The organism is Eubacterium sp. AB3007, from assembly GCF_000688015.1.
Taxonomy (GTDB): domain Bacteria; phylum Bacillota; class Clostridia; order Peptostreptococcales; family Anaerovoracaceae; genus Aminicella.
In genome coordinates this window covers 115344-173014 of sequence record NZ_JIAD01000001.1, presented here as the reverse complement: position 1 = coordinate 173014, position 57671 = coordinate 115344, and the positions used below count along the sequence as shown (strand labels likewise).

Annotated in this window: 52 protein-coding genes (2 of these 52 cut by a window edge); 23 read left to right on the top strand and 29 right to left on the bottom strand. The window is 55.0% G+C overall.

Going from position 1 to position 57671, the window contains the following annotated elements; all coding sequences use genetic code 11:
• Positions 1–1311: the 5' portion of a carbon starvation protein A gene (locus P156_RS11020; RefSeq protein ID WP_051600464.1), read on the bottom strand. 159 nt of this gene lie to the left of the window's left edge; only the first 1311 of its 1470 coding nucleotides appear in the window; it begins with the start codon at positions 1309–1311; its stop codon lies beyond the left edge, outside the window.
• 190 nt (positions 1312–1501) lie between these two features.
• Positions 1502–2794 carry a serine/threonine transporter SstT gene (sstT, locus tag P156_RS0100775; protein ID WP_027868518.1) on the bottom strand — a complete coding sequence of 431 codons (1293 nt, stop codon included), beginning with the start codon at positions 2792–2794 and terminating at the stop codon, positions 1502–1504.
• Positions 2795–2938: 144 nt separating this feature from the next.
• Here sstT and P156_RS0100770 point away from each other — a divergent pair, with 144 nt between their 5' ends.
• Positions 2939–4309, top strand: coding sequence for an MFS transporter (locus P156_RS0100770; RefSeq protein WP_027868517.1), 1371 nt, complete (start codon positions 2939–2941; stop codon positions 4307–4309).
• A gap of 76 nt (positions 4310–4385) precedes the next feature.
• Here P156_RS0100770 and P156_RS0100765 read toward each other — a convergent pair whose 3' ends face one another.
• From P156_RS0100765 to P156_RS0100745, 5 genes are all read right to left on the bottom strand, one after another.
• Entirely contained in the window at positions 4386–4955 is a 570-nt protein-coding gene (locus tag P156_RS0100765; protein ID WP_027868516.1) for an HD domain-containing protein, read from the bottom strand.
• Positions 4956–5007: 52 nt separating this feature from the next.
• Entirely contained in the window at positions 5008–6354 is a 1347-nt protein-coding gene (locus tag P156_RS0100760) for an MATE family efflux transporter (protein WP_034801986.1), read from the bottom strand.
• The gene (gene rarD / locus P156_RS0100755; protein ID WP_027868514.1) at positions 6347–7234 is read right to left on the bottom strand and encodes an EamA family transporter RarD; all 888 of its coding nucleotides are present in this window, start codon (positions 7232–7234) and stop codon (positions 6347–6349) included. The genes P156_RS0100760 and rarD overlap by 8 nt, the downstream gene beginning before the upstream one ends.
• Before the next feature lie 12 nt (positions 7235–7246).
• The gene (locus P156_RS0100750) at positions 7247–8812 is read right to left on the bottom strand and encodes a sodium:solute symporter (protein WP_185752096.1); all 1566 of its coding nucleotides are present in this window, start codon (positions 8810–8812) and stop codon (positions 7247–7249) included.
• Between the two features lie 103 nt (positions 8813–8915).
• Positions 8916–10229 (bottom strand): aspartate kinase, encoded by a 1314-nt coding sequence (locus tag P156_RS0100745; protein ID WP_027868512.1) that lies wholly within the window; start codon positions 10227–10229, stop codon positions 8916–8918.
• Between the two features lie 85 nt (positions 10230–10314).
• On the opposite strand from P156_RS0100745, the gene thrC reads away from it, so the two are divergent.
• Together thrC and P156_RS0100735 are read left to right on the top strand one after the other, a co-directional pair.
• Positions 10315–11769, top strand: a complete 1455-nt coding sequence (gene thrC / locus P156_RS0100740; protein ID WP_027868511.1) for a threonine synthase — start codon at positions 10315–10317, stop codon at positions 11767–11769.
• Positions 11770–11784: 15 nt separating this feature from the next.
• On the top strand, positions 11785–12612 hold the full coding sequence (locus tag P156_RS0100735) for an MBL fold metallo-hydrolase (RefSeq protein WP_027868510.1): 828 nt from the start codon (positions 11785–11787) through the stop codon (positions 12610–12612).
• A gap of 44 nt (positions 12613–12656) precedes the next feature.
• Here the strand turns inward: P156_RS0100735 and P156_RS0100730 are convergent, their stop codons facing one another.
• Genes P156_RS0100730 through P156_RS11015 form a run of 3 tightly spaced genes read right to left on the bottom strand, consistent with a single transcriptional unit; the run spans position 12657 to position 14793 of the window.
• Positions 12657–13637, bottom strand: coding sequence for a lysine exporter LysO family protein (locus P156_RS0100730; protein ID WP_027868509.1), 981 nt, complete (start codon positions 13635–13637; stop codon positions 12657–12659).
• Positions 13638–13652: 15 nt separating this feature from the next.
• Positions 13653–14450 carry a carbon-nitrogen hydrolase family protein gene (locus P156_RS0100725; RefSeq protein WP_027868508.1) on the bottom strand — a complete coding sequence of 266 codons (798 nt, stop codon included), beginning with the start codon at positions 14448–14450 and terminating at the stop codon, positions 13653–13655.
• A gap of 49 nt (positions 14451–14499) precedes the next feature.
• Positions 14500–14793 carry a LysM peptidoglycan-binding domain-containing protein gene (locus tag P156_RS11015; protein WP_034801982.1) on the bottom strand — a complete coding sequence of 98 codons (294 nt, stop codon included), beginning with the start codon at positions 14791–14793 and terminating at the stop codon, positions 14500–14502.
• 240 nt (positions 14794–15033) lie between these two features.
• Here P156_RS11015 and P156_RS0100710 point away from each other — a divergent pair, with 240 nt between their 5' ends.
• Positions 15034–16071 carry a YafY family protein gene (locus P156_RS0100710; protein WP_027868507.1) on the top strand — a complete coding sequence of 346 codons (1038 nt, stop codon included), beginning with the start codon at positions 15034–15036 and terminating at the stop codon, positions 16069–16071.
• A gap of 72 nt (positions 16072–16143) precedes the next feature.
• Here the strand turns inward: P156_RS0100710 and P156_RS0100705 are convergent, their stop codons facing one another.
• The 9 genes from P156_RS0100705 to P156_RS13240 form a co-directional block, all read right to left on the bottom strand.
• Positions 16144–20541, bottom strand: a complete 4398-nt coding sequence (locus P156_RS0100705) for a hypothetical protein (RefSeq protein WP_027868506.1) — start codon at positions 20539–20541, stop codon at positions 16144–16146.
• A 237-nt stretch (positions 20542–20778) separates the two neighbouring features.
• Positions 20779–21090: a hypothetical protein gene (locus P156_RS0100700; RefSeq protein WP_027868505.1), complete on the bottom strand. Its 312-nt coding sequence runs from the start codon at positions 21088–21090 to the stop codon at positions 20779–20781.
• 9 nt (positions 21091–21099) lie between these two features.
• Positions 21100–21429, bottom strand: coding sequence for a multidrug efflux SMR transporter (locus P156_RS0100695; protein ID WP_027868504.1), 330 nt, complete (start codon positions 21427–21429; stop codon positions 21100–21102).
• Between the two features lie 18 nt (positions 21430–21447).
• Positions 21448–21759 carry a multidrug efflux SMR transporter gene (locus P156_RS0100690; RefSeq protein ID WP_027868503.1) on the bottom strand — a complete coding sequence of 104 codons (312 nt, stop codon included), beginning with the start codon at positions 21757–21759 and terminating at the stop codon, positions 21448–21450.
• Between the two features lies 1 nt (position 21760).
• The gene (locus P156_RS0100685; protein WP_027868502.1) at positions 21761–22396 is read right to left on the bottom strand and encodes a DUF4125 family protein; all 636 of its coding nucleotides are present in this window, start codon (positions 22394–22396) and stop codon (positions 21761–21763) included.
• A gap of 67 nt (positions 22397–22463) precedes the next feature.
• Positions 22464–23501, bottom strand: coding sequence for a glutaminase A (gene glsA / locus P156_RS11010; protein ID WP_081818384.1), 1038 nt, complete (start codon positions 23499–23501; stop codon positions 22464–22466).
• Positions 23502–23510: 9 nt separating this feature from the next.
• Positions 23511–24056 carry a putative ABC transporter permease gene (locus P156_RS0100675; RefSeq protein WP_027868501.1) on the bottom strand — a complete coding sequence of 182 codons (546 nt, stop codon included), beginning with the start codon at positions 24054–24056 and terminating at the stop codon, positions 23511–23513.
• Positions 24057–24063: 7 nt separating this feature from the next.
• Positions 24064–25299, bottom strand: coding sequence for a PucR family transcriptional regulator (locus tag P156_RS0100670; RefSeq protein ID WP_081818383.1), 1236 nt, complete (start codon positions 25297–25299; stop codon positions 24064–24066).
• The gene (locus P156_RS13240) at positions 25190–25876 is read right to left on the bottom strand and encodes a hypothetical protein (RefSeq protein ID WP_027868499.1); all 687 of its coding nucleotides are present in this window, start codon (positions 25874–25876) and stop codon (positions 25190–25192) included. Before P156_RS13240 ends, P156_RS0100670 begins: the two co-directional genes overlap by 110 nt.
• 632 nt (positions 25877–26508) lie before the next feature.
• Between P156_RS13240 and P156_RS13235 the strand changes: the two genes are divergently transcribed.
• Positions 26509–26739: a hypothetical protein gene (locus P156_RS13235; protein ID WP_185752095.1), complete on the top strand. Its 231-nt coding sequence runs from the start codon at positions 26509–26511 to the stop codon at positions 26737–26739.
• A gap of 86 nt (positions 26740–26825) precedes the next feature.
• Entirely contained in the window at positions 26826–28184 is a 1359-nt protein-coding gene (locus P156_RS0100660; protein ID WP_242838675.1) for an MATE family efflux transporter, read from the top strand.
• Positions 28185–28258: 74 nt separating this feature from the next.
• On the opposite strand, the gene P156_RS0100655 is transcribed toward P156_RS0100660, so the two are convergent.
• On the bottom strand, positions 28259–28909 hold the full coding sequence (locus tag P156_RS0100655) for an SGNH/GDSL hydrolase family protein (protein WP_027868497.1): 651 nt from the start codon (positions 28907–28909) through the stop codon (positions 28259–28261).
• Between the two features lie 120 nt (positions 28910–29029).
• Here P156_RS0100655 and P156_RS0100650 point away from each other — a divergent pair, with 120 nt between their 5' ends.
• Complete coding sequence (locus tag P156_RS0100650) at positions 29030–30694, top strand: M20/M25/M40 family metallo-hydrolase (protein ID WP_027868496.1); 1665 nt, start codon at positions 29030–29032, stop codon at positions 30692–30694.
• Positions 30695–30708: 14 nt separating this feature from the next.
• On the opposite strand, the gene P156_RS0100645 is transcribed toward P156_RS0100650, so the two are convergent.
• Together P156_RS0100645 and P156_RS0100640 are read right to left on the bottom strand one after the other, a co-directional pair.
• Positions 30709–31641: a DMT family transporter gene (locus P156_RS0100645; RefSeq protein ID WP_027868495.1), complete on the bottom strand. Its 933-nt coding sequence runs from the start codon at positions 31639–31641 to the stop codon at positions 30709–30711.
• Between the two features lie 614 nt (positions 31642–32255).
• A complete protein-coding gene (locus P156_RS0100640) occupies positions 32256–33089 on the bottom strand; it encodes a hypothetical protein (RefSeq protein WP_027868494.1) in 834 nt (277 codons plus the stop codon).
• Between the two features lie 576 nt (positions 33090–33665).
• On the opposite strand from P156_RS0100640, the gene P156_RS0100630 reads away from it, so the two are divergent.
• Positions 33666–35519, top strand: a complete 1854-nt coding sequence (locus tag P156_RS0100630; RefSeq protein ID WP_027868493.1) for an NAD(P)-binding protein — start codon at positions 33666–33668, stop codon at positions 35517–35519.
• Complete coding sequence (locus P156_RS0100625; protein ID WP_027868492.1) at positions 35513–37264, top strand: NADH-dependent [FeFe] hydrogenase, group A6; 1752 nt, start codon at positions 35513–35515, stop codon at positions 37262–37264. The genes P156_RS0100630 and P156_RS0100625 overlap by 7 nt, the downstream gene beginning before the upstream one ends.
• A gap of 63 nt (positions 37265–37327) precedes the next feature.
• Here the strand turns inward: P156_RS0100625 and P156_RS0100620 are convergent, their stop codons facing one another.
• Entirely contained in the window at positions 37328–37588 is a 261-nt protein-coding gene (locus P156_RS0100620; RefSeq protein WP_027868491.1) for a hypothetical protein, read from the bottom strand.
• A 397-nt stretch (positions 37589–37985) separates the two neighbouring features.
• Between P156_RS0100620 and P156_RS0100615 the strand changes: the two genes are divergently transcribed.
• A complete protein-coding gene (locus P156_RS0100615) occupies positions 37986–39455 on the top strand; it encodes a Na+/H+ antiporter NhaC family protein (protein ID WP_051600462.1) in 1470 nt (489 codons plus the stop codon).
• Between the two features lie 82 nt (positions 39456–39537).
• Here the strand turns inward: P156_RS0100615 and P156_RS0100610 are convergent, their stop codons facing one another.
• Positions 39538–40422 (bottom strand): LysR family transcriptional regulator, encoded by an 885-nt coding sequence (locus P156_RS0100610; RefSeq protein ID WP_027868489.1) that lies wholly within the window; start codon positions 40420–40422, stop codon positions 39538–39540.
• A gap of 217 nt (positions 40423–40639) precedes the next feature.
• Between P156_RS0100610 and eis the strand changes: the two genes are divergently transcribed.
• Positions 40640–41896 carry an enhanced intracellular survival protein Eis gene (eis, locus tag P156_RS0100605; protein ID WP_027868488.1) on the top strand — a complete coding sequence of 419 codons (1257 nt, stop codon included), beginning with the start codon at positions 40640–40642 and terminating at the stop codon, positions 41894–41896.
• Positions 41897–41943: 47 nt separating this feature from the next.
• Here the strand turns inward: eis and P156_RS0100600 are convergent, their stop codons facing one another.
• Positions 41944–43113, bottom strand: coding sequence for a PucR family transcriptional regulator (locus tag P156_RS0100600; RefSeq protein ID WP_027868487.1), 1170 nt, complete (start codon positions 43111–43113; stop codon positions 41944–41946).
• 200 nt (positions 43114–43313) lie between these two features.
• Between P156_RS0100600 and P156_RS0100595 the strand changes: the two genes are divergently transcribed.
• From P156_RS0100595 to speB, 12 genes are all read left to right on the top strand, one after another.
• Positions 43314–44327: an ornithine cyclodeaminase family protein gene (locus tag P156_RS0100595; protein WP_034801978.1), complete on the top strand. Its 1014-nt coding sequence runs from the start codon at positions 43314–43316 to the stop codon at positions 44325–44327.
• A 65-nt stretch (positions 44328–44392) separates the two neighbouring features.
• Positions 44393–44881 (top strand): GNAT family N-acetyltransferase, encoded by a 489-nt coding sequence (locus P156_RS11005; protein WP_051600460.1) that lies wholly within the window; start codon positions 44393–44395, stop codon positions 44879–44881.
• A 50-nt stretch (positions 44882–44931) separates the two neighbouring features.
• Positions 44932–46071, top strand: coding sequence for an aminotransferase class I/II-fold pyridoxal phosphate-dependent enzyme (locus P156_RS0100585; RefSeq protein WP_027868485.1), 1140 nt, complete (start codon positions 44932–44934; stop codon positions 46069–46071).
• An 86-nt stretch (positions 46072–46157) separates the two neighbouring features.
• The gene (locus tag P156_RS13230; protein WP_185752094.1) at positions 46158–46445 is read left to right on the top strand and encodes a hypothetical protein; all 288 of its coding nucleotides are present in this window, start codon (positions 46158–46160) and stop codon (positions 46443–46445) included.
• Positions 46446–46506: 61 nt separating this feature from the next.
• The gene (locus P156_RS0100575; protein ID WP_027868483.1) at positions 46507–46764 is read left to right on the top strand and encodes a TM1266 family iron-only hydrogenase system putative regulator; all 258 of its coding nucleotides are present in this window, start codon (positions 46507–46509) and stop codon (positions 46762–46764) included.
• Between the two features lie 5 nt (positions 46765–46769).
• Positions 46770–47837 carry a [FeFe] hydrogenase H-cluster radical SAM maturase HydE gene (gene hydE, locus P156_RS11000; protein WP_081818557.1) on the top strand — a complete coding sequence of 356 codons (1068 nt, stop codon included), beginning with the start codon at positions 46770–46772 and terminating at the stop codon, positions 47835–47837.
• Between the two features lie 2 nt (positions 47838–47839).
• Positions 47840–49021: an acetyl-CoA carboxylase biotin carboxylase subunit family protein gene (locus P156_RS0100565; RefSeq protein ID WP_027868482.1), complete on the top strand. Its 1182-nt coding sequence runs from the start codon at positions 47840–47842 to the stop codon at positions 49019–49021.
• Positions 49018–49569, top strand: coding sequence for an alpha/beta hydrolase-fold protein (locus P156_RS10995; protein ID WP_255344203.1), 552 nt, complete (start codon positions 49018–49020; stop codon positions 49567–49569). Before P156_RS0100565 ends, P156_RS10995 begins: the two co-directional genes overlap by 4 nt.
• A gap of 35 nt (positions 49570–49604) precedes the next feature.
• A complete protein-coding gene (hydG, locus tag P156_RS0100555; RefSeq protein ID WP_027868481.1) occupies positions 49605–51023 on the top strand; it encodes a [FeFe] hydrogenase H-cluster radical SAM maturase HydG in 1419 nt (472 codons plus the stop codon).
• Positions 51024–51033: 10 nt separating this feature from the next.
• Positions 51034–52269 carry a [FeFe] hydrogenase H-cluster maturation GTPase HydF gene (hydF, locus tag P156_RS0100550; protein ID WP_027868480.1) on the top strand — a complete coding sequence of 412 codons (1236 nt, stop codon included), beginning with the start codon at positions 51034–51036 and terminating at the stop codon, positions 52267–52269.
• On the top strand, positions 52259–52864 hold the full coding sequence (locus P156_RS12585; RefSeq protein WP_051600454.1) for a TMEM175 family protein: 606 nt from the start codon (positions 52259–52261) through the stop codon (positions 52862–52864). Before hydF ends, P156_RS12585 begins: the two co-directional genes overlap by 11 nt.
• A gap of 86 nt (positions 52865–52950) precedes the next feature.
• Positions 52951–53886: an agmatinase gene (gene speB, locus P156_RS0100540; protein WP_027868479.1), complete on the top strand. Its 936-nt coding sequence runs from the start codon at positions 52951–52953 to the stop codon at positions 53884–53886.
• A gap of 91 nt (positions 53887–53977) precedes the next feature.
• Here speB and P156_RS13225 read toward each other — a convergent pair whose 3' ends face one another.
• From P156_RS13225 to P156_RS0100520, 4 genes are all read right to left on the bottom strand, one after another.
• Complete coding sequence (locus P156_RS13225; RefSeq protein WP_027868478.1) at positions 53978–54358, bottom strand: DUF4234 domain-containing protein; 381 nt, start codon at positions 54356–54358, stop codon at positions 53978–53980.
• A gap of 187 nt (positions 54359–54545) precedes the next feature.
• On the bottom strand, positions 54546–55856 hold the full coding sequence (locus P156_RS10985; RefSeq protein ID WP_034801975.1) for an FAD-binding protein: 1311 nt from the start codon (positions 55854–55856) through the stop codon (positions 54546–54548).
• A 19-nt stretch (positions 55857–55875) separates the two neighbouring features.
• A complete protein-coding gene (locus P156_RS0100525; protein WP_027868477.1) occupies positions 55876–56682 on the bottom strand; it encodes an electron transfer flavoprotein subunit beta/FixA family protein in 807 nt (268 codons plus the stop codon).
• A 22-nt stretch (positions 56683–56704) separates the two neighbouring features.
• A protein-coding gene (locus tag P156_RS0100520; RefSeq protein WP_027868476.1) for an acyl-CoA dehydrogenase crosses the window boundary here: on the bottom strand, positions 56705–57671 show its 3' portion. It continues 176 nt past the right edge of the window; the window shows 967 of its 1143 coding nt (coding positions 177–1143); its start codon lies beyond the right edge, outside the window — the gene reads right to left on this strand; the stop codon is at positions 56705–56707.

The window sequence follows — 57671 nt, the reverse complement described above, 5'->3', positions numbered from 1 at the left end:
CTCCTGTGCCATCAGGATATAGGTCACAGTCACTCCCGTCATGAATGTGGCGGGAAGAGCTGTAAGTAATGACCCCCACTTATACCTGCCTTTGTGGATCAGATAAGAGGTGGCCGTCCAAAGAGAGATCATCGCCAGAGTCTGGTTGCTCCAGGAGAAGTATCTCCAAAGGACATTGAAATCCATCTGGGTTAGAAGTGCTGCCACCGCCAGGATCGGCAAAGTGAGAATCAGTCTATTTCGGATACGTCGCTGGTCAAGACCGCTCCACTCCGCCAGAATCAGTCTGGTACTTCTGAAGGCCGTGTCACCAGAGGTAATGGGACAGACCACCACACCGATGACCGCCAGTACACCCCCGATACTGCCGAGCATATCGTGGCTGATCTGGTAGACAACCCCCGACTGCCCCAGGTCTGCTAAGGCATCACTCAGAACATGGGTGGTGCCGTAGAAGGCCACCCCGGCGGCTGCCCATACCAGCGCGATCACAGACTCGATGATCATGGCGCCGTAGAATACCTTCCTGCCTACCTTCTCACTGGTAATACACTTGGCCACCATGGGAGACTGGGTCGCGTGAAACCCGGAGATGGCGCCACATGCCACAGTGATGAACATAAACGGCCAGATCGGCAGATTGTCAGGGTGCAGGTCCTTCAGTTGTACCTCAGGGATCGTGTACCCCGACAACAGGAAGATGCCACCGCCAATGCTGATAGCCATGATGATCAGCACTACCCCGAACACCGGGTACAGACGCCCGATGACCTTATCGATGGGAAGCAACGTTGCCAACACATAATAGATGAGGATCACAACGATCCAGAAACCATTCGTCAGCGCCTCCGGCGTCAGGCTGGACAAAAGCGCTGCCGGGCTAGTGACGAATACGGTCCCTGTCAATACAAGCAATACGATAGCGAACAGCCTCATGAGATAGAGCACAGGTGTTCCCATAAACGTCCCTGATAACTGAGCGATGGACTGTCCCTGATAACGCTCGGAAATCATTCCACTCATGTAGTCATGGACAGCTCCCCCGAGAATAGCACCAAAGACGATCCACAGAAACACCACCGGGCCGAAGCAGGCTCCCATCAACGCACCGAAGATGGGACCGGTCCCTGCAATATTCAGTAGCTGAATCAAAAGCGCTTTCCAGGTCTTCATGGGCACGCAATCCACACCATCGTTGATGGCATACGCCGGCGTCTCTCTATCATCCGGGCCAAAGATCTTTTCGGTCAATCGTCCGTATACAAGATAGCCGCAGATCAGAACAAGTAATGCGATCAGGAATGATAACATCAGATAATCCTCCTTTCAAGGAATTATTTCTTTCACAATAGCAAGATTTCCAGTGCTATTCCATATACGTTTGACGAACATCGTTTACCTCACAAAAATGCAGAAAAACAATATGGCGCTGCAGATGGCGCCCCGCTCCATCTACAACACCATGATGATCATCTGTATATCTCTGCGGCCAGTACGCCGATCAGCCCAGGATGCTGACCTTGATCGTCTTGCCTTCTTTCTTCTGACGTTTGAAATCTGCAGTGGCCGTGAACAGCGCATCCGTGGAAGAGTTGATGGCAGTCTCCATGGAATCCTGCACTACCGCTACGATGAAGCCAACACCGATGACCTGCGCGGCAATGTCTCCCGGGATCCCGAAGAGCGAGCAGGCCAGTGGGATCAGCAACAGCGATCCTCCAGGCACACCCGACGCGCCACAGGCGGACAAAGCCGACAGCACAGAAAGGATGATGGCAAGCCCCAAGGGCACCTGGTGGCCGATGGTAAAGCAGCAGCACATGGTCAGGGTGGAAATGGTAATCGCCGCGCCCGCCATGTTGATGGTCGCCCCCAGAGGGATGGAGATGGCATAGGTATCCTTGTCCAGCCCCAGATCCTCACAAAGCTGCATGTTCACAGGGATGTTGGCTGCCGAGCTTCTGGTAAAGAACGCAGTGATGCCGCTGTCCTTCAGGCAACGGAGTACAAGCGGATACGGGTTCTGGCGGATCTGAGTGAACACGATGATGGGGTTCAACACCAGCGCATCCAGCAACATGATACCCACCAGAAGCAGGATGATCTGCCCATAAGAGACCAGCACTGACAGGCCTGTGGTAGAAATCGCAGTATAGATAAGCCCCATAACGCCCAGGGGTGCAAACTTGATGACCCAGCGAACGATCTGGGAGATGGAGTTTGCCAAATCCTCGATCATGTCCTTGGTGCTCTGTCTTGCCTTGATCAGGCAGAGCCCCAGTAGGCAGGCCCACACCAGAATCCCCAAAAAGTTAGGGCTGACACTGGTGGAAGCCGACAGTGTCTCAGGATCGATTGAGATACTGAGTGTTGCCAGGGCGTGGATAGGATTGGCCACCAGGTTGGTCAGAAGATTGGTCAACACCGTAACAAGATCGGTCGGTGCTGAGGCGGTGTCCGCCGCATCCACTCCGTTCAGCACCAGTTTCACCGGGAACAGTCTGGCGACGATCACCGCCATCGCTCCACCGGCAAAGGTACCTACCAGATAGAGCCCGATGATGTTCTTGATGTTGGTCTTCTTGCCTGTCTCGTGATGACAGATGGCGTTCACGATCAGCACCAGAACCAGGATCGGCGCCACTGCCTTCAACGCTGATACGAACAGTGTACCAAATAACCCTATTCCAGTGGCCTTTGGAAAGGCCACTCCCAAAAAGATACCGATTACCAGACCGATGCAGATCTGCTGGATCAGCGATAGTCTGGACCACGTATTCCAAATATTCTTCATAATACCTCCCGTTTCTACATAATCATTAAACTTTCTAAATTCTAACATAAGATACCATTATATTCAAGAAAAAGGGTTTCACAAACAGGAAAAATGCAATATAATGCATACGGGATACTATGATTGAAACAAGAGGGAAAGTGAATGGAAAGACTTACATGGAAAGATGATCTTGGCTACGGGTACGCCTCCATGGCGGACTCTATTTCCTATTCCTTTGTGGGCACTTTCTTTATGTTTTTCGCCACTACCGTGGCAGGGGTTCGGCCTGCCGTCGCCGGTTTGATGACGGCCATCGGCGCGATCTGGAATGCTTTGTATAATCCCTTCATGGGCATCCTCTCGGACGGCCTCTTCACCAGGAGAGGGAGACGGCGCCCCTTTCTGCGTGCAATGATCATTCCGCTCCCCCTTGCGCTAGTGCTTCTTTTTACCAACATGCCTCTTCCTGAGCCCCTGAAATCCCTCTATTACGGCATGATGCTCATGATCTTCTGGGTCTGCTATACCACGTTCTTTGTCCCCTATCTGGCCCTTGGGGTAGACTATACCAACAATTATGACGACCGCACTGTGCTGCGCCTCTGGGCCAGTTTTTTCAACATGCTGGGAAATATCGTCTGTGTGGCTGTCCCACCAAACCTGGTGGCCTATCTCACAGCTCGTGGCGCGACCCCGAGCCTGGCATGGATGGCAGTAGCAGGAGTGATGGGCCTGGTGAGCGGCATTACGATCCTTCTGACCTATCTGGCTTCCAAACGTAAAGACCCGCCCTGCCCGGAGCTTCGCCGCCCTAAACTCCCAGGCATCCGCCAGCTGTTTGCGGCATACCTTTCCATCCTGAAACTGCCTCCGGTACGGTGGCTTGTGTTGGCAAGTATATGTGCGCTGGTGTGCTACTCCATGATCATGTCGGACATGGTCTATTTCATGACCTATAACCTCCGTCTTCCCTCTGTCAAACTTTCGGCCCTGTTGCTGGGACGTCCCATCATCGGGCTCCCTCTTCTTTGGATCGTGGGCAAGGTGGCGCTTGCGATCGACAAGCGGCAGACGCTGATCCTGTTCTTCCTGACCGGTTTTGCCGGGATGGTGATCCTGCGGCTGACACCTGCCGGCAGTCTGGTCTGGCTCCTCTTCTATTTGCTGATGCTGGCCTTCTGTACCTGTGTGTACTGGGATTTGGTGCCTTCTATCTACTTCGATATCTGCGAGTATGACAAGTTCACCACCGGACAGGACCGTGAATCCATGATCGTTTCGCTCCAGGGGCTGGTGGAAGCGGCTGCTCTGGGATTTGGCAGTTTTCTGCTGGGAACCATTCTGGATCTGGCTGGGTTTGACGGCACCCACACTGTGCAGCCGGAATCTGCCCTGACCTGGGTCGCCCACTGTACCACCGTCCTCCCTGCCTTCTTCCTGGTCCTGGCCTCTCTGGCCATCTGGAAGTACCCAATCAGCCGGGATGTCCATGCGGAGATCGTGAAGAAGCTGGCGGAGCGGGAAAAACGATAAGACAAGGGCACGTCTCCGGCACATCACAAAAACAACGGGCTCATGCCCGTTGTCTCAATCTTTCCTGTTGTCTTCCTTACTCAGCCTCTGTTCCCAGAAGGCCGATCTCCTCCGCGAAGGGTTTCATGCCCTCGATGCAGATCTCTGCCACATCCCGTACTTCCATACCCAGCCGCTCGCATCCATCCAGAATCAAAGGCCGCTCGCACTTGGCGGCGAACTTCTTGTCTTTGAATTTCTTCATGAAGCTCTTCACAGTCAGATCGGTGATCCCATGGGGTCTCATCCTGGCACAGGCCTGAATGATCCCTGTCAGTTCGTCCACCGTATACAGGCTCTTCTCCATGTTGGTCAGGGGTTCGATATCGTTACAAAGTCCGTATCCGTGGGACAGGATCGCCCGAACATCCTCTGGATCCACCCCGGCCGCAAGCAGCGGTTCCTCGGTATGGTGCAGATGTTCCTCGGGATATTTCTCGTAATCATAATCATGCAGATAGCCGATGGCCATCCAGTGCTCTCTGTCTTCCCCAAAATGATCTGCCATCGCACCCATGGCTGCCATCACGTTCAGCGAATGGACACGTAGGCTCTCCTCGGTCACCATGGACTCGTTCAGTTCTTTCGCTCTGTCAAGTGTCAGCATGTTTTCATCTCCTTTTGTCTTTTCTACATCATACCACCGTTGAGAAGAAGAATCAATCGTAGAAATACTCCTTCCTCTTCTTCAGCAGGAACACTCCCGTTACTACGCAGGCCATCACCTCCGCCACCACGATGGAGCCCCAGACGCCGTTCAGGCCCAAGATCATGGGCAGTAACAGGACCGAACCGCACTCGAACACCAGAGTCCGCAGGAACGAGATAGTGGCCGAGATCAAACCGTTCCCAAGTGCCGTGAAGAAGGAGGATCCGAAGACCACGAACCAGCTCAGCAGGAAACAAGTCACAAAGATCCTCATTCCGTGAAGTGTCATGGCCCGCAGGTCCGCATCGTATCCTACAAAGATATCCGTCAGTGTCCCGGAAAGCGCCCAGGAGACCGCTGTCATCAATACACCGGCACAGGACAACAGCACCATGGTCTTGCGGAACAGACTGCGAAGCTCGGCTTTGTGCCCGGCACCGTAGTGGAAGCTGAACACCGGGGCAATGCCCACCGCATAGCCCATGAACACCCCCAGGAAGATGAACACCACATACATGATCACCCCATAGGCGGCCACGCCGTCCGACCCTGCCAGTCGCAGCAGCTGCTTGTTGTAGAGGATCGTCACCACCGAAGCGGCGATGCTGTTCATCATCTCCGAAGAACCATTGGTGGTGGCCTTCCAAAGCACCGGCCACATCACCCGGGTGCGCCCGAGCTGTAGCAGCGAGTCATTCGGCCGCAGGAAATAGATCACCGGGACCAGACCTCCAAAGGTCTCCGCAACCAGCGTGGCGAAGGCGGCACCGGCAAGCCCCCAGCTCAGAAGTCCTACGAACAAGGCATCCAGCACCATATTGATCACTCCGGCGCTGACGGTAAACACCAGGCCCAGCCGCGGTTTTTCGGCAGCCACCATGAAGGCCTGGAACAGGTTCTGCAGCATGAAGAACACCATGCTGCACAGCATGATCCTTCCATACAGTACGCAGTTGTCCAACAGTTCGCCGCTGGCTCCCAGCCAGATGGACACCTGCCGCAGCGCGAGTTGTCCCAGCGCAGACATGACTACACCGCCCACCATCACTGTGTAAACGAATAGTGAGAAATACCGGTTGGCCTCCTCTGGCTTTTTCTCGCCCAGCTTCTGAGACACCAGCGCCGACCCACCAGCTCCCAGCATGAATCCCAGGGCGCCCACGATGATAAACACAGGCATGATCAAATTGATCGCCGCAAAGGGCACTGTCCCGGCGAAATTCGACACAAACAGTCCATCTACGATGGTATAGATCGAGGTAAATACCATCATCACGATGGAGGGAAACACGAACCTGATGATCCGTCCATATTCAAAATGATCCCCAAGCTGGATCCGTTCTTTCTTTTCAGACATCATTCTCTCCCTTGCACTCTCCGTATGTAAAAAACACAAGCCCTACCCAGATGATCACGAAGGCCGCCAGTTGTACGGCATCGAAGGGTTCCTTCATGAAGAAGATCCCGATAAGCAGTGCGATGGATGGAGACAGATATTCCAGCAATCCTACGGTGATCATAGGCACCTTGGTGGCCGCTGCAGCGAACAGGCTCAGTGGTGTGGCCGTCAGGATGCCGCAGCAAAGCAGGAGCAAATACTTTCCGGGAGTCGCCACCGCCAACGCTCCGTGTCCGGTGACCTCGATGCCAATGATGACACAAAGTGCCGGCAGCATGAGAAACAACGTCTCCAGAAACACCGACATGATCGGAGGAAGGTCGAACCATTTCTTCACCGCCGCATAGACGGCGAAGGAAGTGGCGATGGAGACCGCGATCAGCGGCGGCTCCATGAAATGGATCAGGATGACAACCAACCCTGCCAGCGCGAAGAGCATGGCGATGAGCTTGTACCTGGTGACCTTCTCCCGGAAGATCAGTATCCCCAGTAGGCACACGATCAGAGGCTCGATGTAATACCCCACACAGGTCTGGATCACGTGATCCGCATTCACCGCCCAGATGTAGATGCTCCAGTTGCAGGTGATCAGGCAACCCGCCAGAGGAAACTTCCATAGATTGGAGCGCACCGCCAGTTGCTCCCGGATGGCAGGCAGTCCGTAGATCCACAACGATGCGATCCCAGCCACCAGCCCTACCAGAAAGATCCGATAGAAGATGATCACCCAGGAGTCAATGGGCCGCAAGGCCTGCCAATAGAGAGGCAGTACGCCCCACAGCACATCACAGCCCAGCATAGAGATGATTCCAGTTTTATAGCCTCTGTCGTCTGTCATCCTGCAAGTCTCCTATGCATCCTCCTCATCGCCCAGTGAAGTCTTCACGTGGACGACGGCGGTAATATCATAGCATTTGAACATATCATCTGTTGCAGCGGGTTTTGTGCCCTGCGTCAGGACGCTCACCACCGGCACGATCACCAGGGAGCACAACATGGCGAATACACCGGAGTAAAGCGAATTCTGGAAAACGAACTCCGCGAACGCGCCTGAAGGTGCATACAACCCCAGAGAAACGCAGAGTTGAATGACCATCAACATCGTCCCGAAGGCATAGCAGACACCAACCGCTGCCTTAGTCGTTTTCTTCCAATAGAGCCCGTACAGCAACGGCGCCAAGAAGGATCCTGCCAGCGCGCCCCAGGAGACGCCCATCAGCTGGGCGATGAAGGTGATCCGGGACTTGGCCTGAACGATGGCGATCACTGCCGAGATCAGGATGAATACGGCGATCAGAACACGCATTCCTGTGAGCTTGCTCTTCTCGCTGAGCTCACTTCTGGAGACTCCGGGAATGAAATCCAGCATCAACGTAGAACTAGAGGTAAGCACCAGAGAGGACAGGGTCGACATGGACGCAGACAACACCAGCACCAGTACGATGGCGATGAGGATATCCGGCAGACCGGAAAGCATCGTGGGGATGATGCTGTCGAAACCGTTGGCATCGACCTGCTCCTGAGTGACGAAAAGCCTTCCGAATCCACCCAGGAAGTAACAGCCACCCGCCACCACGATGGCGAACAGCGTAGAGATCATGGTGCCCTTCTTGACGGCCCCCTCGTTGCGGATGGCATAGAACTTGGACACCATCTGCGGCAGTCCCCAGGTTCCCAGGGACGTGAGCAGGACCACCACCAGAAGGAACAGCGGCGCCGGCCCAAAGAAGGAGTTGTAAACGCCGGGCATCACCGGGTTTTCGATCTTTGCCATCTCCGCCAGAGATCCCATGAAGCCACCATGCTTGGACAGTACCGCCAGGATCACCGCCGAGATGCCGAAGAGCATGATCGTCCCCTGAATGAAATCGTTGATGGCGGTAGCCATGTACCCACCGGCAATGACGTAGACCCCGGTGAGCACCGCCATGACGATCACACACACCGCATAGTCGATGTGGAAGCCCATCTCAAACAGCCTGGACAGACCGTTGAACAGAGAGGCTGTATAAGGGATCAAGAACAGGAAGGTAATGGCCGAAGCCAGAATCTTCAGCTTGTCTGAGTCATACCGGGTCCCCAGGAACTCCGGCATGGTTTTGGCGTTCAGGTGCTGAGACATGATACGGGTGCGCCGTCCCAGGATGGCCCAGGCCAGCAGGGATCCGATGAACGCGTTCCCCAGACCAATCCAGGTGGAGGACACGCCGAAAATCCATCCAAACTGCCCTGCATATCCCACAAAGATGACGGCAGAGAAGTAGCTTGTCCCGTAAGCGAAGGCGGTGAGCCAGGCGCCCACCTTGCGTCCTCCCAGCACAAAGCCGTTTACGTCAGTGCTGTGTTTGCGGCAATACAGACCTACCGCCACCATCACTGCAAAGAAACAAAGTATCAATAGTGATTTTATGACCATCGCGGTCACCTCCTTAAATATATAGCGAAACGAGACCGACGGCAAAGGCCGCAGTCCCGCATAGCTGAAGTCTTTTGGTTCGTTGACAGGCGATGATCGCCAGTTATCTGGCGAAACGATCGTACAGCACACGGATCGCCTTTTCAAAATCCTCATCGTGCACGCCGACGATGATGCTGATCTCGTCTGAACTCTGCTGGATCGTTCTGATGTTGATGTTGTTCTCGCCCAATGCACCGAAGAACATGCTGGAAATGCCGACCTTGTAGGCCATCCCCCGGCCCACGATCGCGATGAGGCTGATGCCCTCGGTCACCTTGATATCCAGGAAGTCCATCTCCTTCTTGATGGCACTGATGAGTTCGTATTTCTGTCCGTTCAGCGACTCTGTTCGGATCACCAGGGAGAAACTGTCCGTACCACTGGGAATCTGTTCCACGGAAAGCTGGAAATCCTCGCAGATCTCCAGCACTTTCCGCAGGGTACTGGTGCTCTTGCTCATGTTGGTGCCGTAGACGTTGATGATGGAGTAGTTCCTGAGGCCGGTCACACCGGTGACGTACCTTGGATTGTCCTCTCTGGGGAACTCCTCCATGATCATGGTGCCCGCTTCCTCCGGCTGGTTGACATTGCGGATGTTCAGGGGGATGTTCTTCCTCCTGACCGGAAACACAGTATCCTCATGGAGCACGGAGGCGCCCATATAGGATAGTTCCCGCAGCTCTGCATAGGTCACGGTGGCCATGGTCTGGGGGTTCTCCACGATCCGTGGATCCGCCATCAGGATGCCGGTGACATCCGTCCAGTTCTCATACAGATCCGCATCCAGAGAAGCTGCTGCGATGGCGCCAGTGACGTCCGATCCTCCTCTGGAGAAGGTGCGGATGTTCCCGCCCGGCAGCGCTCCGTAGAACCCCGGGAGCACGATGTGGTCATGCTTCTGGAACTCTGCCTTGAACAAAGCCTCCGTCTCCTTGCGGTCCACCTTTCCGTTCTGTCCGAATCGAATCACGTCCTTTGCGTCCACAAAGGTATAGCCCAGGTAGTCCGCCATGAGTTTGGCGTTCAGGTACTCTCCCCTGGACACCAGATAGTCCACGGACATCCCCTTCCGCATATGGGAACGGATCTCGGTGAACTCCGCCTCCAGATCCACAGAAAGGCTGCAGTTCTCCTTGATCTCCTGATAACGATCCTGGATCATCTGGAAGATGTCCTCATAGGAAGCGTTGTACTTCAGATGCGCGTTACACAGGTACAGGAGATCTGTGATCTTGTTGTCGTTGTCATGGCGTTTTCCGGGGGCAGAGACCACCACCACGCGGCGGTCCTCATCTGCCTCGACGATATTCTTTACTTTAAGGAACTGTCCGCTGTCAGCCAGGGACGAGCCTCCGAATTTTAACACTTTCAGCATATATGAACTCCTAAAAAGCCTTGTAAAACTAACAGGAATAATGTATCATATCTTTAAAGCAAATTCAACATAAAAGGACAAGAAAATGATTAATTATTTAAGTACGAGAAACAAAAACACAACCGCTACCCCCACTATGGCCATCCTGAACGGCCTGGCACCGGATGGCGGTCTGTATGTACCTTCTGACCTTTCTGCACTGAAGATCGACTACCGCGATGTGATCAACATGGACTACCGGGGCATGGCCCGCGTCATCTTCGGCCGTTTCTTCCCGGATTTCGGTGAAGAGGAGATCGCCCGCATCGTAGAGGCGAGCTACGCAGACAAGTTCACTGCCGAGGAGATCACCCCTTTGGTGCCCGTCGGCGACAGATATGTACTGGAGCTGTTCCACGGTCCCACCTGCGCTTTCAAGGACGTGGCACTGTCTGCCCTGCCGAACTTTATGGTATCGGCTGCCAGACTGAACGATTTCAATGATGAGATCCTGATCCTCACCGCCACCAGCGGTGACACCGGCAGCGCCGCTCTTCACGGGTTCTCCGATGTGCCGGGCACACGGATCATCGTCTTCTACCCGGAGCACGGCATCTCCGACAGCCAGCGCCTGCAGATGACCACCCAGCAGGGGAAGAACACCTGCGCCTGCGCGGTGCGTGGAAATTTCGATGATGCACAGAACGGGGTCAAGCGGATATTTACGGAAATCCCCAGGCCCGCAGAGGGTGTCTCCCTCTCCAGCGCCAATTCAATCAACATCGGCCGTCTGGTACCGCAGGTGGTCTACTATTTCGCCGCCTATGCAGCATTGGTGAAGGCCGGCCGCATTCAGGCAGGTGATCCGGTGGACTACACCGTGCCCACCGGCAACTTTGGCGACATCATGGCGGGCTTCTTCGCCAGGGAGATGGGTCTTCCCGTGGGCAGGCTTGTCTGTGCTTCCAACAAGAACGATGTACTCACCGAATTCCTGACCACCGGCCACTATAACCGGGTACGGGAATTCCACAAGACCACCTCCCCTTCCATGGACATCCTGATCTCCAGCAATCTGGAGCGCCTGCTATACTTTGTGTGCGGGCCAGAACAGACCGCATCGTACATGAAGGCTTTGTCCGAGACGGGAGAATACACCATTACAGAAGAAGAACTGGCGAAGATCCAGTCTCTCTTCACCGGCATCTGTGCCTCTGAGGAAGAGGGGGCCTCCGCCATCGGCGAGGTATTCCGGGAGCACGGGTATCTGCTGGATACCCACACCTCCATCGCCTGGGCGGCCGCAGAGAAGTACCAGGGAGATTCTCCCAACGTGATCCTGTCCACGGCTTCGCCCTACAAGTTCAGCCGTGCGGTCATGACCGCCATCGGCATGGAACCAGCGGAGAGCGACCAGGAGAACATGCAGAAGCTGGAAGCAGGTACCGGCATAGCCGCCCCCGCTCCGCTGAAGGCCATCTTCCAACTGGAGGTCCGTCACAAGGATGTAATTGAGAAAGACGAGATGATGCAATACGTGAAAGACAGAAGTGTACGATAAGGAAAGGAGTCTACGATGATCCGCGTTCGCTTCCTGACGGAAAACAAGACCGAGGACCCCCGCTGTGACGCGGAGTTCGGTCTTTCCATGAAAATCACCACCGATGAGATGACCATCCTGTTCGATACAGGCTATTCGGACATGCTCATCCACAATGCCGCTCGTCTGCACGAGTCCCTGGAAGATGTGGACTGCTGTGTGTTGAGCCACAGTCACGATGACCACACCAACGGAGTCCCCTATTTTCTGAAAGCGAATGACCACGCCAAGGTCTACCTGCACCGGGAGGCCCTGGTGGATTCCTTCGATGATATCCACGGAGAACCATCGGAGGAACAGATCGGTCTCCAGTGGGATCCCGCAAACTACCCGGGACGCGTCGTCCTGACCGAGGAGCCGGTCTGGCTCTCGGAGAATGCGGTGGTCTCCGGCACCATCCCTGATGCGCCGGACTACGTGGCCACGGAGTACTTCCTGGTCAAGGGACCAGATGGCAAGTATATCCACGATCCACTGAACCACGAACAGTTCCTGGCCATCCGCGGGAAGGATGGGATCTACCTGTTCTCCGGCTGCAGCCACAAGGGCATCGCCGCCGCCATCGACTACGTGAAGGTGCTGTTCCCCGGGGAGCCTCTGGTCGGCGTGGTGGCCGGCATGCACCTGTTCTCCGCTACCGCCCAGGCCAGGCAGGAGGTCATCGACAAGCTGGCAGGCGAGAACCTGAAGGTGATCGTTCCCATGCACTGTACCGGCATCGAAGCCCTGGTCCTCATGAAAACCCGCTTTGCCGACAAATGTCTGCTGGCCAGCGCAGGAAAGAAATTCCTTTTAGAAGAATAACACAGAGGGGCTGTTCATGACAGCCCCTCTGTTGCTTTTCGGTCTCACACAAACAACGGTACCAGCACCGGCACCATGAAAGACAGCACCGTCCCCGAGATGAAGGAATACACGGCGGTGTTCCCGCTGGTGGCCCGCACCACGATGGGCAGACACACGTCCATGGCCGATGCTCCTGGAAGCGTCACACACTCCACGTATCCGATCTTCCGGGCGACCACCGGGATCAGGATGATCGCAAACATCTCCCGCATCACGTTGTGCATGAAGGAGATGGCACCAGCGGTCATCATCCCGGCATCCATCAGGATGGCGGCTCCAAGAGAATACCAGCCCAACCCGGCACCGATCCCCAGACTCTCCCGGGTACTCAGGGGCAGCACCAGCCCCACCAGAAACGCTCCCAGCAGAGTCCCGATGATCCCTGCCGCTGGAATGGCCAGCACCCGGACGCCCACCTTACGGAAGTTATCGATGATAGCCCCCTCCAGTCCCAGATCCAGCCCCACAAAGGTCAGCAGCACACAAAGCAGTCCCCGGATGGTCATGGCCGCGCCCTCTGTAAACGCCTCTTCGTTCCGAAAGATCTGCCGACACACCAAAAAACCCGCCGCGATCCCCGCAACCACCATGCAGAGGATATAGACGGTCATGCGGTCGATGCCCTTGGGCGGGGCCTCTTCTTCCTGCGGCTCTCCGGCCGCGATCTCCACCTCGGACAAAGCTTTGTTTCCCATAAGTCCGTACCGATCGATGCCCATCACCCGCCTCGTCATGGACACACAGGCGACGGACAAAACCATGATCGCCACCGTATAAAGCAATGCATACAGCCCGTAGGACCCCAGGTTTCCGATGACCTCCTCGTTGTATCCGATCCGAAGTCCCATGGTGAACACCAGCGCCAGCACTGCGATGGTTTGTACCGTACCTACCCAGCCCAGTTGATCGCGCTTGCTGCGAAGCGGCACAGCCACCACATATCCTGCCACACAAAGCCCTATATACAGAATGATCTCAAACATGCTACCTCCCCAAAACTAGTAAACATCTCCCCTTCTATTGTCCAGTGACGGCATCTTCTGCCGCACCTCCTCGATCACATCGCTGTCGATCTCAGCGTAGATGATCTCTTCTGTCTCGCCAGCCTCGGCCAGCACCCTCCCCCAGGGGTCGAGGATCATGGAATGCCCATACGCTCTGTACCTGAGTTTCTGTCCGCACTGGTTCGCTCCCACCACATAGCAGGTATTTTCGATGGCCCGCGCCCGCAGCAGAACCTCCCAGTGGTCTTTCCCGGTGTCATAGGTGAAATCCGATGGGACGAACAGGGCCTCCGCCCCCTCCATCGCCATCCTTCTATACATCTCTGGAAACCGAAGATCGTAGCAGATACTCATGCCCAGTTTCCCCAGAGCGGACTTTGCCGTGATGATCTCCTCACCGGCTTCTGTGAACCGGCTCTCATCCACATGGATGCCTCCCACTCCCTCCACCTTGAACATGTGAAGTTTGCGATACCTGCTCAGGATCTCGCCTTCCGGTCCCACCAGAAGCAATGTGTTCCAAGGATTCCCTTCCGGCTGGGCCTCGCCCACACCGCAGAGGATGTGGATCCTCAGATCCTTTGCCAGGCTGCATAAGATCCCAGACACGTCCCCCGGGATCGGCTCTGCCTGCTCCCGCATGCCCCTTCCCATATAATCAGCGCGTTCCGGGAACACGACCAGCGAAGCACCGTGCCCCGCTGCCTCTCTCGCAAACGTCTCGATCTTTCGCAGGTTCGCTTCTCTATCGGAACCAGTATCCATCTGTACTGCCGCAACCTGATACCTCATGCTCCACCTCCTCTCTTCGTTACAGTATAACACATCAACGCACAAAACTCTACTGCAGCGGCAGCAGAAGGGTCTGCCCTGCCTGAAGTTCCTCTGCTCGTACGTGGTTGACCTGGCAAATGTCGTACACGCGCTTCCGGACATCCTCGCCGGGATAATACGCTTCTGCAATGGCCCAGATCGTGTCTCCGGATTGCACCTCCACTTTACGGAAATCATCTGCCTGGCTGCTGTGAACGGTGAGCGCCCCCAGCATCCCGGCCACCGAAAGGGATCCCACCAGGATCACCACTACTACAAAGGTTATAAATCTTGTCTTCGATACGATTCTGAGATTCTTCATACGTCTTACCGCCTTTCTATTTCCTTCCCCCGCCTCGCAAAGCGAACGCTTCTTCCACCTCGCTTTGCGAACGCTTCTTCCGCCTCGCTTTGCGAACGGTCGTATTCCTTCGGCCTGTTTGTGAATTTATCGTACCAAATCCCTTATGCGAATAATCGCTAATATTTGCGATTATTCGACAGGGATGCTATACTATATGCAGAAAAAGGATACGCGTACGCGAAGAAAAGGGGAAAATCCATGGGAAGAAACACGATACCTTCGAAGATCCGCTTGTTAGAGATCTTCAAGCTGCTTCAGACGGTAGAGAAGAAGGATGCTCTCACCCAGGCAGAGATTCACGCTGTTCTGGAAGAGAAGTACCACGCCTCCGTCTCTCTGAATTCCATTACCGATGACGTACGGGCACTGGAAGAGATGGGACTGGCGAAGACAACGGGGAAAAAGAAGATCGCTCGAGACACCGGACGAGGCGCCTACGGGCGATTTGACAATAACAATCTGGAAGCGTGGGAGTTGCTGATTCTGACCAATGCGATATCACAGATCCCATGGATCCCGCGGCCCCGGGTCTACAAACTCCGGAATAAATTACTGGAAATGACCAGCGAGTCCACCCGCGCCCTGGTACGGAAGAACCTCACCCTCCTGCCTCCTGATGTATATGAGCGAGACATCTTCTTCATCCGAAATCTGAATGACCTGCTCCAGGCCATTGGAAACCGTAAGAAGATTTCCTTCCACTACAGTCGCCTTGGGAAACGACGCACTACCCACGGGATCCGTTGGGAGAAAGATACCAAAGACGCCCGTATCGTCAGCCCGTATAAGGTCTACATCAACGACGGGAAATTCTATATGGTCGGGTTCAACGAACAAGCGCAGGAACTTCGCGCCTATCGGGTCGACCGCATTGGAAAAGTCATGGATACCGGTGAGCCAGCGACCACCCCGGACTACACCGGACAGGAAGATCTGTATTCCAGGCTGGACGCCTTTGTGGCCAACAACACTGACAACTTCCTGGGGAAAGATCGCACCGCCATCACCATTCGCTGGGAACCCGCTGTCCCTGTCAGCGTGCTTTACGATGTGATGGGCACTGAGAACGTCTTCCTCCTCTCCGAAGAAGACAATACCTTTTCCATCCGCACCTACGACACTACCGGCCTGATGAACAACCTGCTACGGCTTGGTAGCAACATCGAGATCCTGGAGCCGGCCGGCATTCGCAGCCGTTACCTGGAGATCATCGACGCCATCCGCGCCAAATACTGATGTGTCCGACGTCAAAAAAAAGACGGGCGCTGCCCGCAGCATGTAGAATGCTTTGTGCAACGCCCATTCCGATTACTTGATCTTGATGACCTTGGAGACAGACCACTTACCGTACACGTTCTTGCCATTCACTTTGGTGATGGTGCAAACGCGGAACTGGTACTTGCCCTTCTTCAGTTTCTTGCTCTTGACTTTCTTCTTGCTGACGCTACTTTTCAGGACCTTCCACTTGTTGGTACCCGCCACAGTGTACTGCACCTGGTAGGTCTTGACTCCTGCGGTCTTCTTCCAGGAGAGTTTGACCTTTTTCTTACCCTTCTTCTTGGCCTTGAATCCCTTGACGGTCTTGGCCTTGGCGGCTTCCACCTTCGGGTCCTTCTTGGCCTTCGGGGTATCCTTGACCTTCGAATTGTCCTTGACCGTCGGCTTTGTGTTCTGCTTGGCGACTACTTCCTTGGCTGCCTTGATCGCAGCTGCCGCGCCGCCCGCACCGAGCGCTGCATCGACCTTCGCCTTGTCAGCATCGGACAGATTGTTGTACAAAGCCTCAGCCACCGCGATCGTCTCTGCCGTCGGTGCGTTACCCAGTGCCCTGATGGCATCAAGGGCTACGTCAGCCGGTGCATCCGATGTAACAGTTCCGGAGTCCGCCCTGAACTGGAAAGTTCTGGTGGCGATATTGCCGGCTTTGTCCTCCACCACGACCTTCAGCACCAGATCGGTATCCGTATCCGTGGTGAATCTGACCTCTTCCTCATCGCTCTCATAGATCAGAGATTCCTTCTCTCCCTTCACCTTGTAGACCGAGACCTTCGCAAGGCCGGTCCCACCTTCGTTGTCTTCGACGCGGAAGCTGAATTCATTCTCCTCCACGCTCATATCCCCGATGGTCGGACTGACGATGTCATCCACGATCCCCGCCGCACTGGCGTAGATCGAAGTGGCCAGCATAGGCAGAAGCTTCTGATAGTGCGAGCGGTAGTCCATCTGCTGACCGAACGCGACCGCACTGACCGGTCTCTCAAAATCTTCGCCATCGAGGGTCGTGCTGAAGATGGTGACCTTGTCACCGAACACGTCCTTCTCCCCATTGGTCGCCTGGAAGCCTCCGATGAATGCGTCCTTGCCGTCCTTCAGACTCCGGAACAGGACCTTGGATCCTTCCGGCAGATCCGTGTAGGCGAATCCGCGTGCATAGTACGTGGTCGTATCCGCATAGTTCTTGGTGAAGATCGAATCGTCCACATTATAGGTGCCGTTGATGGCCACATCCTGGAATGTGTTGGTCGAAGTCGGCGCCTTCACACCGAGCTTGCCCAGACCGGCGGCATTGCGGATGAACACCACCCCTGCCTGACCACCCTTGATGGCATCGACCCAGGAATCCTGGAACCCGCTGGCGTTCACGTTGTTGGCGATGATCACGTTGGCTCCCTCTCTGAGCGAAGCGCCGCCGTTGTAGTCCTTCAGGCTGCCAAAGCCCAGGTATTCATCCAACAGATACCACAGCGGGCCTCCCGTCTGTGAGGTTCTTTCTGTGTTGAGCTGAATGATCGGCTCTACCAATGCTGTCGTTTCGGCCGGCAGATCCTCGATGTACTTGCCCTCCAGCTGGATCCCGCGCTGGCCGATCACCTCGTCATTCTTGATCTTCTTGACCTTACTCAGATCCTTGGCGCGGATGACGTAATCAGACGCATTGCCTACACCATCCACATCCTTTCTGAGCATCCAGACATCCAGCCCCTTGCCGAGCAGGTAGTTGACCGCACGGACAGCATCTGTGCTCTGGCTCTTGAAGGTGACATACTCATCAATAGAGCCTTTGATGTCCGCTTTCTTCTTGATGCTGTCGGTCTGGGCCTTCGTCTTCCCGTCGAACAGGCCCTTTCCGTAGATCTGGATACTGTCGAAGCCCCTGACATCCGGCAGATTGCAGTAGATATCCGCGTACATGTCGGCGAAACCGGTGGCATCATAGCCCTTGCTCATGACCTCAAAGATCACATTCCTGTCCGCCTGGTACATACTCAGCACATAGGAACCCTTGGGGATGGTCTCTCCATCGTACTTCACATCCTCCGTGGTGACCTCCACCTTGATCCCCCAGTCAAGCATCTGGTTGATGGCCTTGATCCCTTCCGCAAAATTGTACTGCATCTTGCCCTTGGGGATCACGATGTAGTCCGGGAAGAAGGACTTGCCCTCCGGCCTTGCTCTTCCGACAACTACGTCTTCCTTCTTATAGATCGGATCGCCCCAGCGGTCTGTCCCGATCTGGATCATGTTTCCATTGACATCCAGCACTGGCTTCTTGTCGATGAAGTACTTGTCCGCTTCCATGGAGTCAACATTCTCGATCCCTCTCTTCTTGGTCTCCAGTTTGGACAGGATCGCGTTCTTCTTCATGCTCTTGTCGATGATGTCGCCCTCATGGCTGTCTCTCATCTTTCCATTCACGTCCTCCAGCGGTCCGTTCAGGCGATTACCAGCGTAGAAGTCTGTCTTCCCGTGGAGCACCTCATTGATCTGCGCATAGTCAATCACCAGCCCCGCGTCGAAGGAATCGCTGTTGGCATGCGGGAACTCGATGGTGTACCCAAAGCACCCCAGAAGCGCTGCGAACATCGGCGAATAGATGGTACCACCATCGTCCCAGTCACCGGCATCATAGTGATCCCACGGTACCAGGAAGTTGTCATATCCGGTGTTGGCCGTCACGGCCTTGCCGGCTGCATACGTCAGGTTCCTCAGGTTGTTGGCGAGCAGGTCGTAGTCATACGCCGGATCATGCGGCGCGGTACACGGTTCGAGCAGCATTTCCCTCACGTATCCATGCCACTCGTTCAAGATCAGCGGATCCCACTTCATGATGTCTCGTATCAGCGCGATAGTCTCGGGCATCGTAGAGAACACCGCATCCCGGTTCAGGTCGAAGGCATACCGGTTGGTCCTCCTCATGCCTGCCTGCCCGTCAGGATTGGTGGTGATGTTGTTGACCATGATGAAACTGTCCAACGCCTCGCGGGTATCGAACATCTGCTTGGCCCTGGCCGAGGTGTCCTTGAATCTTCCCTCGTAGCCACCCTTGACCACATGCCCGTCGGTGGACTCCTCATAGCCCTCCGCCGGGTCTCTGTAACGGAAGTTCATGTCATCGTCGTTCCATGTGTAGTAGTCGATCTTCTTTCCGGCTTTCCCTCCGTCAATCAGGTCTTTGACAAATTGGATGGTGTGATCGATGCCGGAGATCTCATCGGCATGAACGTTGGTCTGATAGAAGACATTGATCATATCGATGTCTTTTCCCGGCATATTCTTGTACTTGTTGATCAGTTTCTCCGGATTATCGTTCATGGTGGGCTTGGTCTCGTTCAGATACGTATCCACCTTATCCTCATCCAGAGCGACCACGATGTTCCAGATCGGATTATATCTGGAGTAGTTATTAAAGTCTTTGTTCTCCGGCAGCTCGTTGTCAGTCAGGCCATAGCCGAGGATAGAGACCTCCACATAGACGGAATCGTTTCTCTCCCCTTTGACAAAACCGCCATTCTTGTTCATGGCCACATAGCCGCTGGCCATCAGGCCGATCTCCTTATCAGCAAACGCCGACTTCGGAATCTCTGTCCCATTCAGTGCCTTTACCAGGCTCTGGGCAAACTCGTTCTTCTGAATCCAGGAATTGCCCCCATCATACTGTTGGATATCCATATCCACAGACGCCAGTGTACTGTCGCCCGCTACCGCGGTCATCGCATAGGTCCCCAGTCCCTTGTGGGTCGGGGTGGTCTGCCACCACCAACGGTTGTCTGCCGATTGTCCATCGCTGAAGGCGTACAGCTGACGGTTGGCATTGTATCCCTCATAAGGGATGTTAGTGTCTCCATACTCCAGAGACGAACTCCCGTAGGTATACTTGCCCTCCCACGGGCAGGCAGTTTCCATTACCATTGTAACGGTGTAGGATCCATTTGGATTCTGTTTGATGGACTTGTCCTTTGTGATCAGATATGGCACATCCGAGTCCTTCTCTTTGCGAAGCGCGTTCGCCTTTCCTCTTGCGCCCTTCGGGTTCGCCCACTGCTCCAGGTCATAGCCTCCATACTGGAGTTTCACGCTATCCAGGAACAAATCCGGATCTTCCCCTACCTGCGCTTCCGTCACTGTGAATTCAAAGGTAAACGCACGCTCATCGTTCAGGTTGATTCCTCTCTTGGTGGTATACCACTTGTCCGGGTCTTCCCCGTTTTCGGATACCCCCTTGTAAACAGACTGTCTGTAGATCTTCTGAATATCTGCGTGGTTCAGGACTTCCACGCTCTTGATGTTCAGATTCCCGTCTGCCTGGGGGGCATCACCCCCTGCCGCGAGTACCGATGATGCTCCGCCGTAGAATGTGAACGCCATGATGAATGTCATCAACAACGCGACAACACGTCTTTTTCGATAGTTCATTCTCTTTCTCATTAGGTCCTCCTAACGAATCTCTCTCGTTGGTTGCGATCTCATTAATCTTTGTCCAGCAGCATCACCTCTCTTCTAAACAACAAAAAAACTTTCAGCAAAAACAGAAATCCCACTCCCCCTCGTCGTGACTGTCAGTCCTGAAAGTACACCCTTTTGGTCATTATACAACTATACCAGGTGTTTGACAATATAAATTTTCAGATATATTATACTTTTCGTTTATTTTCTTTTTGTAGCCTACAGCTCCAGGAAAACCTCTACCAGTGTCGTCCCGTCATTCTCCACGCGGTATGCCATTTCCTCGTACTCCTCTCCGTACATCAGACACCTACAGTCATATGCATTCAGTGCCCGTTTATATCCGTGAAGTAACATCCTCTCTTCCATCAATATCACACTGGCCGCGCATTGCTCCGCGGCGACCACTGCCTCTGGCCAATAGTCCGCCTCTCTTCCAACGATGGCTACATTCCGGGATTCTTTCGGAATACTCTCAATCACCTTCCGGAATCTCTGTATGACGGCCTGATCCAATACCCTGGTCTCCATATACTCCTCCTATTCCTCCACGTTGGTGCCGCACAGATCCATGATCAGGATCCCCACGGTGATCAGCGCGATCCCCACCGCATTGCCAATGGTCAGCGGCTGATGGAACAGCACCACCGACAGGATGGTCAGAACGGCGATCCCCACTCCAGACCATACCGCATAGGCCACGCTCAGGTTCAGCTTCAACAGCGCCCGGGCAAAACAGGCAAAACAGATCAGATACATCACCAGCGTCAGCACTGACGCCCAAAGCACCGTAAACCCTTCCGAATATTTCAACAGCACATCCGCCATCAGTTCGAACATAATGGCGATGGCCAACATCAGTTTTGGCATGTCCACCTCCTCAGATTCCTATAGATTCACCACCAAACACCCCACCAGTACGAAAGCCATGCCGATCTTGCCGGGACGCGACAATCTCTGATGGAAGTAATAGCGGGAGATCAGCGCCGTCGCCGTGATCCCTACCCCGGACCAGATAGCGTAGGCCACCCCGATATTCAGGTAGATGATCACCCTGGAGAAAGTGATGTACGAGGCATAGTAAAGAAGGATCGCCCAAGCCGATCGAAACGGCCGGGTGAATCCTTCCGTGGTATTCAGCATCGACGTGGCGCAGATCTCGAAAGTGATGGACAAAGCAAGCAAGAGATACGTCACCATACTACAAAGTCTTCCCGCGGCAGCTCTGCATGGTCTGGGCCTTTGTCAACACCTCTGCCTTCTCCAGAGAATCCTGTCCAAAGAATCCAATCAACCCCTGATAGATCTTCTGCACGTAGTCAGGGTCCAGTTTCACATCCCGAAGCATCATCTGCAGCGTCGGCACTTCCATGATCCTGAGTTCGCTTTCCATATAGACGGCCGGAGACACCTCACCGCCAAAAGCCTGCCCCGCCGAAGCCAGGGACGGGTACTTGGCCGCAAACTTTTCGTTGGATGCTTTCATGAGCGGCATGATCTCCGCCACCAGCTTCTCTGCCGCAGGGTCTATCGGAGCTGGTGCCACGCCCTTGGACGCAGCTTCGATGAACGCGTACTTCTCCTCCATCAGGTTCCTGCCCGTGTGGGATGCCACCGACAAATCGCTCTTATAGAGCGCCAGAGTGTCCGAATTCATGGCATCGTGCTGGCTGTACCGTACCCGATAGAAGTCCTCAAATTCCTCCTCGCCGGGGGCCTTCCCGGTCTTCTGTTTCCAAAGGATCATCATGTTCCACTCCCAGTCGATGATCTCATAGATGATCGCATCCCGCAGGGTGTCCTGCCGAATGAAAGTTCTGCTGTTTTCCATACCCATAGCGATAACCTCCCATATCAGTATCTATGAATAATTATACCACATCCTTGGCTGGTTGGGGTGGCAATTATCTGCAGCGGCGCATGACTTTGTGCTTTGGAAACTCGTTGAGCGAGTACTCCTTGGCATCAGCGCCCGCAAGCTCGGTGTCATAGAAGAGGGCCAGCCGCAGCGTCTCTGAGATCTCCCGCAGGAGCCGGCAGCCCGCGATGCTGTTGCCCTTGGAATCTAAGGCAGGCCCGAACACGCCGATACCGGCCCGCTTGTCGGATACCGCCAGCAAACCGCCGCCCACACCGGATTTGGTGGGGATGCCCACTTCCACCGCATAGGTCCCCGATCCATCGTACATGCCGCAGGTCAGCATCAGGGTCTTCACGATCCGCACCGTCTCGCTGGACAGATACCGCTTGCCGGTGAGGTTTCCCACGCCGTCATTGGCCAGTCGGTTGGCAAAATTGGCCAGGGACTCCGCGGTCACGTCCAGGGAGCACATCCTGGTGTAGAAGCGAAGCGCGTCCTCCACGTCCGTCTCTATGATGGACTTGCTCTCCAGCAGGTAGCCGATGGCCCGGTTACGGGAGCAGGTGCCCATCTCCGACTCAAACACGGCCTTGTTGAGTTCGATGGACTCGTCATCGCAGAGTTCCCGGGCGAATCGTAGCATATCGTGGAAGCTCACCTCCTCGATGAGCATGCCGGCCACCGCGATGGCCCCGGAGTTGATCAGCGGGTTGTAGGGCTTGTTGGAGTTCAGGTCCAGCTCCACCAGGGAGTTGAATGCCTCTCCGGAGGGCTCCGCCCCCACCTTCTCGAACAGCTTCTCTGCCCCGAATATCTCCAGCGCCACGCAGAGCGAAAGGATCTTGGAGATGGACTGCATGGTGAAGCGTTTCTCCGCCTCTCCCAGCAGGATCTTCTCGCCTCGCAGCGGGTACACGCAAATGCCCAGCTGGTCGGGATCGACCTTGCCAAGCTCCGGGATGTAGTCTGCCACAGCGCCCCTTGGGATCTCCCGGCGGGCGACCTCCATGGCCTCCCCGATGATCCGCACCGCCTCCTCATGGCTCTTCAGTTCGTAATCCACATGTAAGGTATTCGACATGGTGTTCTCCTATCTAAGCAGTATAGTGTACAGAATATCGGCAACGAACAGGAACGCAAGCAGGATAGCGATCTTCCGGCAGCGCCTCTCCCCCATCCAGTCGGTCAGTTTCTCGAACAGTGGCTGGAGCACGTACAGAAACAGCACGCCTCCCAGCCCGAACCGAATGGCCGGGTTCAGCGCGATCCTGGCCTGGAAGTTAATGGCGTAGTCCGCGTAAGTCTGCCAGGGCCAGGCGCCGGTGCGCCACTCCAGGATGTAAGAGGCGATCAACTCCGTGGTGGTGGCGATGAGCATGCAGAGCAGGAACACCACCGGGATCCATTTCAGCCGCTGCCTTCCGGTCTTCTCCCGAATCATCGGATAGACCGCCAGCAGGAAGAGCATGGCACCGATACCGTAGATGGGCAGCCATGGTCCCCACAGCACACCCCGGTTGGAGAATCCCCAGTGGTAGACCACCACCTCCAGGAACACCTCATACAGCCACCCGATCACGGAATACAAGGTGAAATAGATCCAGATCCTATCCAGTTCCAGATGTTTTGGTCTCATATCGTCATCATCCTTCCCAGCTGTCCCGGCTCAGCGTCAACACCAGCACAGCCAGATTCAGACACTCCCGAAAATCCTCCTCGGACAAGGTCGGCGCCAGGATCTCGTGGATCCTGCGCAGCCTGTAGCGCACGGTGTTCTTGTGGCAGTATAGCTGCTCCGCCGCCTCGTTCAGATTGCCGTAGGCGCGGACATAGGCCACCGCCGTTTCCATCAGCAGCGCCCGATCTTCCTCTCCGTGCTCTCCCTCCAGCAGAGGGGCCAGAAAGGATTCCACATTGCTGACCAGCGTCCGGGAACTCATCTCCGGCGCCAGCAGCCGGTATATCCCCATATCCTCAAAACGCTTGCAGGGAACCTTCTCGATCCTGGCTACCCGCATAGCCCAGAAAGCCTCCCGGACCGCGGTGTCGAACCCGCTGTCCAGCCGAAGCACCCGGCTCATGCCCACCTGGATCTCCTTCTGTGGGATCCCAGCGGCGATGCACACATCCGTCAGGAGCACGTCCAGATCCCCCGCCTCCTTCTCTTCTCGGGACAGGAGCACAAAGCCTCCCTGCCGGAACCTGCACAAAGCCGCCCGCTCATTGTACCGGCTGTTCAGGGAAAGACGCCTGCTGTACCTGACGAAATGCTCCCGATCGAACAGCGCGGCAGCCGCCACACCCGCCCCTGCGGCCGCCCCTGTGCTCCCATCCTCGGGTTCCAACGCACAGAAGCATGCCACCTGTATGTATCTCTTCAACTGGGGTGCGATCCTCTGCTGAAGGCGCTGACTGTCCGCCGCGCTCAGATCCTTTGCCAGGATCTTCTCCAGCGCTGCCTGGATCTCTGACTCCGTCATATCCTGGCCCACCGCCTTCTTCACCGCCAACACGATATCCTCAAAGAACGCGTCATCTGTGATCTCGTAGACCGGGAAATCGTGCTCTTCTGCAAACGACAGCACCTCTTCCGGGAGGACCCGGAAGAAGATCGGCTTGTAGGCAAGACAACACACCCCCATCTGGTACAGCTTCTCCACTGCGGGAAGAAGCATCTGAGGGGCTTCCCTTGCAAACATCAGACTGGACAGCCCGATGCTCCTCCCATAAAACATCTCCTCCCGGCTGAACTCGATGCCCTCCGCAAACTCAAAATCGATGATCTCCGTAGCGGTCACCTCCGCCTCCAGACCACCCTCTCCGGCCAACAGCCGGAAACCGGAAAACTCCGGCAATTGCATGATGTCTCGTAATCTCATAGATCCTCCTGCCGAATGCCAATACTCTTTTTCTCATATTACCACAAATCCCCTGCCCGCGCCATAGGCAGACAGGGGGGTTCAATTCGTCCCGTGGGATCCATCCCCTCGTATCCCGATACCTCAGATGCTTCAGTGTACCAAAGGGCAGAGATATCCACTGGTCCGTCTCATAGACCGATACCTCCGTAACGCCGCCGAACGTGCCTGCATCTACGCTTGTCAACACTGCTTTGTATCGGCCGCCGGGGGACACAAAGCTTTGTTCGGAAACATCATCGAAACCAATCAGGACTCCCCCAAAGATCAGGAACAGACATACCGGGAACGCCAGGATGATCGTGCAGACTTCTATCCCCCTCTTCTTCCACTTCCCGCCTTCTGCTCTCGCAAACAGGATCCCGGACAGTATCAAAACCGCAAGCAGCAGCCCGATCGAAAGCAGCAGCCAGATAGTTTTGTTTTGGATCTCGTACTCCCACTCTGTAGCGGCACAGGCACATACAAACACCAGGTTAAACAGGAGCACTGCATAGTTGCAAACTGCCAAACAGAATTGTCTATTTCCTTTTTTCATTCTGAAACTCTGCCTCCCTCGGGCACCTCGCCATCTTCAATAAACCGGTATTATTGGTCCCGTTTCCATCCAACGTGTTTTCTCGGATTCTGTTCCCAAAGTCAGGGTATTCCATGCCGAGGGATACAGAAATCCTGAAAGACAAGGGTTTTCGTATCCCGCCCCCCTGAACCAGGTAGCGTTGGGAACAGAATCATCCATATTGAGGTGCCGGGATACAGAAATCGCCGTTTTGTCGGAATCCTGTATCCACACCCCTCCCGTGGCCACAGGATGGGAACAGTTCTACTCCATTTGGCCACTTTGGCAGTAGTAGAACTGCGCCCTTCAGTTTTGCGTTCTGGACGCGTTTCTTTCGCTCGCTGGCCCAAGGCATCTCTCGCAATATCCGCTGAGAGAACGGCTGTTTTTTTGTTAGGGCAGGATTCTCGTATATTTAGGGAAGCCTTCTCCATGTATATCGAAATCCTTCCCTAAGGAATAGAGAACATTGGGAAAACCTTGGGGGAGGTTTCACGTATGTTTGGGGAAGCCTACCCCATGTATATTGATTTACTCCCCAAATAGGTGAGATGAAACTGCCGATCGAGTTCCTTCGGTGTTCAGAAAAGTCAATTTCCGTGGATAATACCATGTATAACGAGCGACAGATCTCCCCTGCCGCTATAGGCGGCGGGTTCCATCTCCCACCCAAGGTACAGAAGACCCACAATTCCTTCAGAGTGAAGGAACTGCCGACCTCTTCGATCGGGCGCAGACAGACATTGCTGCTGGCGGAGGCCACATATAGCCTGACTTTGTCAACAGCCCGGGCGTTAATCTGCGACCAACATCACGCACGGAGCAAGCGCTCGGCTTCTTGAAAAAGAAAAAAGAAAAGAGTATACTGTAGTACAACGACTGCGACTCCAAAGGGGACGCCATCCGGTTTTCTAGCACAGGGAAGGGAGTGACACTGACGAAAAACAACAAGAACGACATCAACATGCTGAGTGGGACTCTATGGGACAAGATCCTCTGGTTCGCCATTCCGCTGGCAGCGACCAGCATCCTGCAGCAACTTTTCAACGCGGCAGACGTGGCTGTTCTGGGACAGTTCGTCGGAAAGGAGGCCATGGCGGCGGTGGGAAGCAACGCCCCATTGACCGGTCTTCTGGTCAACCTGTTCGTGGGGCTTTCCATCGGGTCCAACGTGGTCATCGCCCGGTGCATCGGGCAGCGCAACCAGAAGAGGATCCAGGACGCGATCCACACCTCCATCGCCGTTGCGGGCATCAGCGGATTCATCGTCATGGTGCTGGGGCTTCTGGTCTGCGATCCCATGCTGGTGATCCTGGGCGTCCCGGCGGAAATCAAACCCCTGGCTGGCCTCTACCTGCGGATCATCATGATCGGCATGCCCTTCACCATGCTCTACAACTTCCTATCCGCCATCTTCCGTAGCCGTGGAGACACCAACACCCCGCTGATCGTGCTGGGCATCACCGGCTGCATTAACGTGGTCCTGAACCTGGTGTTCGTGGTAGGCCTCCACCGCAGCGTGGACGGCGTTGCCCTGGCCACCGTCATCGCCAACGCATGCAGCGCCGCCATCCTTCTGTACGTCCTTCGCAGCCGGACACCGGATCCCTATCGGGTACACCTGCGAAAGCTCAGAATCAACGGCTACATCGTCAAGGATGTGATGCGCATCGGCATCCCCTCCGGCGTGCAGGGGATGGTCTTCTCCATCTCCAACCTGATCATCCAGTCCGCCATCAACAGCCTGGGAGCAGACGTGATGGCAGGCTCTTCCGCCGCCTTTTACCTGGAGATATTCGCCTTCTTTATCCTGAACGCCTTCAGTCAGGCCTGCACCACCTTTGTGGGCCAGAACTACGGTGCTGGTAACTACGCCAGATGTCGCCGGGCGATCCGATGGTGCCTGTGGATGAACGTGGGCTTCACGATGGCGCTGGCCATCGCCATCATCCTGTTCGTGGATCCCCTACTGCGAATCTTCAACCCGGACCCCGATGTGATCGCCATGGGACATATCCGCGTGGTAGCACTGCTGTCCTTCGAGTTCTTCAACTGCATCAACGAGACCCTGTCTGCCGCCATGCGCGGTCTGGGCTACTCCCTGGTGCCTGCCCTGACCTCCCTCATCGGCATCTGCGGCGTACGGATCCTATGGGTGTATTTCGTGTTCCCCATGCGGCACACCTTCCCCACCCTTCTGATCTGCTATCCGTTGAGCTGGTGTGTTACCATGTTCGTCATGCTGGCGGCCTATCTTGCGGTGAGCCGAAAGGTTCTCGGCCATTGATCCCTGCACAAAGCCTTCTGCCCTAGAAAAAGCGGCGCCCGCGTCAGATACCATCTGCGGGCGCCGCTTTCCGTCTATTTACATATCCTTCTGATCTGGTCTGCTGCCGCATCGGCCAGGGCTTTGTGCCCCTCCTCGGGGAGATGCAGACAGTCGATGAGGCTGGCCTGGGCGAACTCCGCCGCATCCAGGAATCCGCAGCCCCGTTCCTTCGCCACCTGCCGGTACAGGGGCGCCAGCGCCTCGGACTTGTCCACCACGCTGTCGTCCAGATCCCATTCCAGCATCAGGTAACTTCCCAGAAGCTCCCGCCGGATGTGAGGCGGCGACAGCAGGAGAACCTTAGGCGCGCTCTCCCCCGGTCCCGCGCCAGAGCCCTGGATGATCTCCACCAGCCGGTCCATGTCCCGGGAGATGCCGTAGGCAGAGTCGGAGAACCTGCCCCGCGTATCGTTGGTTCCCAGCATCACCACCACCAGATCGATGGGAGCGTGGGATTTCAGACAGGGGACGATATAGTCCACCGCGCTGATGTGGGTCAGGACCTCGTCCTTGGCGCAAATGGTCCGGTAGCAGAGTCCTTCCTCGATGATGTGGTACTGCGGTCCCAGCAGCCCTGCCAGGCGGCCGGCCCACCGGACATCCCGGGGATATCTGGCTCCCATGCCGCCGGGCACCCAGCCCCAGGTGTTAGAATCGCCTAATATGAGAATGTTGTATTCCATGGTCGTCTCCTTCCGCAGATCATGTTTTTATGATATCATTATTTCTCGCACGTAGCAACCTGATAATCTGTGCTATAATAAGTGCACCTACTGTACAATTTCGGGACCAAGGAGGCTCCCATGAACCACCCCATCGATTTTGAACGGGCGGCCGAGCGCATCGCCCAGACGGCTCACCAGTACGTTAACGTCTGCTCCTTCACCGACACCCGGCAGGAGCGGAATGTGGAGGATTTCCTTCTGGATCATTTCTCTGCGATCCCCTACTACCAGGCCCATCCGGATCACTACGGCATCTACCGGATCCCCGCAGATCCCCATGAACGCGGGGTCTTCTGGGCTTTGTGCAAGGGAGAGGGGCCGGACACCGTGGTCATGGTTCACCACTACGACACCGTGGGGATCGAAGATTTCCGCGACCTGAAAGACTATGCCCTGGCGCCAGATGCCCTGCGGGAGCAGCTCCTGGACAACATCGCCCTGTTCTCCGGAGAGACCCGGGCGGACATCGAAAGCGGTGACTACGCTTTTGGCCGGGGGATCTGCGACATGAAAGGCGGCGGCGCCATCCAGTATACCCTGCTGGAGCAGTACACAGAACTCCCTGATTTCCAGGGGAACGTGATCGTCATCGGCGTTCCGGACGAAGAAAACCTCTCCGCTGGCATGCGGGGCGCGGTACGCCTTCTGGCTGAAATGAAGGAGAACTACGGACTGCGTTACAAGCTGATGATCAACTCCGAGCCCCACCAGCGCCGCAAGGCGGATACCGGGATCATCTCCCTTGGGTCCATGGGCAAGATGATGGCGTTCGTATACGTACGCGGGTCTCTGTCCCACTGCGGCAAGGTGTTCGAAGGCCTGAACCCCGTGAACGTCCTGTCCGAGATCGTCCGCCGCACGGAGCTGAACATGGACCTCGCCGATTTCTGCCAGGGGGAGAGCGCCATGCCCCCAACCTGGCTCTACGCCAAAGACAGCAAGGACGTCTATGACGTGTCCCTACCCCTCAGCGCCTACGGCTGTCTCAGCGTGCTGAACCTGACCATGACGCCTCCGGAACTGTTGCGACACCTTCAGAAGATCTGCAGCGATTCCTTTGATGCGGTGCTCTCCTCCATGAACAAAGCCTGGCGCACCTTCTGCGCCAAGACCGGACGGCCGGAAGCCGACCTTCCATGGAAGAACAGGGTGACCGGGTTCAGAGAGCTTTGTGCAGAGGCGGAGGCTGCTCGCGGAGAAACCTTCCGCAAGGCCCTTGCCGAAAAGAAAAAATCCCTCCGGCGGCAGATGCGTCAGGAGAACCTCTCCATCGTGGAATGCGATCTGGCGCTGGTGGATTTTGTCTATGACTATGTGCCAGATATCGCGCCCCGGATAGTCTACGGGCTGGTACCGCCCTACTATCCTTGCGTTTCGAATCTGGAATACGAGAAGACCGACCCGCAGATCGCCGGGCTGTTCCCCCAACTGCAGTCCTATGCGGCTGACCAGTTCGGCCAGAAGTACGACAAAGAGTATTTCTTCTCCGGGCTGTCAGACCTGAGCTTCACGGGCCTCAGCGACCCCGCCGGAGTGGAGAAGGCGCTGCGGGAGGAGATGCCCCTGTATGGCGACCTCTACGATCTCCCGGTAGACGCCATCTGCGCCATCGCCATGCCCTGCATCAACATCGGACCCTGGGGCAAGGACTTCCACAAGCTCACCGAGCGGGTGTATCTGGAGGACCTGCTGCACCAGACACCCATGTTGGTAGACCGAGCGGTAAAGTACATGCTGGGCTGATCACTGCTCTGTCATCACGCCTCTCCCCCTCGGTTGACAATATAAATTCCTGCGCAAACCAGCGCCAGCGACAGCAACAGCACCGGCTGTAGTTTCTCATATTCCGTCAGGACCACTGCCGAGATGGCCACCCCAAAGATCTGTGTGGTGAACCCGAAGATGCTGATCCTGGACACCGGGTTGTACTTCAGGAGAACGCCCCACAGGGTGTATGCTACCGAAGAAATGCAGGCCATATAGACCAGCAGCAGGATCCCCCACCAGGCCAGCAGATGCAGATGCCCTCCAAACACCAGCCCCAGCAGGATCATCACCAGGCCTCCCAGGGTGAACTGATACCCGCTGAGCATTACCGGATCGGCATGCTGGGTGAACCGACGGATCAGGGCGGTGGAGGTGGAAGCGCTGATGGCACTGAGCAGGATGGCCCCCTCCCCCAGCAAGTGGAACTCCCAGGTGATGGTGCTGCCATCCATGGTGACCAGCACCAGTCCCACAAAGCCCAGCAGGCAGCCCACCACCTTGCGCCGGGTCATGATCTCCTGGCGGAAGACATATACGGCAATGAGGATCGCTATGAAACTGTTCATCCCATCCATGATGGAGGCCTTCACGCCACTCATGTGGGCCAGCGCAATAAAAAAGAACGCATACTGTCCCACCGTCTGAAAGAGGCTTAGTGTGGCCACGTAGCGCAGATGGCCTCGGGCCGGAAACAGGAAATGTCGCTGCTGCATGCTTCCCACGGCGATGACGATGAGTCCCGCCAGCAGAAACCGACAGCCTGCCAGCAGGATCTGGGACGCCGTGTCTCCTCCGGCCACATCGAACACCTGGTAGGATTTCTTGACACACGCAAAGGCACTTCCCCACAGGGCGCAGCAAAGCATGGCGGTCCCCCACACCACCACTGTATTATGAAAGATACTCGTTCCCTGCTTTTCCACTGCGCCCTCCTGTTTGCTGATCATTTAAGGCGGAGCAAAGCTCCTGACGTGCTCGCACGTCGAGGACGAAGCGACCGCCTGCAACGAGCTTATTATACACGATAATCGTGGACATTTCCAGCGGTCGGGCGCTTGTGGTGTGGGTCGGTGCCGGGGAGGGGCTGCCATGCGGCGACCGTTGGTGCTGACGTGCGGTGACCGTTGCCAATACCTAGGATTCCACTACTTTTGTTTCCATTTTACCCCCATACAGAGGCTTGGAAACCAATAACCTCAAAAAACACGATTTCCGTATCCCTGATGTCATTTTTCAAAAAAAACGTTACATTTCTTCACAAATATCTTGTTCAGGATACGAAAAACAGTCTTTCTGAGAAAAACCGTATCCCAGCGGCTTATTTCCCTTGTACATGCAACAGAAAACACATAATTTTCGATTTGGGCAACCGCCACCTACAGAGCATTATTGCCCGCCTCCTACTGATCATTATAGCCCACCTCCTACTGATCATTATAGCCCGCACTACTGATCATTATAGCCCGCACCTACTGCAGCATTGTAGCCGGTCCACGTATCAGGGCCGACCCCCCGGAAGGGGGCCGGCACTCTGTCATCAGGCCCGAGTCTTTGGCAAGATCATACGTCGCAGAAGTTGCATGGTTGCATAGGCGTTGATCTTCCCATCTCTGTTATCTGCCGTCAGAAACAGATCTTTGTTCAGAGTGTAGCCATTGTTGATGTACAGTTCCAGTTTTTTAATTGCCTTGTCCCTATACTCCTGATGGGATAGCATTCCGAGATGTTCAAGAATCGGGTTCTTTCCATGGATCGTGCCGATCAGATAATCCGCATCTTTGTGGATCTTCGCACCGGATTCGTCCACCAACGGGATGTCGACATCGCTCTGAAAGGGGATGCCCAGAAAGGTCAACTGATCATGCAGGATGACCTCAGACTTTGATCGCGCTCGTTCGCCCTTGCTGTTCACATTGGCTTCCGGCCCGTATGGATAGCGGTTCCGCTTGTAAGGACGACGGCTCCATTCCTCAGCAGTCATCAACACAGGATCCTTGTTCACCAGACCCGTCGTATCCCGATAAACAGCCGGCATGGCATCCTCCACAGTGTCCATGTCATACCCCTTGTATTTTCCAATGTTTTCCTCCAGAAAGGCCTTGGCTTCCTCCAATAATTTCCGGAACGTTTGATTGTATTTCTGTTGCTTGATCTCGATCACCTTGGGATGCCGCTCATTGCCCAACTTCTCGGAGTGTCGATGGAGCTCTCCATCCTCCCCAACAACTGCAACTCGGCGATGATATGTGAACTCCTTCTTGCAAGGCCTCACCATGAGCATCGATCCATCATCTTGAACCTCCAGGTTGTCCAGCAGGTAGTTCACTGCTTCCAGCTCTTCCCTCAAAATGCTGTCAATATCATAATACATTTTTCCACCTCCCACATCTTACATATAATCCGTTTCCAATATACTTTCATTTGGCGCGTTCATTCCCTCTGTACTCTCAAACACGAGTGCGGGATACAAAAAAACAAAAAAACCTTGATTTCCGTATCCATCAAGGCTGATCATGCTCCATCTATTCCCCCCGGTTCACCAATCCTCACTTGGGAAACGAAAAACCCGGTTTCTCAGAAATTTTGTATCCCAACATCCCCTTACTCAAGGCTTGTGGAATGCTTTGTGCCTGAAAAGCGAATCTGGCAACCGCGCCTGCTGCCGCACTCGTCCAGGCCTCTTCATTCAAATACCAACAATATCACCTCCTCTGCCACGACAAAGCCAGGAGCGTGCAGCCCCTGGCTCTCTATAAATCTGGACAGTATCCTCCACCTCGATCATACCATGAGCTGCCGCGGAATTCAACCGTCGTGATTATTTTCTCGTAAAATACAAATTTCGATATTTCCTTCACAATAATTATATGATACAATGAGCCAAAGTAGTGAAATTGAATGAAAAGTTACATTATATGTCAAATGACGAGAGGATGGTGGTCACCAAGTGAGCAGATTAGAGTTTAAACAGAAGGATCAGGCCCAGCGGCAGATGGAAAGCCTCTACCGGGACCTGGAAAGACGGATCATTGCCAGTCCCCCCAGCCAGTGTCCGGTGGATATGACGGCATCCTTCCTCAGACTGTGTCAGGCGCAGTCCTGCGGCAAGTGCGTACCTTGCCGGGTGGGAATCGAGCAGATGATCATCATGATCAGCAAGATCCTGAGCCTGAACACCGAGAGCCGGATGAAGGATCTGGATCTCCTGGAGAAGACCGCGGAATCCATCAAGGTCTCCTCCGATTGTGCCATCGGCACCGAATCCGCCGAAATGGTCCTGAAGGGACTGAAGAGCTTCCGCGATGATTACATCTCCCACATCGAGAAGAACCGCTGCGCTGATCACCTGCGGGATACCCGGCACTCCATTCCGTGTATCGCCAAGTGCCCGGCAGAGGTGGACATCCCGGGTTACATCACGCTGGTCAAGGAAGGCCGATACGACGATGCAGTCCGGCTGATCCGGAAGGACAACCCCTTCCCCACCGTGTGCGCCCTGATCTGCGAGCACCCCTGCGAGAAGCACTGCCGCAGAAACATTCTGGACGCCCCGCTGAATATCCGCGGCCTGAAGATGTTCGCAGTGGATCACTGTGCCGACACCGTCCCCATCCCTCAGAAGATGGACGACACTGGCAAGAAGATCGCCATCGTAGGCGGTGGCCCCAGCGGCCTGACGGCGGCCTACTATCTGGCACTGATGGGGCACAAGCCCACCATATTCGAGATGCGCAAGCAACTGGGCGGCATGCTCCGCTACGGCATCCCCAGCTACCGCCTGCCCCGCCAGAAACTGGAATGGGACATCGATTCCATCCTATCTGCAGGCATCGACGTCAAGCTGGAGACCAATATCAACAACGAGGCCAGCATCAAGAAACTGATCAAAGACTACGACGCTGTCTACGTGGCGCTGGGTGCCCACAACTACAAGATGATCGGCATCGAGGGCGAGGAAAGCAACGGCGTCTACTCCGCCGTGGATATGCTTCGGGCCATCGGCGACAACATCTATCCTGATTTCGAAGGCAAGCGCGTGGTCGTTGTCGGCGGCGGCAACGTGGCCATGGACGTGGCCCGCACCGCCATGCGTCTGGGGGCTTCCCACGTAGACATCGCTTATCGTCGGCGGAAGGTGGACATGTCCGCCCTGCCCGAGGAGATCGAGGGTGCCATCGCAGAAGGGTGCAATCTGCTGGAACTGCGTACCCCTGTCCGCATCGAGTCCGATGAGGAAGGTAACGTTACCGCCATGGTGCTCCAGCCCCAGAAGGTCGGTGAGTACGACTCCTCTGGCCGCCCCAAGTCCTTCCCCTGCGACAAAGCCGAGCAGGTGGTTCCCTGCGACATCGTGGTGGCCGCCATTGGTCAGGAGATCGACTCCAGTATTTTCGAGAAAGCAGGCGTTTCCGTCCTGTGGAACAAGCTGAACACCAACTCTTCCATGAAGGTCATCGGTATGGAAGGTGTATTCGCCGGCGGCGACTGCGTAACGGGACCATCCACAGTCATCAACGCCATCGCCCAGGGCAAGGTAGCTGCCGCCAATATCGACAACTACCTGGGATACAATCATGAGGTCGTATTGGACATCGAGATTCCGGATGCCGATCTGGAGGACAAACGCCCCTGCGGACGTTCCGAACTCACCTCTCGTTATCCGGATGAGAGAAACCGGGACTTCGACGGATTCGAAAACGGGCTTCTTCTCGAGGAAGCCATCCAGGAAGCAAGTCGTTGCCTGCGCTGTGACTGCAACAGCCTGGGCGCATTCAGAGGAGGGAGGCAGGTCAAATGGTAAACATCACCATCAACAACATGAAAATATCCGTGCAGGCCGGCACCACTATCCTGAATGCCGCCCACGATGCGGGCATCGAAATTCCCCATCTCTGCTATTGGGAGGGACTGAACAACATCGGCGCATGCCGTGTCTGCGTGGTGGAACTGGTGGGCATGGAGAAACTGATCTCCGCCTGCAACACCGAAGTAGCAGAGGGCATGGAGATCCTCACCAACAGTCCCAAGGTCCGTCAGGCTCGGAAGACCAATGTCCGTCTGATCCTGTCGGAGCATGACTGCAAGTGCGCCATCTGCACCAGGAGTGGCAACTGCGCCTTGCAGACCATCGCGCGCAACCTGGGCATCTCTTCACCCAAGTACGACGATATCGCAGACAAGTACAACTGGCTTAGGGACTTCCCTCTTCGCCGTACCGCCAGCAAGTGCATCAAGTGCATGCGCTGCATCCAGGTATGTGACAAGATCCAGGATCTGCACATCTGGGAGATGGTAGGCACAGCCCAGCGGACCACCGTTGGTGTCCGGGATGGCAAGACCATGGACAAGGCAGGCTGCTCCCTGTGCGGGCAGTGCATCACCCACTGTCCGGTGGGCGCCCTGAAGGAAAGGAACGATACAGACTTTGTGCTGGACGCTCTGGCCGATCCTGAGAAGGTGGTCATGGTGCAGTTCGCACCGGCAGTTCGTGTCGCCTGGGGCGAGAAGGTGGGCCTGCACCGGGTGGAGCAGACCACCGGCAAGCTGGTGGCTGCCCTGAAGGAAATCGGATTCGACTATGTATTCGACACCGTGTACTCCGCAGACATGACGATCATGGAGGAAGGCAGCGAGCTGATCCAGCGGCTGGGAGCCAGAGACGAGCACAAGTGGCCCATGTTCACCTCCTGCTGCCCGGGCTGGCTGCGGTACGTGAAGGCCGAGTATCCTGAATTCCTGCCCAACCTGTCCACCGCCAAGTCACCGCAGCAGATGTTTGGGGCCCTGTCCAAGACCTACATGGCGGAGAAGCTGGGAATCGATCCGAAGAACGTCTACTCCGTCTCCATCATGCCCTGCACCGCCAAGAAATACGAGTGCGACGTGGAGGAGGTCAACGACAGCGGCTACAAAGACGTAGATGTGGTCATCACCACCCGTGAACTGGACTCCCTGATCATGGCCGACGGCATCAACGTGGAAGAGCTGAAGGAAGCGCCCTTTGACAACTTCTTCGGAGAAGGCACCGGTGCCGGCGTTATCTTCGGAGCGACCGGCGGCGTCATGGAGGCAGCCTTGCGCTCCGCTTACTTCCTGGTCACCGGGGAAAACCCGCCGGCAGAGGCCTTCAAGAACGTCCGTGGCATGAACGGCTGGAAGGAATCCACCTTCAATTTCGCTGGGAGAAAACTCCGGGTCGCCGTGGCCAACGGCCTGGGCAACACCCGTAAGCTTCTTGAGGCCATCAAGGCCGGAGAGGTGGAATACGACTTTGTGGAGATCATGGCCTGTCCGGGCGGATGCGCCGGCGGCGGCGGACAGCCCATCCACGACGGCACCGAGATGGCAGAGCTGCGCGGCAGCGAGCTGTACAACATCGACAGTACCAAACACATCCGGTTCTCCCATGAGAACCCCACAGTGCAGTTGACCTACAAGGAATACCTGGGAGCACCCATGTCCCACCGTGCTCACGAACTTCTACACACAGAGGCAGACCGGTGGAGCATGATCCCCAAGTACAGCTGGTCTGAGCCGAATCACTGATCCTGCACACCAAAGCAAAAAAGACCGAGAGCCCTTCCGGACTCTTCGGTCTTTTTCTGATTATTACTGCGCCTGCGTGATCAAGTCTCTGGACGGCTGATAGTGCTTCTTCAGAAGCTCTGCCCTCATCACGACCTTCTCCTCAGCCCTTTCCTTCCAAAACGAGTAGTGTATCCATCTGGTTGCACAGACGGTCAGGGCTGCCATGGTGAGAAACGAGCAGAGTGTGTAGATTACCACGTTGTCCTGTGTCAGGTAAGCTGCCACTGCTGCAAGGATGGTAACGATTCCGCTGATTGCGATTGTGCTCTTGTTAATTCTCATTGTATTTCCTCCTTTAACATTTCGTAAGTATGTTTAGAAGGGGTGCGCGCCCTGTGTTTCTTTATCTGTATAATAGCACGCCTTTCATGTTTTGTAAAACTAATAAATTTTATACTTTCGATCAATATTATCTATCGAGCATAGATCCAGAAGAACTGGGTGATCCGTCCGTACAATCCAAGCCGACACGGTTTTGGCCCCGTGACGGATCTAGAGAAGATACTATTTGATCACGGAATACATTCCCCAAACCATCAATCACTTATATCAATCGTTTCAATAGAAATTATTTATTACAATTCTAAAAAAGAATGTGTTATCCTATAATAGCAATTATGGGCTGGTTCCTTGATGGAAGCCAGCCTTATACTATGGTTTTTTATAGGAGGAAGTTTTTATGATTGGATTTATCAAGGGAGTTCTGAAGTTCGTCCCGGTGTTCCTGCTGGCCGGACTGATGATCTCCGGGCAAGATGCCATGATCGCTGCACCTCTGGCGTTCGTATGCGCCGTCGTTGTTGCGATGGTGGTTGAGAGGAAGAAATGGCAGGAGTGTCTGGACGCGGCTATGGGTTCTGTGAAAAACATCCTGGTCGCATTGTTCATCCTGATGCTGGCCTACACCATGGCCAACTGCTTCATGGGCTACGGTGTCGGAGCAGCTATCGTCAACATCGCCCTGATGCTGGGTGTCACCGCCAAGACCGTGGCGGCTATCGGTCTGATCTGCACCGGTATCCTTTCCGTAGCGACGGGTACTTCCTGGGGAACGTTCGCGGCCTGCGCGCCGATCTTCCTGTGGCTGTCCCACATCGTTGGCGGTGATCCGCTGCTGACCGTATGTGCTATCGCAGGCGGTTCCTGCTTCGGCGACAACATCGGACTGATCTCCGATACCACCATCGTATCCTCTGGTATCCAGGGAGTACAGGTCGTTGACCGAATCCGTCACCAGGGTGTCTGGTCTGTCAGCTGCCTGGTTCTGGCTGCGATCGCCTTCTTCATTGCCGGCCAGCTAATGGGACTGTCCGGACATGCAGTGGAGCATTTCGACATCTACGCCAACCTCTCCCAGGATGCCATAGATTACATCAAGGAAGAGAAGCCTGTTGCTCTGGATCTGCTGGAGCAGGTAGATAAGGGCGTGGCTCTCTACATGGCCCTGCCACTGGTTCTGGTTGTAGGCCTTGCCATCGCAGGTGTCAACACCTTCGCCTGCATCGGCTCCGGTATCGTCTCTTCCTTTATTCTGGGCAAGTTTGCCGGTACCGCAGGAAGCTTCCAGGACTTCCTTGATAACTACATGTACGTTGGTATCGAGGATGCCGGCAGCTGGGTCATCCCCATGATGATGTGGGTCGCAGCCTTCGGCGGCGTCATGCAGCTGATGGATGCCTTCCAGCCTTTGGCCAAGCTCATCGCCAAGATCGCGCGGAAGGTCCGCCACCTGCTTGGCTACAACGCCATCCTGTCCCTGCTTGGTAACGCCGCCCTCTCCGATGAGATGGCGCAGATCGTTACCATCGGACCTGTTATCAAGCAGGTCACCGAAGACAACGTCTGGTGCGCCAACGAGCAGGCTAAGTACAAGCTGGCTCTGCGTAACGCCACCTTCGGCGACGCTATGGGCGTGTTCGGTTCCCAGCTGATCCCCTGGCACGTATACCTGGGCTTCTATGTAGGAATCGCTGCTGCCGTCTACCCGGTGGTCTCCATCACACAGGTGGACATCATCAAATACAACTTCATGGCGATGATCGCAGTCGCTACGCTGATCATCCTCACCTTCACCGGTCTGGACAGATTCATCCCACTCTTCGCAATGCCGAAGGAGCCGGAAGAGGTTCAGCTGAAGAAGAACATGTAAATCGCATTTCCATGCAAACAGGGCGCCCACCGAGGCGCCCTGTTTTTTGGTGTGTGAGTTGTTCCAGATGAGCTGGTCTCCCCTACGCGTACTCCTCCACCACCTTGACAAACTCTTTCATGACCGGGCTCATCCAACGATCCTTGCTGCAGATATAGTTTGCGTACATATCGAAAGAGATCTCCTCACAGCCAATGCTGACCAGCTGGCCGGACTCCAGGTAGGTAGAAGCGGCAAACGCCGGCACAAAGGTGATGCCATGGCCTCCCAGAAGAACCTGCAGTATCGCATCCACCGAGCCCATCTCCATCACCGGATGGAAAGGGATCCCCTCTTGGCGAAGCTGCCTTTCCAGGAGAGCTGAGTATCCGATTTCCCGGTCCGCCACGATAAACTGATTCTCCACGATCTCCGCCAGCGACAGCGATCCATTCTCCAGGATCGGATTGTTCGGATAGGTGAGGAAGACAAGCGGCTGATAAATACTGGTCACTGTCCGAAACTCAGGACGCGCGTTCTGCTCCTCCAACATGATCAGGAAATCGATCTCTCCCCTGGCCACCTTCAGTGTGGTGTCCTCCGGATAATCCGAGACCTTTACCACGAGCCGCACCTGAGGGTGACGCTGTGCATACCTGAGCAGGATGTCCGGCAGAACACTGGACGCATAGGAAGTCGCAGAACAGATGCGAAGTTCTCCGGTCAGTACTTCCTGTGGACGGACACTGTTGATCGCTTCCTCCTCCGCCTTCAGCATGTTCAGCGCGTAAGGCAAGAAGGTTTTCCCCGCCTGCGTCAGGCTGATCCGTTTCCCGATCCTGTCAAACAGCGGCACCCCAAGTTCCTTCTCCATAGTCTTGATCTGGGCAGTCACCGCCGCCTGTGAGTAGCCCAGACTCTCCGCCGCCCGGGTAAAGTTGTTAAACTCCACGATCTTCACAAAAGTCGCTACGTTCTTGTTTTCCATGCACGATCTCCTCCGGTATCCCTTTACACAAAGCCTGCTCTTTCAGGCTCCTTCAACGCAGATCGCGTTGACTAATACCCATATTATACACCAAGTCGGAACAGAGGGAAATGGTGTTCTGCCCGTGAAGAGCCCTTTGTATTAATCTACAAGTATTTACGATAGCTTAATCAGTCAGAATAATTTATAATATTATCATAAAGAAAGGAGCACCGCTATGGACAAGAAACGCGAAATCCGTCCGGTTGGCCCGGACTACCTGGAAGAATATCTTGAGATCTATCTGAACGCATACCCTGCCTTCAAGTCGCTGGACAAAGAATGCCGTCAGTCCTACCGGGAGAAATTCATGCTGGACATGACCACCGATAAGGAAGTCGAGTTCGTGGGCATGTTTGAGGGAGACAAACTCATCGCGCAGATGAAGCTTGTAAACTTCAAACTCAATCTGTATGGTCAGATCCAGCCCGCCGTGGGACTCATGTCTCTGGCCGTCCATCCTTTGTATAAGAAACAGGGTGTGGCTCTGGCCATGGTTCGCTACTATGAGGATTATGCCCAGAGCCGGTCTGATGTGGCCATCCTGCTTCCCTTCAACATGGCATTCTACCGGAAGATGGGATATGGTCTGGGGGCCAAGATGGACGAGTACCATATGCAAACCGCCCAACTGCCCAAGTGCCTCGATCTCAGCGCACTCCGCCTGCTCACCATGGATGACCTGGATGAGGTTCTGGCCTGCCACGAGGCCTTCGCCCGCAGCAATCACGGTATGCTCATCAAATTCGAAGAGGAGATCCGCGAGATGCGAGGGGACTTCAGTACTTTTCGCACAGGCTATTACGACGACGGCAAACTGGTGGGTTATGTTGCATACCGCATGGTGGATGTCAGCGAAACCAACTATACACTGAACGAGCTGGTGGTAGACGAGTTGATCTACCGCGACAGCACGGTGCTGAAGACCCTGCTTGGATTCCTTCGAAACCAGGGAGATCTGGCCCAGACCATCGTGCTCCGTTCCGGTGAAGAAGACTTCTATCACCTGCTGGATGATGCTGCAGACCTCTGCGGAAACTACATTCCCTTCGGCTACCTCCAGACCAACGTCTCTGCCATCGGCAACATGTATAAGGTTCTGGATCCTGCGGGATTCGTGGAGCATACAGATTACCGTACTTTCCCAGGCATCGATCTCAACGCCCGGTTCTGCTACCACGATGAAATGGCTGATACCGACGAAACACTTAACATCGCATTCCGAGACGGAAAATGGAGCAACGCGCCGGGTGTGGATCCGGATATCACCATCACCTGCCGTATGAGCGATCTGTCCTCCCTTCTGATGAACTGCGGAAGGCTTGGCTCCTTCGTGCGGCTTGGTGTCATGTCCGTTGACTGCATCGACCGTCTGGCCGATCTGGATCTGCTCCTCTACAGCAGCCAGAAGCCCTTCAGCAATTCCGACTTTTAAGGCCTGATACGTCACTGGGACGAGCGTAACGCTCGTCCCGTTTCTTTCTACGCCTTCTCCAGAATCTCCTGACACAGCTGGATCCGATAGGCCAGATCCAACTGTTGCAATTCCTGGGGGCTTTTGTAGTGAAGGCCTGTCACCTCTGCGATTTTCTCCATACGGTAGCGCACCGTATTCTCGTGTTGGGACAAAGCCGCTGCCGCATCGGAAAACCGAAATCCGTTCTCGCAGTAAGCTTCCAGTGTCTCCTGCAGATGGGCTTTGTTCTCCAGGTCATACTCCGCAAGGGGCTCCAGTATGCTCCTCCGGAAGCTCTCCATGGCATCGCTGCGGCAGTGCGGCAGAAGGATCTGCAGACTCCCCAGCTCTCCATAGCGCACTACGTTTCCATGGGACGCCACCCTGGCCGCATAGATGGCCTCCTTCAAGGACCGTTTCAACTCTCCCAGATAATAGTGAACCTCACTGATTCCCATACAGACCGCCTCCGGACAGTTCTTTTTTAATTCCTCCGCAAGGGTCCTCACCGCCACCGGATCCTGATGCTCCCAGGAATGGATGTACAGAAATCCCCCGTCATAGAAGGTCAGCAGATCCTCTGGCCGATTCAGCGGGTTGTCCTGAAAACTCTGAAACCGGTTTAGATACGAAAAGTCCGGCGCATCTACATCCACGGGAAGATAGAACACCTGATGCTGGTTCTCGAAAGAAGGATTCAGGTTGATCCCGTGGTTATAGGCTTCCTCCTCGGTGGTCTCATTGGCCAGAGTCGCGTCGATCTCCTTCTGCACAAAGTCCAACGACTCCATTCTCCGGACACTCCCCATCACATCGAAGATAAAATCCTCGAAGATCAGATCCGCGGAGTCGGAAACAAAGATAGGGAAGTTTTTCGCGTCCGCGTACCGCACCACGGTTTCGTGGATCTGCAGATGAAAGACATTCTTGATGATCAGTCCGCTGACTCCTTTGGCAATCAGGTTTTTCACCGCGTCAGCAATCAGAAATTCATTGTCCCGGGCATACAGAAACGTGGTGATCACAAGTTGATCCTCCTGAAAGTTGCTGTGACGGTACTTCCCTCGGAGCTCCGGCAGGAATTCATAATCCAGTACACCAGCCGAACGGATCCGTCGGGTCATGCCTCCCCCGCCACAGATGAGGTTCAGTCGATCCTTATATGTGTTGTAAAACCCGGAAATCGTATAATACATGGTATCCTCCTGTAATTTTTCATATATTATATCATATATTATTAGAATTAAATACAATATACAACTTATTTTATCCGCTTTTTTATATTTTCCCCAAACTATATAGCATATTCTATTGTAAATGAATACAAATAATCTGAATGGTATTCGGTGAAACATTGGAGTATGATTATACCAGAACATAAAGGAGGTAAATCATCATGAACATTAAGATCTTGTCTAGAAATGATCTGGAACAGATCCTGGAGATGCCTCGTGTCATAGAAGGCGTCGAAGCCGTTTATAAACTGAAAGCAAAGGGAGAAGCCGTGGCATGGCCTCTGGTGGAGCATCACTTCCCGGAGAATGCCGTATCTGACATCCGTTCGGGAGGCGTCTTCGGCGAAGTCGGCATTCACGGAGCCAAACTGTTGAACAACTTCCCCGCCAACGAAAGCAAGTCCCTGCCTGTATTCACCGGCGTCCTGATGGCATTTGATTCCAACACAGGCATCCCACTGGGTGTCATGGATGCATCCTATATTACCTGTATGCGCACCGGCGCAGCAGGCGCTGTCAGCACAAGGGCTCTGGCACGTAAGGATGCAAGCACCCTTACCATCGTAGGAGCTGGACGGCAGGCCTTCTTCCAACTGGCCGCTGTAATCAGTGCCATGCCCCAGATCACCAGGATCCAGATTGTGGACCCACTGGATGTGAAGTTCGCAGAAAAGTTCGCAGACGGACTGGCGCAGAGGCTGGCGGATGAGCTGGGGGTCGATGCCGGTCAGGCGGACTTTGTGGTCATGGAAGATATGAAGGAAGCGGTGGAGACCGCAGACTGCATCATCACCATCACCCGGGCCACATCACCCCTCTTCCGCAAGGACTGGGTGCGCCCTGGAACACACATCTCCTGCATCGGCGCCGATATGGTCGGGAAGGAAGAGATCGACCCGGAACTGTTCCGTGGAACCAGAGTCTTCTGTGACGACATCGCCCAGTGCTGCAAGGTGGGCGAATCAGAGATCCCCTTCAAGACTGGCGTCATCAAAGAAGAAGAGTTCGCCGGTGAGATCGGCGAGGTCCTGAACGGAACCAAACAGGGACGCACATCCGAGGAAGATATCACGATCTTCGATGCGACCGGCCTGGCTGCGCTGGACATGGCCACCGCCAAGGTCGCCATCGAACTGGCAAATGCCAAACAGAGGGGCGTGACGGCAGAGATCTGAGATGTACCCTCTCTGAGTAGCAACGAACTGATGCCCTTGGGGGCAGAATAGATCAGGAGGACAACATGATCAGGTTAAAAGAAATCACTAAGGACAATCTGATTCCAGTGACAGATCTGGAGATGGAAGACAGTCAGAAGGGATTCGTCGAGGACAATCTCTTCTCCATCGCAGAGTGCTATCTGTACAAAGAATTCATCCCGAAGGCGATCTATGACGATGAAACCTTGATTGGATTCGTTCTTTATTACTTCGTGGAAGGTGATCCGGATTACGTGTTCCTGCACCGAATCATGATCGACAAGTCCCAGCAAGGCAAGGGAAATGGCGTATCCTCGCTGGATGCCTGTGTGGAGGAATTCAAGAAGGAATTCCCCTCGATCGGCTGCGTCGAGCTGATCCACTATCCTGACAATGACCGCGCTGCCGCGGTTTACCAGAAAGCCGGGTTCCAGCTGACAGGAGCTTCTGTCAAGAGCGCACCGGGAAGAATCGAACGCGACTCCCGGGACGAGAACCGGACCTACGAGGTCGTACGCAGAAGATACTATTAAGAAAGCGGGCTGCCGAAACCGGCAGGCCACCACAACGAAAGGAGAACAGAATGAATATCGATAAGTTTAAAGTAGAATACTGGCTCAACCCTTATGACCCACTGGCAAAGTACAATCTGGGATCCAGTTGCTGCAAACCATTCACCGTAAATGAAATGCTGGAGTTCACCGGCACTGATCCAAAGGAATTCTATGATGAAATCGACAAGATGAGCCTGCACTATGGCTACTTCGAGGGAATGCCCCGGCTGAAGAAGGCCATCGCAAACCTGTACACCGATGTTGTTACCGAGGACATGATCCTGTCTGTGCACGGCGGCACCGGCGCCAACTCCATCGTGTGCTATACACTTTGTGAGCCGGGAGACAATGTGGTCAGCGTCCTGCCAAACTACCAGATGTTCTATTCCATTCCGGAGTTCCTGGGGATCGAGGTGCGGCGTGCCTTTGCGGATGCCTCCACCGGCTGGAAGCTGGACTTTGACTCCATCGAGGCGGCTGTAGACGAGAACACCAAGATGATCTCTCTGGCAAGCCCCAACAACCCCACCGGCTACACCCTGAGCAAGGAAGACCTGGAGAGACTGGCAGAGATCGCCCGCAAGGTCGGCGCCTATGTCGTTGTGGATGAGATCTACCGCGGTCTGGGCGAGGGATACATGCACTCCATCGTGGATGTCTACGAGAAAGGCATCTGCACCTTCGGGACCAGCAAGGTCTTCTCCTGCGCCGGCACCCGTGTGGGCTGGATCATCACCCGCGATATGAGCATTTTCGATGCGCTGCACAACTTCCGCTCCTACAACAGCATCTGCGAGGGCCCCATCAACGAGCTGATCACAGCCATCATCCTGGAGAACGCGGACAAAGTCTACGCACGCAATCGCGCTATCGTAGAGGAAGGGCGCGCTGCCCTGCACGAGTGGCTGGCAGAGAACCCCCACTACCACGAGGTCTGCGACAGCCTGAGTTCCACCTCCTTCCTGGAGTACGATTTCGACATCCCTGCAGAAGAGTTCTCTCAGGGCCTGTTCGATGAGATGGGCACCCTGGTCTGTCACGGTATGTGTTTCGAGATCGATCATGCCTTCCGCATCGGCTACGGTTTCGGCGACGTGGAGTACTTCAAGGACGGTCTGGCGCAAATCACCGCCTACACAAAGCAATTAGAAGCGGAGGGCCGGATCTGATCGATGTTCCACCAGGAGATCGGCTAAACCCTCAGAGAATACTGCGATCACGTGGGAAACACTTGACTTTCCCCCTTCCCTACGTTATGATGATGACAACGGTGACCGGAAAGGCGCGCCTGCCCGGAAACCACTCAAACAGAACCAGACTGACCGCAAGGATCACCGATCGGGAAGGAATCGCAGGCATCCTCAATGGCACCTGCCCAAAGCAGTTCATCACACGCAAATGCGCGATTAACAGCCCCCTGCCCTTTTCGGTGCAGGGGGTTTTTTCTGTATCAGGAAGCGCCATTGACCAGTTCGCCTTCAGGGCGCATCGCACGGCGTCGATCTTCCTCCATCCATGTATGCGGAACCTCTTATGCGATTAATCGCAAATATTAGCGATTAATCGCATAAGGACCGTCACACCCCCAGAAAGGAGTTCTTTTTATGGACAATAGAATTGCAATGCTCTCCATCGTTGTGGAGGACGACAGCCGAAGCAACGAACTGAATGACATCCTTCACCAGTACAGCCAGTATATCATCGGCAGGATGGGCCTGCCCTACCGGAACCGCAAGATCTCTCTGATCAGCATCGCGGTGGACGGTCCTGCGGATGCCATCAGTGCCATGTCCGGTAAAATCGGAAGTATCCCCGGCGTGACTGCCAAGGCGGTCTACGCCAAACTGCCGGAAGAGAAATGAACGGCATGAACCGCTATGAGTGGATCCAGCTTCTGGAGATGTTGACCAGGACAGAGCCAGAAAGCACCTCTTTTCGCGCCGATCTGGCGGCCCGCGCAAGGGAGATCGCGCGGGCCCACTTTGGGAACCGCATCTTTGTCCGGGGGCTGATCGAGTTCACCAACTATTGTAGAAACGACTGTTACTACTGCGGGCTGCGCGCCAGCAACCACTGCGCAGCCCGCTACAGGCTAACGCCAGAGGCCGTCCTCGCATGCTGCCGAGAGGGGCATGCGCTGGGATTGCGGACCTTCGTGCTCCAGGGCGGGGAGGACAGCGGCTGGGGGACTGACGCTGGCGGCATAGCCCTTTCTGACAAGGCTTTGTGCCAACTGGTGGAACGGATCAAGGCAGAGTTCCCGGACTGCGCCGTGACCCTTTCGGTAGGCGAGCGGCCAAGGGAGACATACAGGGCATGGCGGGAGGCAGGGGCCGACCGATACCTGCTTCGACACGAGACCGCAGATCCGGCGCACTATGCCCGGCTTCATCCCCGGAGCATGCGGTGGGAGCATCGAAAACAATGCCTTTGGGATCTGAAGGATCTGGGATATCAAGTGGGCGCCGGGTTCATGGTAGGCACACCGGGACAGACAGCCGAAACACTGGCAAAGGACTTTCTGTTTCTGAAAGAACTGGAGCCAGAGATGGTAGGAATCGGGCCCTTTGTACCCCATCACGACACCCCCTTTCGGAGGTATCCCACAGGTCCGGTGGACCTGACAACCGCCTGCCTGAGCCTCACAAGAATCATGCTCCCAAAGGTGCTTCTTCCGGCAACCACGGCTTTGTCCACCATCGATGCTGACGGGCGGGAGCGAGGGATCCTGGCCGGTGCAAACGTGGTGATGCCTAACCTTTCTCCACCGGACGCAAGAGAGAAATACGAGCTGTACGACAACAAGCTCAGCACAAGCGCAGAATCAGTAGAAGGAATGAACAGTCTTGCCACTCGGATGCAGCGCATTGGATACCGGCTTGATTTCGGAAGAGGAGATCACCCCTCCTTCCGGCACGACAGAAAGGAATTGTGACAATGAATTATATATATATCTCACCTGGGTTTCCACAGTGCGGCACCCACTTCTGCAAATGCATGTCAGAACTTCAGGTAAATGTTCTTGGGATCGGAGATATGCCCTATGATTCCCTGAACGATACGCTGAAAAACGCTCTGAGCGAGTATTACTATGTTTCCTCCCTGGAGGACTACGACCAGGTATATCGAGCCGTCGCCTTCTTTATCCACAAGTATGGGCGAGTCGACTGGATAGAATCCATGAACGAATACTGGCTGCCTACGGATGCCCGCCTGCGAACTGATTTTAACGTTCAGCACGGTCCTCGCGCTGATCAGATCCAGCGTCTCATACGCAAGTCAGAGATGAAAAAGGTCTTTTGGGAAGCCGGAATCCCCACTGCCAGACAGCACTGCGTTACCGATCTTGCGAGCGGAAAAGCTTTCGCTGCCGAGACCGGGTACCCCCTCATCGCCAAGCCGGACGTGGGAGTCGGTGCCTATGGTGTTTACAAACTGGATACGGAGGCAGACTTGCTTGCTTTCTATCAGCAGTTCCCTTCGGTCCCCTATGTTATGGAGGAATTCCTGGCCGGAGACATCTGTACCTACGACGCCGTGTTAGATGCTCAGTGCGAGCCACTGTTTGAGTCAACGAACACCTATGCACCGGTGATCGATGCGGTACAGAAGGGTGACAATGTTTTCTTCTACACCAGTCCTGAGATCCCCGATTCCTTGAAGGAACTGGGGAGACGAACAGCGAAGGCGTTTGGAGAAAGCATGCGCTTCATCCACTTCGAATTCATTCGGCTTGCAGGAGACCACGAAGGCATCGGGAAGGCCGGGGACTATGCGGTTATGGAGGTGAACATGCGACCTCCCGGCGGTCACGATCCGGATATGATCAATTACGCCCAGTCCATCGATGCCTACCGCATCTACGCCGAAATGGCAGCCTACGGAAAGAGGATATTCCCCCAGCCGCAGGAACGTTACTATTGCGCCTATGCCAGCCGCAAGGACGGGCACAGCTTCCACCATACTGAGGAAGAGATCCTGGCCCGGTACGGAGCAGATCTGGTGATGCACGAGGAGATGCCCCCCATCGACTGGCCTGCCATGGGTCGCTACGCGTACATGGCAAAATTCCGCACAAAGACAGAAATGGATCAGTTCGCAGGTTTTGTTCTGAAGTGACACATAGAAAAGAGGTTTGGAATGTATCGAGAAGAAACCAAACAGTACAGCAGCTATCTGAACCGCGACATGCATATGCTGATCCACGGGCACGCAGGCGTTCCATTCCGCAGATCCGCAGCCGGAATCCAGAGACCCCCGCGGTCACAGGCTTCAGCATGGGCGCCAATCACGCAGCCATCGCCTTCCTGCGGCGGCCGGATCTGTTCCGGGGGATGATCGCCCTGTCCGGCATCTATGATTCCAGAGAGTTCTTCGGGGATTTCATGAACAGCACCCTGTATGACAATTCGCCGGAATGCTTCCTGCCTAACATGCCAGAAGACCACCCGTATATCCACCTGTACAACCAGCGTAAGATGATCTTCTGCTGCGGACAGGGCGCCTGGGAGGAAGACGGTGTACGGACACTCCGGAATCTTTCGTCAGTATTCCAGGCCAAAGGGATCCATGCCTGGTGTGATTTCTGGGGCTATGACGTGAACCATGACTGGCCCTGGTGGTATCGGCAGATGCGATACTTTCTGCCTTTTCTATTGGATAATTAACATATCGAACACTGGTCAAGGAGGAAATAGAATCTATGTATAACGTAATGTCACCGAACGCATCGGCGTTCATCGACCACCAGGAGATCCTGGACTGTCTTGCATACGGAGAGGAGCACAAAGCTGACCGCGCTCTGATCGACCAGATCCTGGCAAAGGCCCGGGAGGGAAAGGGCGTCAGCCACTGGGAGGCGATCGTGCTCCTGAACTGCGTGCTCCCGGATAAGAACGAGGAGATCTACCAGCTTGCCGCCGAACTGAAGGAGCGATTCTACGGCAATCGGATCGTCATGTTCGCGCCGCTGTACCTGTCCAACTACTGCGTCAACGGCTGCGAGTATTGCCCCTACCATTACAAGAATAAGCACATCCGCCGGGTGAAGCTTACCCAGGATCAGATCCGCCAGGAAGTGATCGCTCTGCAGGATATGGGGCACAAGCGCCTGGCCATCGAGGCCGGCGAGGACCCGGTTAACAATCCCATCGAGTATATCCTGGAGTCCATCCAGACCATTTACAGCATTCATCACAAAAACGGAGACATCCGCCGGGTGAACGTGAACATCGCCGCGACCACCGTCGACAACTACCGGAAGCTGAAGGAGGCAGGCATCGGTACATACATCCTGTTCCAGGAGACCTACCATAAGGAAAACTACGAAGCCCTCCACCCCACCGGCCCCAAGCACGACTATGCCTACCACACGGAGGCCATGGATCGGGCCATGGACGGCGGCATCGATGACGTAGGCCTGGGTGTGCTGTTCGGACTGAACAACTACCAGTACGATTTCATCGGGCTGCTGATGCATGCGGAGCATCTGGAAGCTGCCAAAGGCTGCGGCCCCCACACCATCAGCGTCCCCCGGGTCCGCCGGGCCGATGACATCGACCCGGAGGTGTTCGACAACGGCATCAGCGATGACACCTTTGCCAAGATTGTGGCCTGCATCCGCATCGCCGTGCCCTACACCGGCATGATCGTCTCCACCAGAGAAAGCCAGGCCAGCCGGGAGCGCGTGCTCCACCTGGGCATCTCTCAGATCAGCGGCGGATCCCGCACCAGCGTGGGAGGCTATGTCGAGGAAGAACCCGAAGAAGAGAACTCCGCCCAGTTCGACGTCAGCGACCGCCGCACACTGGACGAGGTGGTCCGCTGGCTCATGGAACTGGGTTACGTCCCCAGTTTCTGCACCGCCTGCTACCGGGAAGGCCGCACCGGCGACCGCTTCATGAGCCTGCTGAAGAGCGGGCAGATCGTCAACTGCTGCCACCCCAACGCCCTGATGACTCTGAAGGAGTATCTGGAGGATTACGCCTCCCCCGCCACCCGAGCCGTAGGCGATCCTCTGATCCAGCGAGAGTTGGGCGTGATCCCAAACGAGAAGGTCCGGGCCAAGGCGACCGAATATATCACGAATATCCACGAGGGCAAGCGGGACTTCCGGTTTTAAGGAGAGGAAAATGAACGATATACCCAATGCTCAGCGGCCTCACATCGCCTTCTTCGGGCGCCGCAATGCAGGAAAATCAAGCATTGTCAACCGTGTCACCGGCCAGGCACTGGCCGTAGTCTCCCCCCAGGCAGGCACCACCACTGATCCGGTCTACAAAGCCATGGAGCTGCTGCCTGCCGGACCGGTGGTTATTATAGATACCCCAGGTTATGACGACGAAGGTTCCCTGGGGGATCTTCGTGTGGCGAAGACCCGCCAGGTGTTGGACCGCACAGATCTTGCCATCCTGGTGATCGACGGCTCTGCGGCGGAGGCCCATGCCTTGGTTCCCGCGGACAAAGCCTTGTTAGAAGCGTTCAGGGAACGGGAGATCCCTTACCTGGTCGTGTACAATAAGGAGGACTTGCAAGAGACTACGCCATCTCCCGGAGAGGGCTTTCCGGCGCCCCTGCATGTCAGCGCACTGACCGGTGATGGCATTCCCGAACTGAAGGAAAGGATCGCCGCCGCCCTGGCGGAGGCTACCGGTGCGCAACGCACTCTGGTCGCCGACCTGCTTCACCCCGGCGACCAGATCATCCTGGTGATCCCCTTGGACGAATCCGCCCCAAAGGGGCGGCTCATCCTGCCACAGCAGCAGGTGCTCCGAGAGGCATTGGAAGCGGGCGGCATCGTCGCGTGTTGCCGCCCGCCCGAGCTGGCGCGGACGATACAGACCATGTCCGCGCCGGCCCTGGTCATCACGGACAGCCAGGTGTTCCGGGAAGTAGCTGCGATCATTCCGGCGGAGATCCCTCTTACCTCCTTCTCTATTCTGATGGCCAGATACAAGGGCTTCCTGGATACAGCATTACAGGGGATCCACGCCATAGATTCCCTCCAGGATGGAGACAGGATCCTCATTGCCGAGGGCTGTACCCACCACCGACAGTGCAACGATATCGGTACAGTAAAGATCCCGCGATGGCTGCGAGAACACAGCCAGGCAGGCTTTGTGCATGAGACCGTATCGGGACGAGATTTCCCGGAGGATCTGCATTCCTACCGGCTAGTGATCCACTGCGGAGGATGCATGTTGACGGAGAGAGAGATACGCACCAGGGCGAAGCGGAGCATCGCCCAGGGAGTCCCCTTCCTCAACTACGGTCTGCTCATCGCCCACATGAACGGGATTCTACAGCGGAGCATCGCGCCTTTGGGGCGGACAATATCAACAGAAAGGAACGACAAGTATGATCGATAAAAACAGACTACTCGCTATCACCGATGGGATCATAGCCATCGCCGCCACCATCATGGTACTCCAGCTAGATATTCCCACGGAGGCCAGTTTCAGGGCCGTAGCGGCCCAATGGCCCACCATGCTGGCATACATCATCAGTTTCCTGCAGATCTTCCTGGCATGGCATGAGCACCACGACAGCATCGCCAACGCGGAGCACATCAATCACCGCATCTTCCTGATTAACTGCCTGTGGCTGTTCTTTGTGACCCTGCTGCCTTTTGCGACGGGCGTGATCGGACACTCTCTGGCACACGCGCCCTCCATGCGGCTATATATCGTGGTGCTTCTACTGGTACAGCTCTCCATCACAGTTGAGAGCAAGGCCATCGAGAAGCTGAACAACTGCCCCATCCTGGATCGGGAGGTCATCCACGTCATCCGCTACATCAGTGTTGGCGGTTATATGCTGGCAGGAGCAGGAACCTTCTACCATGCCTATCTGGGGTTTGGCATCGTCATTGCACTGACTACGACAGAGATTATCCTGATCTGCCTGTATGACCGAAAGATCAACCAGAAAGTGAAGGCGATCTTGCAAAATGGCACCGAGTAGAAAGCCGCAGACAGGTAGCGGTAGGTGCGATTTTACATTTTCTCCTTTTTCCTGTATAATGATACAAATGAAAAGGAGGGATTATTATGATTGATCTGAATATACATGCACAGGATGGGAACACCTGGTTCGGGTTGAACAACCCGGGAGCAGACCCGAAGGATGTGGATGCGGTGATCTTCGGCATCCCCTATGACGGTGGGGTTAGTTACCGCGGAGGTGCGGCCCAGGCACCGGATCTGCTGCGGGCCAACACGGACCACGCCACCCCCTGTACGGAGCAGTTGGATTATTATGCGGACTTCCGTGTTCTGGATGCAGGAAATTTTGTCGGAGAGAACAGAGAGGAGATATTCGCAGAGGTGCAAGGCTTTGTGAAGAAGCTGGTCGAACAGGGCACTCGCTTCACCATGATCGGCGGCGACCACTCGGTCACCATCCCGGTGGAAAGAGGCATCAACGCGGCGCTGAAGGAGCCCTTCGGAATCATCCATATTGATGCGCATATGGATCTGAGTTTTGAATTGGAGGGGGATCCACTGTCCCACGGCTCAACAGAGCAGCGGGCACTGGAGATGGAGAATATCACCTCCACAGAGAACCTGTATTTCATCGGAATCCGCTCTATCGAACCGGATGAGTTTCAGTTCAGCCGGGAGGCGGATCTGCAGGTTAAGACCGCCTGGGACTGCTATCATCAGGGAATCGAGGCGGTGGCAGAGGACTGCATCATGAAGATGCAGAAGTTCAGCAAGGTCTATCTCACCTTCGACATCGACGCACTGGATCCGGGGTTCGCTGGAGGCACCGGCACGCCTCAGTTCGGAGGTCTGTCCTCCCGCATGGCCATGACGCTGATGCAGAGGCTGTTTGCTGAGCTGAACATCATCGGATTCGACATTGTGGAAATCGCCCCTCCTCTGGATGACTCTCTGGCCTCCATGTACGCCGGTCGCAAACTGCTGACCGAGGGCTGGGGCGCATGGGCGAGAAATCTGGGGAAGCTGGTCTCCTTCCGCTGATATTCCGCAATATGTAAAAAACGACGCGTCCTTCTGGAATCATTTCCAAGAGGCGCGTCGTTTAAATTGTGCATGAGGAATATTCGATTTTTCAATAATATCCTCTGGGCATCGCTCCCGTCCTTGCAAACTTGTTGTTGGTATCCTGGAAGATGGCCAGATCAATGATGGACAGGCCGAAGACCCACAGGATGATGGTGACGATACACATCGTCTGGTCAGGGGCGGTCCCGAACCACTGCTGCTGCAGTTCGTCCTGCTTCTTTGCGATGACATAGGCCCAGTAAATACCGAACAGCCCGCAGGTCACGATTGTCAACAGGATGACAAGTCCTCCATCCATCATGGTGCCATCCTGCGATACGTGCTTCACATCCTCGTTGATACAGTAGAGCCAATAAAACGAGAATAGCCCGCAGGTCACGATCGTCAGAATGATATAGAGTGCGATACTTCTTTCTTGTATGTACATAGTCTGTCTCCTTTTAGAGTTAGTCTTTCCATCTAGGATACCGCATAATCCGGCATTCGTCAATATGTCATTGGGGCCAGCCATTCTCATATCCTCACGGCTGTATTTCCGGCCACAGAAATTCTGAAAAAACGAGACTGCCAATGAATGGCAGTCCCGTTTGTGTGACAATATTATGTTGAGCGGACTATGCTCTTGTGGAAGCGTCATACAGAGCTTCTGCGTTGTCCCACTCCTCGATGATCTCAGGGATCACCTTGTACAGGTCACCGACGATACCGAAGTCAGCAACTTCGAAGATCGGAGCATCCGGATCCTTGTTGATGGCAACGATGCAATCGGAGGTCTGCATACCAGCCAGATGCTGGATAGCGCCGGAGATTCCGCAAGCGAAGTAGATCTTCGGCTTAACGGTGGTACCAGTCTGTCCAACCTGATGGGAGTGATCGATCCAGCCAGCGTCAACAGCTGCACGGGAGGAACCAACCACGCCGCCAACCTTGTCAGCGAACTTCTTGATCAGTTCGAAACCGGAAGGATCGCCCAGTCCACGTCCGCCGGAGCAGATGATATCAGCATCAGTCAGGGAAACCATTTCCTTAGCGGACTTGACAACGTCCTTGATGGTGATGTGGATATCGTCCTCAGAAACGGTAGTCTTCACATCGATGACCTCACCGGTAGCACCCTCAACAGGCTCTCTCTTCTGCATTACGCCAGGACGTACGGTGGACATCTGCGGTCTGGTTCTCGGGCAGATGATGGTAGCCATCAGGTTTCCGCCGAATGCCGGACGGGTCTGCTTGATGCCGGTGGAAGGATCATCTGGATCCAGTGTGGAAGTATCCAGAGTGGTGTTCTTCTTGGCAAACTCGATGTAGCTGGAAACTCTTACGTCCAGTCTGGTGCAGTCAGCGGTCAGACCGGTGTTGCAGCGAGCAGCGATTCTCGGAGCGAAGTCTCTTCCGATGTGGGTAGCACCGTAGAGAACGATCTCCGGCTTGTACTCGTCGATGGCTTCCTTCAGAGCATAGGTGTATGCGTCTGTGGTGTAGTGCTGCAGAACCGGGCTGGCAATCTTGTAGACCTTCTCTGCGCCGTATGCGAAGCACTCGTCAACCAGCGGAGTGATGTCTTCTTCGGAACCCAGCAGAACTGCACAAACCTGCGTATCCTCGCTGATTTCCTTGGCCAGTCTATAGCCCTCACCGATGAGCTCCAGAGCAACGTTCATCAGCTTGCCGTCTCTCTGCTCTGCGAACACCCAAACGTGCTTGTAGTCATCCAGGTCAGCCTGAACTTCGATCTTCTTCTCTTCGATCGCACCGAACTTACATGCGGTCAGGCACTGGTTACAGAAGTCGCAGCTAGGTCCGATTGCAGCAACCTTGCCGAGCTTGTTTCCATCATATGGTTCGAAATAAAATGCGTCCTTCGGGCAGCTCTTGAAGCACTGTCCGCAACCGATACATTTTTCTTTGATAATGTTAATAGCCATTTATATTTCCTCCTCCAAATTAGATTGCATGCTTACCCTTGAGCTTGATCAGCAGATTCTTAGCCTGTTCGTTCTCAGTGTCGCCCTCGATCTTGACGCCCGGCTGCTTCGGAGCAGGAGTGAAGGATCTGAATACGTTTGTCGGGGATGCTTCCAGACCAACCTTAGTCAGGTCAACCTCGATGTCCTTGGCGTTCCAGGTCTTCATGTTCTTCTCACCATAGATGCCGTTCACGCTCATGTATCTCGGAGTGTTCAGTTCTTTAATGGTGGTCAGCAGGCAAGGCAGCTGAACCTCGATCAGTTCATAACCATCCTCGAGCTGTCTCTTAACGGTAACGGACTTTCTGTCCTCAGCCAGTTCGAATTCCTCAACGTAGGAAACCTGAGGCAGTCCCAGCTTCTCAGCCAGCTGCGGTCCAACCTGAGCGGTATCTCCATCGATAGCCTGTCTTCCGGTGAACAGCAGGTCGAAATCTCCGTTGTCCTTGACCCATCTGCGTACAGCTGCTTCCAGTGTGTTGGAGGTAGCCCATGTATCGGATCCGCCAACTGCTCTGTCGGATACCAGGATACCCTCGTCAGCGCCCTTAGCGATGCACTCGAACAGCAGATCGTTAGCCTGCGGCGGTCCCATGGAGATAACGGTAATGGTTGTATCTGGATATTTATCTTTGATCTTCAATGCTTCTTCCAGAGCGTTAGCATCGTCATTGTTCAGGATGCTTGGTACACCGTCTCTGATCAGGGTTCCGGTCTTCGGATTGATCTTGATTACGTTTGTATCAGGTACCTGCTTTGCGCATACGATAATCTTGAATGCCATTTCTAATTCCTCCTATTTATCTTTATTTGAAAGTATTAGCTGCGATTACGAGTTTCTGAACTTCAGAGGTACCCTCATAGATCTCAGTGATCTTGGCGTCTCTCATCATTCTCTCAACCGGATAATCACAGGTGTATCCATATCCGCCGTGGAACTGGACGCACTTAGTCGTTACCTTCATTGCAGTCTCAGCAGCAAACAGCTTAGCCATGGCAGCGGCCTCACCGTAAGGCTTGTGAGCATCCTCGAGGAACGCAGCTCTGTAAACCAGGAGTCTTGCAGCTTCGATTCTTGTCTTCAGATCAGCCATCTCGAACTGGAGTGCCTGCATCTGGGACAGTCTCTTTCCGAACTGCTTTCTGGCCTTCATGTAGTCAACGGTAACATCGAATGCACCCTGTGCGATACCCAGAGCCTGGGAAGCGATTCCGATACGTCCGCCGTCCAGTGTGGACAGGGCTACCTTGAATCCGTCACCAACTTCTCCCAGCAGTCTGTCCTTAGGAATTCTGCAGTTCTGGAAGATCAGCTCTGTGGTGGAGGAGGCGTGGATTCCCATCTTGTCCTCGGTCTTACCGATGGAGAATCCCGGATCACCCTTCTCTACGATGAAGGAACTGATTCCGCCGTGTGTACCCTTCTTCTTGTCGGTCATAGCCATGACTACGAAAGTGTCTGCATAGCCACCGTTGGTGATGAACACCTTGGCTCCATCCAGAACCCACTCATCGCCGTCCAGGACCGCTCTTGTCTGCTGTCCACCAGCATCGGTTCCTGCGTTAGGCTCGGTCAGACCGAAAGCACCAAGCTTACGACCCTTCAGCAGGTCAGGCAGGTACTTCATCTTCTGCTCTTCTGTACCGTAAGCGTAGATCGGCCAGCAGCAGAGGGATGTATGTGCGGAAACGATAACCGCTGTAGATGCACATACTCTAGCCAGTTCTTCCACGGTGATCGCATAGGAGATCTCGTCTCCGCCAGCTCCGCCG

What these genes read in the sequence shown, in the direction of transcription:
- P156_RS0100600 (WP_027868487.1), bottom strand. Translation starts at nt 43,113, where the DNA reads ATGTATTATACGATTTCCGGGTTTTACAACACATATAAGGATCGACTG.
- P156_RS0100625 (WP_027868492.1), top strand. Translation starts at nt 35,513, where the DNA reads ATGGTAAACATCACCATCAACAACATGAAAATATCCGTGCAGGCCGGC.
- P156_RS13235 (WP_185752095.1), top strand. Translation starts at nt 26,509, where the DNA reads ATGTATAACGAGCGACAGATCTCCCCTGCCGCTATAGGCGGCGGGTTC.
- P156_RS0100730 (WP_027868509.1), bottom strand. Translation starts at nt 13,637, where the DNA reads ATGTTTGAGATCATTCTGTATATAGGGCTTTGTGTGGCAGGATATGTG.
- P156_RS12585 (WP_051600454.1), top strand. Translation starts at nt 52,259, where the DNA reads ATGATCGATAAAAACAGACTACTCGCTATCACCGATGGGATCATAGCC.
- P156_RS0100585 (WP_027868485.1), top strand. Translation starts at nt 44,932, where the DNA reads ATGAATATCGATAAGTTTAAAGTAGAATACTGGCTCAACCCTTATGAC.
- P156_RS0100685 (WP_027868502.1), bottom strand. Translation starts at nt 22,396, where the DNA reads ATGGGTATGGAAAACAGCAGAACTTTCATTCGGCAGGACACCCTGCGG.
- P156_RS0100695 (WP_027868504.1), bottom strand. Translation starts at nt 21,429, where the DNA reads ATGCCAAAACTGATGTTGGCCATCGCCATTATGTTCGAACTGATGGCG.
- hydF (WP_027868480.1), top strand. Translation starts at nt 51,034, where the DNA reads ATGAACGATATACCCAATGCTCAGCGGCCTCACATCGCCTTCTTCGGG.
- P156_RS13225 (WP_027868478.1), bottom strand. Translation starts at nt 54,358, where the DNA reads ATGTACATACAAGAAAGAAGTATCGCACTCTATATCATTCTGACGATC.
- P156_RS0100620 (WP_027868491.1), bottom strand. Translation starts at nt 37,588, where the DNA reads ATGAGAATTAACAAGAGCACAATCGCAATCAGCGGAATCGTTACCATC.
- P156_RS0100615 (WP_051600462.1), top strand. Translation starts at nt 37,986, where the DNA reads ATGATTGGATTTATCAAGGGAGTTCTGAAGTTCGTCCCGGTGTTCCTG.
- P156_RS0100760 (WP_034801986.1), bottom strand. Translation starts at nt 6,354, where the DNA reads ATGTCTGAAAAGAAAGAACGGATCCAGCTTGGGGATCATTTTGAATAT.
- P156_RS11015 (WP_034801982.1), bottom strand. Translation starts at nt 14,793, where the DNA reads ATGAAGAATCTCAGAATCGTATCGAAGACAAGATTTATAACCTTTGTA.
- P156_RS0100725 (WP_027868508.1), bottom strand. Translation starts at nt 14,450, where the DNA reads ATGAGGTATCAGGTTGCGGCAGTACAGATGGATACTGGTTCCGATAGA.
- P156_RS10985 (WP_034801975.1), bottom strand. Translation starts at nt 55,856, where the DNA reads ATGGCTATTAACATTATCAAAGAAAAATGTATCGGTTGCGGACAGTGC.
- P156_RS0100750 (WP_185752096.1), bottom strand. Translation starts at nt 8,812, where the DNA reads ATGGTCATAAAATCACTATTGATACTTTGTTTCTTTGCAGTGATGGTG.
- P156_RS0100525 (WP_027868477.1), bottom strand. Translation starts at nt 56,682, where the DNA reads ATGGCATTCAAGATTATCGTATGCGCAAAGCAGGTACCTGATACAAAC.
- P156_RS0100735 (WP_027868510.1), top strand. Translation starts at nt 11,785, where the DNA reads ATGATCCGCGTTCGCTTCCTGACGGAAAACAAGACCGAGGACCCCCGC.
- thrC (WP_027868511.1), top strand. Translation starts at nt 10,315, where the DNA reads ATGATTAATTATTTAAGTACGAGAAACAAAAACACAACCGCTACCCCC.
- P156_RS13230 (WP_185752094.1), top strand. Translation starts at nt 46,158, where the DNA reads ATGATGATGACAACGGTGACCGGAAAGGCGCGCCTGCCCGGAAACCAC.
- rarD (WP_027868514.1), bottom strand. Translation starts at nt 7,234, where the DNA reads ATGACAGACGACAGAGGCTATAAAACTGGAATCATCTCTATGCTGGGC.
- P156_RS0100710 (WP_027868507.1), top strand. Translation starts at nt 15,034, where the DNA reads ATGGGAAGAAACACGATACCTTCGAAGATCCGCTTGTTAGAGATCTTC.
- hydE (WP_081818557.1), top strand. Translation starts at nt 46,770, where the DNA reads ATGAACCGCTATGAGTGGATCCAGCTTCTGGAGATGTTGACCAGGACA.
- P156_RS0100765 (WP_027868516.1), bottom strand. Translation starts at nt 4,955, where the DNA reads ATGCTGACACTTGACAGAGCGAAAGAACTGAACGAGTCCATGGTGACC.
- P156_RS13240 (WP_027868499.1), bottom strand. Translation starts at nt 25,876, where the DNA reads ATGAAAAAAGGAAATAGACAATTCTGTTTGGCAGTTTGCAACTATGCA.
- speB (WP_027868479.1), top strand. Translation starts at nt 52,951, where the DNA reads ATGATTGATCTGAATATACATGCACAGGATGGGAACACCTGGTTCGGG.
- P156_RS0100595 (WP_034801978.1), top strand. Translation starts at nt 43,314, where the DNA reads ATGAACATTAAGATCTTGTCTAGAAATGATCTGGAACAGATCCTGGAG.
- eis (WP_027868488.1), top strand. Translation starts at nt 40,640, where the DNA reads ATGGACAAGAAACGCGAAATCCGTCCGGTTGGCCCGGACTACCTGGAA.
- P156_RS0100700 (WP_027868505.1), bottom strand. Translation starts at nt 21,090, where the DNA reads ATGGAGACCAGGGTATTGGATCAGGCCGTCATACAGAGATTCCGGAAG.
- P156_RS0100675 (WP_027868501.1), bottom strand. Translation starts at nt 24,056, where the DNA reads ATGAGACCAAAACATCTGGAACTGGATAGGATCTGGATCTATTTCACC.
- sstT (WP_027868518.1), bottom strand. Translation starts at nt 2,794, where the DNA reads ATGAAGAATATTTGGAATACGTGGTCCAGACTATCGCTGATCCAGCAG.
- hydG (WP_027868481.1), top strand. Translation starts at nt 49,605, where the DNA reads ATGTATAACGTAATGTCACCGAACGCATCGGCGTTCATCGACCACCAG.
- P156_RS11005 (WP_051600460.1), top strand. Translation starts at nt 44,393, where the DNA reads ATGATCAGGTTAAAAGAAATCACTAAGGACAATCTGATTCCAGTGACA.
- P156_RS0100565 (WP_027868482.1), top strand. Translation starts at nt 47,840, where the DNA reads ATGAATTATATATATATCTCACCTGGGTTTCCACAGTGCGGCACCCAC.
- P156_RS0100575 (WP_027868483.1), top strand. Translation starts at nt 46,507, where the DNA reads ATGGACAATAGAATTGCAATGCTCTCCATCGTTGTGGAGGACGACAGC.
- P156_RS0100655 (WP_027868497.1), bottom strand. Translation starts at nt 28,909, where the DNA reads ATGGAATACAACATTCTCATATTAGGCGATTCTAACACCTGGGGCTGG.
- P156_RS0100640 (WP_027868494.1), bottom strand. Translation starts at nt 33,089, where the DNA reads ATGTATTATGATATTGACAGCATTTTGAGGGAAGAGCTGGAAGCAGTG.
- glsA (WP_081818384.1), bottom strand. Translation starts at nt 23,501, where the DNA reads ATGTCGAATACCTTACATGTGGATTACGAACTGAAGAGCCATGAGGAG.
- P156_RS0100610 (WP_027868489.1), bottom strand. Translation starts at nt 40,422, where the DNA reads ATGGAAAACAAGAACGTAGCGACTTTTGTGAAGATCGTGGAGTTTAAC.
- P156_RS0100650 (WP_027868496.1), top strand. Translation starts at nt 29,030, where the DNA reads ATGAACCACCCCATCGATTTTGAACGGGCGGCCGAGCGCATCGCCCAG.
- P156_RS0100690 (WP_027868503.1), bottom strand. Translation starts at nt 21,759, where the DNA reads ATGGTGACGTATCTCTTGCTTGCTTTGTCCATCACTTTCGAGATCTGC.
- P156_RS0100670 (WP_081818383.1), bottom strand. Translation starts at nt 25,299, where the DNA reads ATGAGATTACGAGACATCATGCAATTGCCGGAGTTTTCCGGTTTCCGG.
- P156_RS0100745 (WP_027868512.1), bottom strand. Translation starts at nt 10,229, where the DNA reads ATGCTGAAAGTGTTAAAATTCGGAGGCTCGTCCCTGGCTGACAGCGGA.
- P156_RS0100705 (WP_027868506.1), bottom strand. Translation starts at nt 20,541, where the DNA reads ATGAGAAAGAGAATGAACTATCGAAAAAGACGTGTTGTCGCGTTGTTG.
- P156_RS0100770 (WP_027868517.1), top strand. Translation starts at nt 2,939, where the DNA reads ATGGAAAGACTTACATGGAAAGATGATCTTGGCTACGGGTACGCCTCC.